Source organism: Plasticicumulans lactativorans (assembly GCF_004341245.1).
Lineage (GTDB): Bacteria > Pseudomonadota > Gammaproteobacteria > Competibacterales > Competibacteraceae > Plasticicumulans_A > Plasticicumulans_A lactativorans.
Map to the genome: position 1 here is coordinate 1 of NZ_SLWY01000025.1, position 48,692 is coordinate 48,692.

A 48,692-nucleotide genomic window follows, 5' to 3' on the forward strand; every position below is an offset into this window, starting at 1 on the left:
CCACTCGGGTTTCTTCAGCCGCGTGGCCGCGGTGGTCGGCTCGATCTTGACCGGGATGCGCGCGACCTTGTCGGCTCCGCGCAGTTTCTCGCCGGGGGTCGCGCGCGGCGGCGCGGCGGCGGTCGGGGTTTCGCTCATCGGGGGCTCCTCGGGTGGTGGTGGCGTCGGCCTCAGGCGGGCGCGATCGTCGGGGCGGGTTGGCGCAGCAGGCCGCGCGCGGCGGCGAGGCGCAGCGTGGCCGGCACGTCGACGGTCAGCGGGCCGTGCGGCGCGAGCCACACCCGCGGGCGGTCGCCGGGGCCGAATTCGATCTCGCGCTCGCCGTCGAGCGCGAGCGTGCCGGCCGGCAGCGAAACCGCCACCGCCTCTCCGGGCAGCAGCCGTGCATGGCCGGCGACCGGCAGTTGCGCCAGCAGCCCCGGCGCGATCGGCGCGGTCAGCGTGAACGCCGGGCGCGCGGCGTCGAGGCGCACGTGCAGGCCGTGGGGGTCGCTGCGCCCGACCGGTTCGAGCAGGCCGGCGATCGACGACAGGCCGATCGCGTCGGCCTCGGCGAAGGCGACGAACACCTCGGCGAGGCTGTCGGCCTGCCACAGCGCGCGCGCGCCGACGTAGCGGCCCGGCGACACCGCGACGTCGACCAGCGCGAGTTCGCGCCGCGTGCCGCTCTGCACCACGAGCTGCTTGTTGCGCCGGCAGGCTTCGGCGACGCCGAGGCGCCCGCTCGCCAGCAGGCCGGTGGCGAGCCCCACCAGCGTGGCCTCGCGCAGCTCGGGAAAGGTGTTGTTGGTGCCGGTCGACAGCGTCGCCAGCGGCGTGTCGCCGGCGCTGCCGGCGACGATGCGGTGGGTGCCGTCGCCGCCGAGCACCACGATCGCCGCCACGCCGGCCTCGACCATCGCCCGCGTCGCGCGTTCGCTGTCGACCGCGGTCTGCTCGATCGGCATGTCGAGGAAGGTGAGCACCGGCAGCGCGGCGCCGGCCTGCACCGCGCCCTGCGTCGCCCGCAGCACGCCGGCGGCGATGCCGCCGAGGTCGGGCGGCAGCAGCACGCGCGCCACGCCGAGCGCGGCCAGCGCACTCGCCACGCGCAGCACCATGTTGACCTTCTCGGCCGTCTGGAACACCGAGGCGCGCGCCACCAGCCGGCGGATGTCACGCCCCGAGGCGGGGTTGGCGATGATGCCGACGCTGGGACCGGGCGGGATGCTGCTGGACATGGCGGATCTCCGGGCGGGGACTGCGACAGCCCCATCAAGAGCGGTGCCAGCGTGACGAAAACGCTTGCCGGGCAAGACCTTGGACTATCCTGTGAGAACTCGTCGCGATGCCCGTCGCAGCTTGCCGCGAGACATCTGTCTCAGCGTGCGGGACGGGTGAGACATTGCTGCGGCGCGTCTTGCCGCCCGCGGGAGCGTCCTGCATAAGCGGCTGCAGCAGCGTCGCGACAGACGGCGCCGGTCCACCACCGAGGAGGCCCCTGCCATGCTGTGTAAAGACGTCGCATCGCATATCGACGAGGTTCACCGCCTGGTGCGCGGCGGCGGGGGCGATCCGCGTCTGATCCGCTCGTGGCAGCGTTCGCTCGAAGCCTACCGGCTCGATCCGGCGCGCATCCACCACCCGCGCATCCTCACCGGCGGGTCGCTGCGCGAGCACCAGGAGTCGATCGAGGCCTTCACCCGCATCGCCCACCACGGCCTGACGCAGCTGCACGCGCAGGTGCGCGACGCCGGCTACGTGGTGCTGCTCACCGATGCCGCCGGCGTCACCGTCGACTTCATTGGCAACCCGCGGCTGGAGCGCGAGCTGAAGGACGCCGGGCTCTACCTCGGCGCGTGCTGGTCGGAGCGCGAGGAGGGCACCTGTGGCGTCGGCACCTGCATCGAGGACGGCCAGCCGATCACCGTGCACCGTGGCGAGCACTTCCGCGCGCCGAACATCTCGCTGAGCTGCTCGGCGGCGCCGGTCCACGACGAGCAGGGCCGCGTGCTCGCGGTGCTCGACGCCTCGGCGCTGTACTCGCCGCCCGACAAGGGCAGCCAGTGGCTGGTCTACCAGTTGGTGACGCGTGCCGCGCGGATGATCGGCGACGCGCACTTCCTGCACACCCACGCCGGGCACTGGCTGCTGCGCCTGGCACGGGCGCGCGAGTTCCTCGACGTGCAGGCCGAGTACCTGATCGCCTTCGACGGCGACGGGCGCGTGCTCGGCACCAACCACGCCGCGCGCCACGATCTGTTCAGCGGTCGTGACCCCGCCGGGCTGAGCTGCGAGCGGCTGTTCGACGCCCGCCTCGAAGACCTCGCCCGCCACGCCCATGCCAGCGAGTGCCCGCTGCCGGTGTTCCGCCGCGGCGTACCCGAGCACCTGTTCGGCCGCCTGCTGGCGCCGCGCGCCCACACCGTGCACGTGCCGCCGCCGGCGCGCCGGCCGCCGCCGTCGCCGCTCGTCTGCTGGGCCGGCGATGACGCCGGCGCGCAGCAGTCGGCCGAGCGCGCGCTGCGGCTGCTGGCGCGGCGCGTGCCGGTGCTGCTGCAGGGCGAGACCGGCGTCGGCAAGGAGCGCTTCGCCCAGGCGATGCACCGCGCCGGGCCGCGCGCCGCCAAGCCCTTCGTCGCACTCAACTGCGCGGCGATCCCCGAGTCGCTGATCGAGAGCGAGCTGTTCGGCTACCGCGAGGGCGCCTTCACCGGCGCCCGCGCCAAGGGCATGCGGGGGCGCATCGTGCAGGCCGACGGCGGCACGCTGTTCCTCGACGAGATCGGCGACATGCCGCTCGACCTGCAGTCGCGCCTGCTGCGCGTGCTCGCCGAGTGGGAGGTGCTGCCGCTCGGCGCCGAGACGCCGATACGCGTCGACCTGCAGCTGATCTGCGCGAGCCACCGCGACCTGCGCGAGCTGGTCGCCGCCGGGCACTTCCGCGAGGACCTCTACTACCGCCTGGCCGGCGCGGTGCTGAAGCTGCCGCCGCTGCGCGAGCGCAGCGACCTCGACCGCCTGATCGGCGCGATCCTCGCCGAGGTCGCCGGCGACGAGACGCCGCCGCCGCTGCGCCCCGACGCCCTCGCCGCGCTGCGCGCGCACCGCTGGCCCGGCAACCTGCGCGAGCTGCACAACGCGCTGCGCTATGCGCTCGCGGTGTGCGACGGCCACGCGATCACCCGCGCCGACCTGCCCGAGGAGATCGCCGCCGCCAACCCCGCGCCGCCGCCGCGCGCCGACAGCGAGCGCGAGCGCATCGAGACCGTGCTGCACCGCAACGGCTGGTGCATGGTCAGCGGCGCCCGCGAACTCGGCATCGCCCGCGCCACGCTGTACCGGCGCATGGCCAAGCTCGGCATCGTCCCGCCGAACCGGCGCGCGGCCGGCTGAGGCGCCCGCGCCGCCGGGGCTACTCGACGCCACAGCCGTCCTCCTGCAGGCGATCGGGTGCCGCGGCGCGTCGCCGGCTCGCCGAGGCGATCGCGAGCGCGGCGATGATCAGCAGCGCGGCGACCGCGAAGGTGAACCGCAGGCCGGCCGCCAGGGCCTCCGGGCGCGCGCCCGCGAGTTCGGTCGTCGCCGCGCCGAGCGCGAACACCGCGCCCATCAGCGAGGCGCCGGTGATCAGCCCGAGGTTGCGCGACAGGTTGAGCAGCCCGGAGACGACGCCGCGCTGCTCCGCGCGGACCTTGGTCATCACGGCGGTGTTGTTGGCCGCCTGGAACAGCGCGTAGCCGGCGGTGACGACGACGAGCGGGGCGACGTAACCCGGGACGCCGAAGCCCGTCGGCAGCAGCGGCAGGAGCGCGCAGCCGGCCAGCATGCCGGCGAGCCCGGCGATGCCCATGCGCCGCGCACCGAAGCGGTCGACGAGGCGGCCGGCGGGCACGCCCGCCAGCGCGGAGACCAGCGGCCCGCAGGACATCACCAGCCCGACCCGGGCCGCGTCGAGCGCGAGCGCGCCGGCGAGGTAGAACGGGCCGACCACCAGCGTCGCCATCACCACGGTCGTGACCAGCGCGCTCATCGCGAAGCCCGCGCCGAGCCGCGGGTCGCGGAACAGCGCCAGGCGGACCAGCGGCGACGCGGCTTTCGCCTCGGCGCGCACGAACAGGCCGGCGCCGACCGCGGCCGCGAGCAGCAGCGCCGCGTTGAGCGGCCCGAAGCGGCCGCGCCCGATCGTCATCGCCAGGGCGTAGGCGGCGAGCGTCAGCGCGAGCAGCAGCGTACCGGCGTAGTCGAAGCCCGCCCGCTCCACGCCGCGGCGATCGACGGGCAGGCAGCGCTGCGCGAGCAGCAGCGCCACGAGGCCCAGCGGCACCTCGGCCAGGAACAGGGCCGGCCAGCCGAAGCCGGCGATCAGCACGCCGCCGAGCGAGGGGCCGAGCGCGGTGCCGACGGCGGACATCGTGCCGAGCAGCCCCATCGCGCGGCCGGTCGTCGCCTGCGGCACCGTCTCGCCGACGAAGGCCAGCGCGAGCGCCATCATGACGGCCGCACCCAGGCCCTGCGCCGCCCGCGCGGCGATCAGCAGCCCGAGCGTGGGCGCGGCGGCGCACAGCGCCGAGGCCGCCGTGAACAGGGCGATCCCGCCGAGCAGCAGCCGCCGGCGACCGATCAGGTCGCCGAGCCGCCCGACGCTGACGACCAGCGTGGTGGTGGCGAGCAGGTAGGCGAGGACGACCCACTGCACCTGCTGGAACGAGGCGCCGAAGGCCTGCGCCAGCGTCGGCAGGCCGACGTTGGCGATGCTGACGCCGAGCGAGGACAGCAGCACCGACAGCGACAGACCCGCCAGCGCCCAGCGCACCGAAGCCGGCCATGCCGCTGCTCCGGCTGTTTCGACTGTGCTTGGTTTCGACATGATATTTCCGACTCCCACGAGGTGATGGCCGGAACCCTAATCCGCGGCCTGACATGGCGGAAGGCGCAGCGTTTGCACTTTATCCATGCGTTTGACGCCATGTCAGGGCTTTGCCATGGTGGGGGCATGTCGAAGCCCGATCTCAACCTGCTCGTCACCCTTGATGTGCTGCTCGCCGAAGGCAACGTCGCGCGCGCGGCGCAGCGGCTGCGGCTGAGCCCGTCGGCGATGAGCCGGGCGCTCGCGCGCCTGCGCGACACCACCGGTGACCCGCTGCTGGTGCGTGCCGGCCGCGGCCTCGTGCCGACGCCGCGGGCGCTCGAACTGCGCGAAAAGGTCGCCCGGCTCGTGCAGGACGCCGAAGCGCTGCTGCGCCCCGCCGGGCAGCCCGACCTGCAGCGGCTGCTGCGGACGTTCACGCTGCGCAGCAGCGAGGGCTTCGTGGAGAACTTCGGGCCCGACCTGATCGCGCGGGTCGGCCGGGAGGCGCCCGGCGTGCGGCTCTGCTTCGTGCCGAAGCCCGGCAAGGACAGCACGCCGCTGCGCGACGGCAGCGTCGACCTGGAAACCGGCGTGATCGACACGGCGACGGGGCCGGAGCTGCGCACACAGGGGCTGTTCCGCGACCGCTTCATCGGGGTCGTGCGCGCCGGCCACCCGCTGAGCGAGGGCGGGATCACCGCCGCGCGCTACGCGGCCGGGCAGCACGTCGTCGTCTCGCGGCGGGGGCTGGCGCGCACGGCGATCGACGACGCGCTGGACGCGCTCGGGCTCGAACGCCGGGTCGTGACGATCGTCGGCGGCTTTGCGGTGGCGCTCGCGCTCGCACGCGCCTCCGACCTGATCGCCAGCGTCCCCGAACGCCACACCGGCCGGCTGCGCGCCGGCATGCACGGCTTCGCGCTGCCGGTCGCCGTGCCGGGCCTCACGGTGTCGATGCTCTGGCACCCGCGGCTGGATGCCGACCCGGCGCACCGCTGGCTGCGCGGCTGCGTCCGCGACGTCTGCGCCGAGCATCCGGCCGACCCGCCGTAGCGCCGGCCGCGCCCGTGCGTGCCGCCGCCCGCCGGGGCCGGGCGGGCGCTAGCCGACGATGCGCAGCGCGAGGTAGGGCACGAGGTTGAACAGGATCACGCCGAGCTTGTAGACCGCCATCGCCAGGTAATGGATGGCATCGAACTGCTCCGGCGGGAGCCGGAACCAGCGTCCGTGCAGCCGGTACAGCCCGTCGTGGGCGAAACGGAACACCAGGAACCACCACAGCAGCACGCCGTAGTTGATCACGGCACACCAGAGCAGGAACTCCCGCACGGTTTCGAGGCTCATCGCTCCTCCTCATCCCGGCCGAGCGCCGCGGCCGATGCGTGCACGGCACGGCGCCGTGCTCAGTGGGCTTCCGCCGGCATGCCGGTGTCCTTCTGCGGCGCGCTGCGCACCGCCCACAGCACCCCGGCGACCAGCAGTCCGGCGCCGGCGAAGGTCAGCGGCGCCGGCCACTCGCCGCGCAGCAGGAAGGCGTAGGCCAGTGCGGCGAGCGTCTCGAACACGATCAACTGCCCCGCCAGCGCGGTCGGCAGGCGCTGGCTCGCCGCGTTCCAGCACAGCGTGCCGAGCCACGAGGCGAACAGCCCGATCGCCGCCATCAGGCCGACGAAGGCGAGGGGGCGGGGGCCGAGGGGCATCGGCAGCGTCGAGCCTCGCGCCGCGAGCCAGGCCCACAGCGCGGCGTAGCCGGCCAGCGCCAGCGGCAGCGTCGCCAGCCCCTGCGCGGTGGCCCAGGCGCGCGGGTTGCGCCCGGGGTGGTCGCGCAGCCAGTCGGCGTTGCGCAGCGGGTACCAGGTCCAGCAGGCGACGGCGCCGAGCGCGAGCAGCGCCCCGCTGGCGTAGCGCGCGGGGTCGACGTCGGCACCGAGCGCCGCCAGCTCGACGCGGTTGACGCAGGCGATGCCGGCACCGATCGCCAGCAGCGACGGCAGCAGCCGCGTCCACGGCAGGCGCCCGTCGCGGCGGTGATCGCGCAGGTTGGCGCTGATCGCGATGACCACCGGCAGCGTGCCGATGATCATCGTCGGCAGCGGCGCGCCGGCGCGCTGGATGGCGCTGGCCAGGCACAGGTAGTAGAGCAGGTTGCCGACCGTCGCGAGCTTCAGCGCCTCGATCCAGTCGACACGGGTGAGCCGCGCGAGTTCGGCGCGGTCGAACCAGCCGAGCGGCAGTGCGATCAGGCCGAAGGCCAGGTAGCGGCCGACCGTGTGCAGCGCCGGCGGGTATTCCGGCAGCAGCAGCGGCCCCACGAACACCAGCCCCCACATCAGCCCTGCCGCCAGCGCGAATGCCACTCCCGCCCACATGGCCCGTCCTCCGGTATGCAGCGGTGCGCCGGCGTAGCGCACGATGTGGGTGCGATAGCGCTCGACGCCGGCCGGCGGAGCGCGGCGTGGTCGGCCGGATCGTCGAAGCGCTCAGGAGCGCCCTGCATCGTCGCTCATCCGCCGCTTTTCGAGGACCGGAGCACCACGGCAGCAGGTCGAAGGTGCCCGGCTGATCCTCTGGTTGCCCGGCCGAATACACGCACTGTCGCACCTACAGCAGATCGTCCGCGGTGACCCCGAGCGCATCGGCTAGCGCGCGCAGGGTCGCGGCACCGAAACGGCGCTTGCCGGTCTCGATCTGCGACAGGAACGGCTTGGAGATGCCGACGCGCTCGATCAGGGCGTCCTGCGTCAGTCCGCGGTACTCGCGCCATGCCTTGACCGGATGCGTGCCGGCGGCGATCGCGAACGCCACCGCCCCGGGAATGCGGACACCGTCGTCGGCCGCCTTGGCGTCCCGGTAGAGGGCCGCGTCGTCGAGTTCCTCCGCGAGGGCCGATAGCTGGTCCCACAGATCGATGGGCACTACCGCGAAGGCGCGGCGCCCGTCGGCTTCGATGAACTGCACCCGGTTGTTCATGCTACTCCAGCAGGGGCGTCGCCTTCTGCGACGAGACGAAGATCACCGCGTCGGACAGCGCGAGCACGTCGTGCTCGGTGAACAGGTAGTCGCCCGGCGCCAGCTCGACGCCGGCGATCCGCACGCTGCCGGCGAGCACCACGACCTCCTCGCTGCCGTGGTGGGCATGGCGGGGAAAGCGCGCACCGCGGCCGAGGCGCACCACCGACGAACGCCTGCCCTGCTCGTTGTTGCGGAACAGTGCCCGTTCGATGCCGGCATGCGGGGTGGCGGCCCATTCACGATCCGCTGACTTGTTGACGAGCATCGGTACCTCCGCGGAAACGGCCTGCAGCGTGGGTAAGGCGCGGCGGCGCGGGCGCTGGCCGCGGTCCAACGGAGCGGGTGCGCCGCTGAGGCTAGCAGACGCCCGCCTCACGCGGCGGCCCATGCCGCCGACAGCAGCGCCGCCGAAACGCCCGTCTTCGCCGGTCGAGGCGCGGCGGCGGCCTCTTTCGCCCGCTCGATGCGAATGCCCGTGGTGGGCGCCCGGGTCGTATCGGGTGTGCCTGCCTGAGCGGAGCGAGGCGGTGGCGGGCGGCGCGCCTTCGGCCTAGTCCGCGTCGAACAGATCCGGGCCGAACACCTCGTAGTGGATGCGTGACTCCTTGACGCCGAGTTCGAGGAGGGCGTCATGCTGCAGGCGCATGAAGGGGATCGGGCCGCAGATGTAGTAGTCCGCGTCCGGCAGCAGAACCGCGTCGGCGATCCGCTGCAGGTCCACCAAGCCCACGTGGTCGTAGTCTTCGCCCGCGATGTCGCTGGCCAGGGGGGCGTCGTAGAAAACGACGCTCGTCAGCCGCGGGTGGGTCGCCGTGGCGTGCTGGAGGTAGTCCTTCATCGCATGCACGCCGCCGTGGCGGGCGCCGTGTACGAACACGATCTCGCGCTGCCGATCCGGGAGCACGGTGTTGAGCATGCTCACCAGAGGCGTGAGGCCCACGCCGCCGCTGATCAGTACCACCGGTGTCGTGGCATTCACGTCGATGTAGAAGTCGCCGAACGGGGGGCGGACCTTGATCACGTCCCCCACCTTCACCGTGTCGTGGAGCAGGGTGGACACATAGCCGTCCGTCTCGGGGCTGCCGCCGCTCTCCCGTTTCACCGAGATTCGGTAACTCGACCCGTTGGGGGCGTCCGACAGGCTGTATTGACGGATCTGGCGCAGGTTGAGCCGGGGTACGTCCACGGCGACGCTGATGTACTGGCCGGGCTTGAAGGCCGCCACCGGCTGGCCGTCCAGCGGATGGAGGACGAAGGAGGTGACGATCTCGCTCTCCGGCTGCCTGTCCCGCACCACGAAGTCGCGCCAGCCGTCCCACCCGCCTTCCTCCGCGAGTACCTCGCGGTACAGTTCGGCTTCCATCCCGATGAGGGTATTGGCCAGTTCGCCGTAGGCTTCGGCCCAGGCCCCGATGATGCCGTCGGTGGCCGCGTCGCCCAGCACGTCCTTAGATCGCCGCGAGCAGATGTTCGCCGACGACGGGGTATTGCTCTGGCCGGACGCCGAGGCTGCCGTGCTTGTGGGCGATGCGCTTCAGGACCGCCGCCAGAGTCGTCGGCTCGTCGATGTTGCTCGCATAGGCATAGACGGCCCGGGCCAGTGCCTGCTGCTGCTCGCCCCGCTCCTGGTGCCCCATGTTGAAGACGTTCCTGAGTTCGGGATGAGCCTCGAACATCCGCCCGTAGAAGCGCCTGATGATCGCATAGCCATGTTCGGCCAGGACCGGCGCGGTCGCCTTGACGATTTCCCGGGTCTGTTGTGTCAGCACGACATGTTCTCCTTGCATGGGTACAGCGAGGGAAAGTCGATGAGCCCCGGTGCCCGGAACCCACGCCGCGCATCGAAATCCCTCCACCTTCGATGAGGTGGAGACGATGCCCTCGACTCGGATCTCACCCAATGTAAGGGTTCACCCGCTCCGGCGGGATTGACCGCAAGGAGTAGCAGGCCGCCATCCGACGCGGCCCTGGAGCCGCGCACGCAGCAGAGCGCGTGCGGCCCCATCCTTTCGCGCGCATTCAACAGCTCCACGGAATGATTCGGTTGCAATCAGAGGGTTTGGGTGCCCCGCCTCACGCGGCGGCCCATGCCGCCGACAGCAGTGCGGCCTGTTCCAGCACCGTCTGCGTCGCGCGTTCCTGCTTGTCGGGCGGGTAGCCGTACTTGCGCAGGATGCGCTTCACCAGCACCCGCAACTGGGCGCGCACGTTCTCGCGCAGCGTCCAGTCGATCGTGACGTTGGCGCGCACGGTCCTGACCAGTTCCTGCGCAATGGTGCGCAGCGTCGCGTCGCCGAGCACCTTCACGGCGCTGTCGCTGGTCTCCAGCGCGTCGTAGAAGGCCAGTTCGTCTTCGGACAGGCCGAGCTGCCCGCCGCGGGCGTGGGCCTCGCGCATCTCCTTCGCGAGCGCGATCAGCTCCTCGATCACCTGCGCCGCCTCGATGGCGCGGTTCTGGTAGCGACGGATCGTCTGCTCCAGCATCTCGGCGAACGAACGCGCCTGGACGACGTTCCTGCGCCGGCGCGTGGCCAGCTCGCCGGTCAGCAGCTTCTGCAGCAGTTCCACCGCCAGGTTGCGCTGCGGCATCCCGCGCACCTCGGCCAGGAATTCCTCGGAAAGGATCGAGATGTCGGGCTTCGCCAGTCCTGCCGCCGCGAAGATGTCGATCACGCCCTCGGGCGCCACCGCCCGCGCGATGATCTGCCGCACCGCGTGGTCGATCTCCTCCTCGGGGCGGGCGTCGCCGGGCGCGCGCTTGGCGAGCACCGCCTGCACGGCCTGGAAGAAGGCCACGTCGTCGCGGATGCGCAGCGCCTCGTCGTGCGGTACGGCCAGCGCGAAGGCGCGGGTCAGCTCGCGTACCGCGCGGATGCAGCGGTCCTTGCCGCTCTCCTGCGCCAGGATGTGCTCCTGCGCGGCCGGCAGCAGGCCCAGTCGCTCCGGCGGCGTGCCGGTCGTCCACTTGCCCCAGTCGAAGCCGTGGAAGAGGCTGGTGCACACCTCGTACTTCTCCAGCATCACGGCGACCGCCTCGTCCTGGTCCAGCGCCGTCCGCCCGGTGCCGCCGCTCTCGGTGTAGGTGGCCAGTGCCTGCTTCAGCTCCTGGGCGAGCCCCAGGTAGTCCACCACCAGCCCGCCCGGCTTGTCCTTGAACACCCGGTTGACCCGCGCGATCGCCTGCATCAGCCCGTGCCCACGCATCGGCTTGTCGACGTACATCGTGGCGAGGCTGGGGGCATCGAAGCCGGTGAGCCACATGTCGCGCACGATCACGAGCCTGAACGGGTCCTTCGGATCGCGGAAGCGCTGGGCCAGCGCCTCGCGCCGGGGCTTGTTGCGGATGTGCGGCTGCCAGTCGGCGGGGTCGGAGGCCGAGCCGGTCATCACCACCTTGAGCATGCCGCGCTCGTCGTCGGCGCCGTCCCAGTCAGGCCGCAGCCGCACGATCTCGCGGTACAGATCCACGCAGATGCGCCGGCTCATGCAGACGACCATCGCCTTGCCGTCCATCGCCTCCAGCCGCTGTTCGAAGTGCTCGACGATGTCGCGCGCGACGAGCGCGAGGCGCTTGTCGGCACCGACCACGGCTTCGAGCTGTGCCCACCGGGTCTTGAGCTTCTCCTTGCGCTCGATTTCCTCGCCCTCGGTCGCTTCCTCGAAGTCGGGGTCGATCCTCGGGCGCTCGGCGTCGAGGAGCGCCAGCCTGGCCAGCCGGCTCTCGTAGTAGATCGGCACCGTGGCGCCGTCCTGCACCGCGCGCTGGATGTCATAGACGCTGATGTAGTCGCCGAACACCGCGCGCGTGCTGGCGTCCTGCAGCTCGATCGGCGTGCCGGTGAAGCCGATGAACGAGGCGTGCGGCAGCGCATCGCGCATGTGTCGCGCGTAGCCGTCGATGAAGTCGTACTGGCTGCGGTGTGCCTCGTCGGCGATCACCACGATGTTGCGGCGGTCGGAGAGCGTCGGGTGCCGGTCGCCCTTCTCCTCGGGGAAGAACTTGTGGATGGTGGTGAACACCACCCCGCCGGCTTCGACGGACAACAGTTCGCGCAGGTGCGCGCGGCTTTCGGCCTGCACCGGTGGCTGGCGCAGCAGCTCCCGGCAGCGCGAGAAGGTGTCGAAGAGCTGGTCGTCGAGGTCGTTGCGGTCGGTGAGCACGACGACGGTCGGGTTCTCCATCGCCGGCTCGCGGATGATGCGGCCGGCGTAGAACGCCATCGTCAGGCTCTTGCCCGAGCCCTGCGTGTGCCACACCACGCCCACGCGCCGGTCGCCCGGCTGGCCCCCCGGTTTGCGGCCCGCCTCGTAGCGGCCCTCGGCCTCGGAGGCACGACCGGCGCGGGCCAACTCCGCGGCGCGCAACGTCTCGCCCACCGCCACCTGCACCGCGTGGAACTGGTGGTAGCCGGCCATCTTCTTGACGATGCGGCCGCCGTCGTCCTCGAACACGATGAAGTCGCGCAGCAGGTCGAGAAAGCGCCGCGGCGCGCACAGGCCCTCGATCACCACCTGCAACTCAGGGAAGTGCGCGCCGGCCAGCGCGTCGCCGGCGATGGTGCGCCAGGGCTTGAACCACTCGCGCCCGGCGCCGAGCGTACCCACGCGCGCTTCCACCCCGTCGGAGACCGCGAGCAGCGTGTTCGGCGCGAACAGCGTCGGCACCTCGGCCTGGTAGGTCTGCAGTTGCTGGAAGGCGCTCCAGATCGTCGCGTTCTCGGCGGCGGCGTTCTTGAGTTCCACCACCGCCAGTGGCAGGCCGTTCACGCACAGCACCACGTCCGGCCGCCGCGCGTGCTTATTCTCGACGACGCTGAACTGGTTCACCGCCAGCCAGTCGTTGTTCGCCGGCTTGTCGAAGTCGATCGCCCGCGCCTGCGCGCCGCGGATGCTGCCGTCGGCGTCGCGGTATTCGACCGTCACGCCATCCACCAGCAGGCGGTGCAGCGCGCGGTTGCGCACGATCAGCTCCGCGCCTTCGGGCCGCGTCAGCTTGCGGAAGGCGTCTTCCAGCGCATCGACGGGCAGCGCCGGGTTCAGCCGAGCGAGCGCATCGCGCAGGCGCAGCGCCAGGACCACCTGCCCGTAGTCGTCGCGCTCGGCGGCCGGCTCGCCCGGGGCGATCTCGGTGCCGTTGCGCACCTGCCAGCCGACGCTTTCGAGCCACGCCAGCGCGGCCTGCTCGACGACGGATTCGCTGAATCCGCTCACGCTGCCGGCTCCGCGAGCATGTTCATCACCAGCCGGATCATCACCTCCTTGTCCTTCGGCGCCGACTCGGCAACCAGCAGCGCGAGCGCGGCCAGGCCGACGTCGTTGATCACGGCCTCGCCGTTGCGGATCAACCGCCCGTTGCGGTTCAGGAACTCGACGAACAGGAACGAGCCGATGCGCTTGTTGCCGTCGGCGAACGGGTGGTTCTTGATGACGAAGTACAGCAGGTGGGCGGCCTTCGATTCGACCGTCGGGTACGCCGGTTCGCCGAACACGCTCTGGTCGAGGTTGCCCAGCAAGGCGGCCAGCCCCTCCTCGCGCTCACGGCCGAACAGGTCGGTCGCCTCGCCACGCGCCAGCAGGTCGCGCTTGAGCCGCCCGATGGCAAGGCGTGCTTCAGCGGCCGGTGGCAGCACGCCGCCCGCGATGCCCTTCGGCTCGACCAGCAAGCCTTCGTCGTAGCGCTGCAGGAGCAGAAAGGTCTGCGTGTAGCGGGCGATGACATCGACCAGCCCGCGGCCCTGATCGGTGGTCAGCGCCTCGGTCGCGGACGCCTTGCGCACCAGGGCCAGCGCAGCCTCCAGCTCGCGCGCGTTGTGCTCGAAGCGCTGCTGGTTGATCGTGTAGCCGTGCACCAGGTGCTCGCGCAGCGTGCGGGTGGCCCATTGGCGGAAGCGAACGCCGCGGCGCGAGTTGACCCGGTAGCCCACCGAGATGATGGCGTCCAGGTTGTAGTGCTTGAGCCGGCGCTGCACCTGGCGCTTGCCTTCCGTGCGAACGGCTAAGAAATCCTTAGCAGTTGCCGGCTCCGCCAGCTCGGCGTCGGCATAGATGTTCTTCAGGTGCATCAGCACGTTCTCGGGCGTGGTCTCGAACAGCTCCGCCATCTGCCGCTGCGTCAGCCAGACCGTGTCGCGGTCGAGCCTGACCTCCACCCGCACGCCGCCGTCAGGCGCCTCGTAGACGAGGACTTCGCCGCCGGGGGCCTGCGTCGTCATACGGCCCTCGCGACGAACTTCTCGGCGTCGTTCACCCGAATTTCGCCGGAGATGAGCTTGGGCAGCATTGCGTCGCGCAGCGCGGCAAGGTTGCGCGACTCTTGTTTGGCCGCGACGATGCGTTCGTACCATGGCTGGCAGTGCTCGTTAAAGGCGGCTACCGGCCTGGCCTTAGGAACAACTACTCGGAATCGGTCGATGTCACCCTTGCCCAGGTGAATCACCGTCGTCGCTGTCTCTGTTGCTTCAACCTGTGCCAACGGCTCCATGATGCTGTTCCGTACAAACGCAGCGGACGCGCCACCCTTGGGAACGAACACACACACCCGTTGATTCAGCCAGGCCTCGGCACCGCCCCACAAGTACGCGCGGAACTCACCATCCATGCCAACAACGACGTCGCCAGCGCGGACCTTGTAGCCCTTCGGATGCACCTCGGGGGTCCACACGCCGGGGCTCTCGTTGGTCAAGTCCCGAATTCGAATCAGGGGCTCACCACGTCCCTCGGTGTTGAAATTCGCAGACGCGAAGGGAGCGCCGTAGACGACATCAGCGATCTTGTAGATCGAGCCTACCTCCCACCCCTCCGGAATCTCGCCGAGTTCGGAGTCGACGAGGCGGGCGGGGAAGAGCTCGGCGAGATGCTTGGGGAGGCCGGGGGCGCGGCCCTCCATCTTGGCGCGGACGGGGTCGAAGTCCACGAACCACGACTTGAACAGCGCGTGCGCCATCGCTTCCAGCGTCTCGCTCATCCGCCGGTTCAACTCGATCTTGTCGTCCAGCGTGCCGAGGATGTGGGCGATGGCGCGTTGTTCAGGGAGGGGCGGCAATGGCAGGGGTAACGATCTAAGCACGCTGAGGTTTATCAGCGGCACGGACGAGCCAGTATTGCGTTGCTGCACGTACGCAACCATCTTCTTCGACGAGAACCAGTAGAAGGCGAACAGCGGATCAATCTGCTTTCTATCGAGGCGTGCGCGCAGTTGCTTGTTCGAGATGATGTAGCGTGGAAATCGCGCTGTCTTCGGTATCAGGCCAACTTGACCAAGAGATCCCGCGGCAGTGAAGACAAGGTCATCGGCGATCGCATCGCAGTTGCGAAGCTCGTCGGCCTTCTCCTCTGTGACGAAGACAAAGCCGTCGTCAACGAAGCGCTGCGCGTCAGTAGTAAGGTTGTTTCCTCGGATCACGGGGACCCCTGAGTCCACGAAGAACCGGCTGCCAATATTTGAGCCGAACGGACCTGTGACGACGGCTCGCGAGTTTGGGTCGGCCACTTCGCCAAGAGTCGTCCATCGCCAATCGTCGGGCAATGCGTCACCGTCCATACCCAAGCTCCTTCAGGTTGGCGGCAATCGCAGCATCGAGCTTCGCGGCCTCGACCTGCTCCTCGCGTAGTTGTGCAGCAAGCCGCTGCATCTTCTCCTCGAACGGCTCGCCGTCGTCCTCCTGCGCCTCGGCGCCGACGTAGCGGCCGGGCGTGAGCACGTGGCCGTGCTTGCGCACCTCATCGAGCGGCGCGCTCTTGCAGAAGCCGGGCACGTCGGCGTAGCCGATGCCCTCGCCCCGGCCTTGACCCTCACCCCGGCCCTCTCCCAGAGGGGGAGGGGGAGTAACGGTTTCGCCGCGCCAGGCGTGGTAGGTGTCGGCGATGCGGGCGATGTCCTCGTCGGTCAGTTCGCGGTGCGTGCGGTCGACCATGCGGCCGAGCTTGCGCGCGTCGATGAAGAGCACGTGGCCGCGGCGGTTCGTGCCGCCGTGAGCGTCCAGACCCTCACCCCCGGCCCCTCTCCCAGGGAGAGAGGGGAGTTTTGATTTGTCGCGGCGGAGAAACCACAGGCACGCAGGGATCTGCGTCGAGTAGAAGAGCTGGCCCGGCAGCGCGACCATGCAGTCCACGAGGTCGGCCTCGATGAGCTGCTTCCGAATCTCGCCTTCGCCGGACTGGTTGGACGACATCGAGCCGTTGGCCAGCACGAAGCCGGCCACGCCCGCGGGCGCGAGGTGGTGCACGATGTGCTGCACCCAGGCGAAGTTGGCGTTGCCCGCAGGCGGCGTGCCGTACTGCCAGCGCTTGTCGTCGCGCAGGCGCTCGCCGCCCCAGTCGGAGATGTTGAACGGCGGATTGGCGAGGATGAAGTCGGCCTTCAGATCCGGGTGGCGGTCGTGGTGGAAGGTGTCGCCGTGGGCGATCTGGCCGTCGATGCCGCGGATCGCGAGGTTCATTCGGGCCAGGCGCCAGGTGGTGTAGTTCGACTCCTGCCCGTAGACCGAGATGTCCGCCCTGGCCTTGGCCCTGCCGCCGTTGCCGTTGGCGTGGGCGCGGATGAACTCCACCGACTGCACGAACATCCCCGCGGAGCCGCAGCAGGGGTCGTACACCCGGCCGCGGTAGGGTTCGAGCATCTCGACCAGCAGCTTCACGACGCAGCGCGGCGTGTAGAACTCGCCGCCCTTCTTGCCTTCGGCACTGGCGAACTGCGACAGGAAGTATTCGTAGACGCGGCCGAGCACGTCCCTGGCGCGGCTCGCCTCGTCGCCGATGCGGATGTTGCTGATCAGGTCCAGAGCCAAGCCGAGGCGCGTCTTGTCGAGCGCGGGGCGCGCGTAGTCCTTCGGCAGCACACCCTTGAGCGCCGGGTTGTCGCGCTCGATGCCGGCCATCGCGTCGTCGACGAGCTGGCCGATGGTGCTCTGGCGCGCCTGCGCCTTCAGGTGCGCCCAGCGCGCCTCGGGCGGCACCCAGAAGATGCTCTGCGCGCGGTACTCATCGGGGTCCTCGGGGTCGGCGCCTTCGGCCCGCTCGGCGTCGAGCCGCGCCCGCTGCTCCTCGAAGGCGTCCGAGATGTACTTCAGGAACAGCAGGCCGAGCACGACGTGCTTGTACTCGGCGGCGTCCATGCTGCCGCGCAGGGCATCGGCCATCTGCCAGAGCTGGGCTTCGTAGCCGACGGTGGCGGCGGAGGCGCTGGCCGCCTTCGAGGAGGTTTTTCGCTTGTCCAATTTCTGCCTTATCCGGTCGTTGCGTTTAAGCGATGCTCGGTCGCGCAGCCTCTCACCGCTGCGGTGCACGCATGTCTTTCCCTGCAGGGGAGGGGCTGTTGCATCGGGTGCGCGTCGTCGCCGGCATTCGTGCGGGTGATGGCAGGCACCGGCGCCGGCAGCCTTGAAAAGGCCGCCGAAGCGTAGCGCCGTGGCCTCGTCGGTCAAGGCGCCGTGCCCCGGCCGCATGGCATGCCGGCCGCTTCGCCACCGCCATGTTCCGCCCCCCTCAATGCGAATGCCCGTGATGCGCGTCCGGGTAGTGCGGGTGCGCGTGTTCGAGCGGGGCGTGGCGGTGGGGGTGGGTGTGGCGGGTGCCGGGCGGCACGGGCACGGCGTGGGGGTGGTCGTGGTGCGCGTCGCCGTCACCGTGGACGTGCGCGTGGCTGTGCTCCAGCGCCTCGTGGCGGTGCAGGTGGTCGTGGCGCTCGGTCAGGTGCAGCCACACGCCGACGGCCATCAGCGCGCCGGCGACGAGCAGCGGCGGGGTCAGCGCCTCGCCGAGCAGCGGCAGTGCGAGCGCGGCGCCGAAGAACGGGGCGACCGAGAAGTACGCCCCGGTGCGCGCGGTGCCGAGGTGGCGCAGGCCGAGCACGAACAGCGTCAGGCTCGCGCCGTAGCTGGCGAAGCCGAGCAGCAGCGCGGCGCCGACGCTGGCCGGGGCGGGCCAGGCGGCGCCAGCGAGCAGCGCGAGCACGAGGTTGGTCGCGCCCGCGGCAAGGCCCTTGCTCATCGCGATGAAGCTCGCATCGGCGAGCGCCACCTTGCGCGTGAGGTTGTTGTCGACGGCCCAGGCGAGGCAGGCGCCGAGCACCGCCAGCGCCGGCCAGGCGCCGCCGAAGCGCGCCTCGCCGGGCCAGCTCAGCACCGCCGCGCCGGCGACGATGGCGAGCATGCCGAGGGCGACGCGGCGGTCGACGTTCTCGCCGAAGACGCACCACGCCAGCAGCGCGGTCAGCACGCCCTCGGCGTTCAGCAGCAGCGACGCGCCCGCGGCCGGCATCGCCGCCAGCCCGAGCATCAGCAGCAGCGGGCCGAGCACGCCGCCGGCGACGATCGCGCCGGCGAGCCAGCGCCACTCGCCGGGGGCCGGGCGCAGCGCCGGGGCGCGGCGCAGGCGGCGCAGCAGCCACAGGCCGAGGCCCGAGCCGAGGTAGAGCAGCCCCGCCAGCAGCCAGGGGTCGGTGTGCGCGAGCAGCCGCTTGGCGAGCGGCGTGCCGGCGCCGAACAGCGCGGCGGCGGCGAGCGCGGCGGCCACGCCGCGGTGCCGCGGCGGGATCACGGCTGCCTCCGCTGCGGCTGCGGTGCCGGGGCGGGCGCTGCGTCGCGGTGGCAGGCGCAGGCTTCGCCGTGCGCGGCGGCGATCAGCTCGTGCAGGATGCCGCACTCGCCGGCGCGGTGGCCCTCGCCGCAGCGCGCGCGCAGCGCGAGCAGTTGCCGCTCGAGCGCGCGCATGCTGTCGAGGCGCGCGCGCACGCGCGCCAGTTGCGCGTCGATCAGCTCGTTGACGTCGCCGCAGTCGGCCGCGGGGTCGGCGATGCTGTCGAGCAGGCGGCGGATGTCGGCGAGCGGCATGTCGAGCGCCCGGCAGTGGCGGATGAAGGCCAGGCGTTCGAGGTGCGGTGGGCCGTAGGCGCGGTAGCCGTTGCCGCTGCGCGCGGGGGCGGGCAGCAGGCCGGCCTTCTCGTAGTAGCGGATGGTCTCGACGTCGACGCCGGTGGCGCGGCCGAGTTCGCCGATACGCAGGGCGGTGCTCATCGTGGACCTCCGCGGGCGGGTGGGAGCCGTGACTGTAGTCCCTTGACCCTGGAGTGGCTACGGGGTGTGCAATGCCGGCCAGTCCCGATCGACGGAGAACGCCCATGTCCGCCCACTGCTGTGCCACACCCCCTGCCGCCACCGCCACCGCCAGCCCGCGCTACCGCCGGGCGTTGTGGGTGGCGCTCGTCGTCAACGCGCTGATGTTCGGCGTCGAGATCGCCTCCGGGCTGCGCGCGGGCTCGGTGGCGCTGCTGGCGGATGCGGTGGATTTCGCCGGTGACGCCGCCAACTACGGCCTCGCGCTCGCGGTGCTGTCGCTCGGGCTGGCGTGGCGCGCGCGCGCCGCGGCGCTCAAGGGCGCGTCGATGGCGGCCTTCGGCGTGTTCGTGCTCGGCCGCGCGGCCTGGGCGGCGTTCACCGGTGAGCCGCCCGAGCCGCTGACGATGGGCGTGGTCGGCGTGTTCGCGCTGCTCGCCAACGCCGGCATCGCGCTGCTGCTGTACGCCCACCGCGACGGCGACGCCAACATGCGCTCGGTGTGGCTGTGCAGCCGCAACGATGCCCTCGGCAACCTCGCGGTGCTGCTCGCCGCCGCCGGCGTGTTCGGCACCGGCAGCGCCTGGCCCGACCTCGCCGTGGCGCTGACCATGGCCGCCCTGGCGCTGAGCGCGGGCCTCACGGTGATGCGCCAGGCCCGCCACGAACTCGCCCAGGCCGCCGCCCACCCGGCGCACGACCACCCGGCACACGCTCATGCCGCGCCCGGGCATCCGCTCGCGGAGCGCGATCCGGCCTGAAGACGCGGCCGGCGCGGTCCACAGTTCAGTTCCGGGCCTGCCCAGTCAGGTGCGAAGCGGAGCCGGTTCGGTCGTGGGCCCACCCGGTTCGGTCCGAAGCGGAGCCAGTTCGGTCGTGGGCCCACCCGGTTCGGTCCGAAGCAGAGCCAGTTCGGTCGTGGGCCCACCCGGTTCGGTCCGAAGCGGAGCCAGTTCGGTCGGGAACCCACCCGGTTCGGTCCGCAACGGAGTCGGTTCGGTCGGGGACCCGCCTGGGCCGCGCCGACGCGGAACCGGCGCGGCCTCAGGGCGGTGGCGGCAGCGTGAAGCGGAAGCAGGCGCCGCGGCCGGGGGCGGCGTCGACCCAGATGCGGCCGCCGTGCTTGTGGACGATGCGCTGCACGATGGTCAGGCCGACGCCGGTGCCCGGGAACTCGGCCTCGGTGTGCAGGCGGTGGAAGGCCTGGAACAGCTCGCCGGCGTGCGTCATGTCGAAGCCGGCGCCGTTGTCGCGCACCACGTACACGCAGCCGTCGCCGGCATCGGCTTCGGCGAAGAATTCGATGTGCGCGGCGGGGGTGCGGCCGGTGAACTTCCACGCGTTCGACAGCAGGTTCTCCAGCGCGATGCGCAGCAGCCCCGGATCGCCCTCGGCCCGCAGCGAGGTGTCGATGTCCACGCGCAGCCCTTCGCGCGGCGGCGAGGTGTGCTGCAGGCTGGCGAGGATGTCGTCGGCGATGCGCCCGAGCGGCACCGAGCGCCACTGCAGCTCGGTGCGCGCCACCTTGGACAGGCTGAGCAGGTCCTCGATCAGCGTGTGCATGCGCCGGGCCGCGTTGCGGATGCGTTCGGCGTAGCTGCGCGCCTGGTCCTGCAGCGGCGGCTGCGCCTGCGTCAGCAGCAGGTCGGCGTAGCCCTGCAGCGCACGCAGCGGCGCGCGCAGGTCGTGCGACACCGAGTAGGAGAAGGCTTCGAGCTCCTCGTTCGCCGCCTGCAGGCGCACGGTGCGGTCGCGCACGCGGCGTTCCAGGTCGCGGTAGAGCTCGAGGTTCTCGAACGCGAGCGAGGTGGAGTCGGCGAGCGCCTGGATCAGCTCGACCTCGTCGTCGCTGGCGTGGTAGGGCCGCGCCCAGTAGTTGCCGATCGCGCCGATCGGTGCCTCGGCGCGGATCGGCACCATCACCAGGCTCTTGACGAAGGTCGGGCGGTAGGCGTCGACCGGGATGCGCGGATCGGTGTAGATGTCGGGTACCACCGCGGCGCGCTTCTCCAGCATCGCCCAGCCGCTGATGCAGGCCCGCAGCGGGAAGCGCCGGCCGGCCCACAGCGGGCCGATGGCGTCCTCGGCGACGTAGTGGCAGAGGTCGCCGTCGCGCAGCACGAAGGTCGCGCCGTCGGCGCCGTTCAACTGGCGCGCGCCGGTCTTCACGATGTCGACGATCGCATCGAGGCTGCGCGCGAGCGACAACTGCTTGACGACCTCCACCAGCAGCGCGCGCGAGCGCGCGAGCCGCGCCAGGCGGCGGTTCTGCAGCTCGGCCCGCACGCCGCCGAGCAGCACCGGCAGGCGCCAGAGCTGGTCGCGGGCGAGGTGGTCGTGGGCGCCGAGGTCGAGCCAGCGCAGCGGGTCGTCGCTGTCGCCGATGCCGATCACCGGTGCCTGCGGCTGGTGGTCGCGGGCGAGGCGCAGGGCCTCGCGCCGCTCCAGGCCGGCCGCCGCGGCGCCGACGACGACGGCGTCGACGTCGCCCGCGGCCAGCGCGGCGATGAAGGTCTCGCGGTCGGTGACGCGCTGCCAGTGCGTGGCGGCGCCGGGGCCGGCGGCCTGTTGCACGCGCGCCGCGGTGGCGGGGTCGCTTTCCAGGTGCAGGATGCGCAGGGTGTCCATCGCGTGGCCCTCCGTGGGCGGGATGACGGTGGCACGCGGGCCGCGGCCGCCGGGGTCGGGGGGGGGCGCTTACGGCAGCGCCGCGCCGCCGGCCAGCAGGCGCGCGCACGCCTGCGCCGCCAGCGGCCGGCTCAGCAGGTAGCCCTGGATGGCGTCGCAGTCGGCCGCCGCCAGCAGCGCGCGCTGCGGCTCGGTCTCGACGCCTTCGGCGACCACTTCCAGCCTGAGCTGGTGGGCCATCGCGATGACCGCGTGGGCGATCGCGCGGTCGTCGGCGTCGGCGACGAGGTCGCGCACGAAGGCCTGGTCGAGCTTCAGGCGGCTGACCGGGAAGCGCTTCAGGTAGGCGAGGTTGGAGTAGCCGGTGCCGAAGTCGTCGATGGCGATGCGCAGTCCCCGGCGGCCGAGCTCGGTCATGATCGCGATGCTCGACTGCGGGTCGCGCATGCTGGTCGACTCGGTCAGCTCCAGTTCGAGCCGCTCGGGGGCCGCGCCGGATTCGGCGAGGATGCGGTCGATGTCGGCGAGCAGCGTCGGCGAGGCGAACTGGCTGGCGGACAGGTTCGCGGCGACCACCGGCGCGCGCACCCCAGCGGCGTCCCAGCGCGCGAGCTGCCGGCACACCTCGCGCAGCACCCAGATGCCCAGCGCGTTCATCATCCCACTGCCTTCCGCGAGCGGGATGAAGCGGCCCGGCGACAGCCAGCCGAGGCGCGGATGCTGCCAGCGGATCAGCGCCTCGAGCCCGATCAGCCGGCCCGAGCGCAGGTCGAGCTGCGGCTGGTAGTGCAGCGCGAGCTGGTCGTCGGCGTCGAGCGCCTCGCGCAGCTCGCCTTCGAGCTGCAGCCGCTCGCGCGCCTGGTCGGACAGCGCCGGCGTGTAGAACGCATAGGCCTGGTTGGCGTCGGTTTCGGCGTGGTGCAGCGCGGCCTCGGCGGCGCGCAGCAGTTGCCGCGGCTCGGCGGCGTCGTCGGGCAGCAGCGCGAGCCCGCCGAGCGCCGGCACCACGCGCTGGCGCCCGTCCACCAGCAGCGGCGCGCCCAGCGCGTCGAGGACCTGCGGCGCGAAGCACTCCAGCGCGCCGTCGCGGTCGAGTTCCGCCGCCAGCGCGAAGCCGTTGTCGGCGATGCGCCCCAGCAGCGGCGAGCCGCCCTGCAGCGCGCGCAGCCGCTCGGCCATCGCGATGCAGATGCGGTCGGTGGTCTCCTCGCCGTCGCTGTCGGCGATCTCCCGCAGCCGCCGGAGCGCGATCGTCATCAGGGCCAGCACCTGCGGCCCGGCCGTCGGCCGCTGCCGGCAGTGCTGCTCCAGCGCGGCGAGGAAGTGCGCGCGGTTCGGCAACTGGGTGACGCGGTCGAAGTTGCCCAGATGATGGGCGCGGCGCTCGGCCTGGCGCTGCTCGGTGACGTCGATGCCGCTCAGCACCAGGCGCTCGGGCCGCCCGGGGTTGACCAGCGCCCCCGCGCTCCAGGTGACCATGCGCCCGCTCACCGTCACCATCGGCCAGCTGTCGCCGACCAGCGACTGCGGCCACTCCAGCGCGCTGCGCACCTGCTCGCGCGTCGCCTGCACGCTGGTCGGCGCCGGGAAGGCGTCCCAGAAGGCGAGCCCGGCCAGGCTGGCCGGCGCGTGCCCGACGAGCCGCGCCGCCGCCGGGTTGGCGCTGACGATGGCGCCGCTGCCATCGAGCACGACGATCGACGCCTGCACCGAACCGAGGATCGCGCGCATCAGCTCGCGCTCGGCGGCGAGTTCGGCGTCGAGGCGGCGGCGCTCGCGCGCGCGGTCGCGATCCAGCAGCGCGCGCTGGATCGCCTCGGGCAGGCGCGCCATGCGGTCCTTGAGGATGAAGTCGGTGGCGCCGCGGTGCAGCGTGGTGACCGCCAGATCGTCGCCCAGCGAGCCGGTGACGAAGATCAGCGGGACATCGGGGGCGAGGCGGTTGCGGACCTCGAGCGCGTCGAGGCCGCTGAAGCGCGGGACGCGGTAGTCGGTCAGCACGATGTCGGGCCAGCCGTCCTGCAGCGTGTCGGTGAACGCCTGGCGGTCGGTGACCACCCGGACCTCCAGGGCGACGCCGGCGAGCCTCAGCGTTGCCTCGATCAGGTCGCTGTCGTCCGGGTTGTCCTCGAGGTGCAGTACGCGCAGCGTGTCCATCCCCAGCCTCCTTCCGTTGGGATGCCGTCCGGTCCGGGACGCGGCCGCCATGCATCCGCAACGGCGCCGCCGCAGGCCACGGCAGTAGATATCCCCGCGCCGGCGCAGCCGTCAACCGCGGTGCCGTGACAGCGCCGGCGCGGCCTCAGCGGTTGCGCGGGACGATGGTGACGGTGAGGGGCCGGCCGTCGGCGAGCAGGCGCAGCAGGCGGTCGATGTTGGGGTGGTGGCCGGGGTGGGCGCGCGCGGCGGCGGTGTGTTCGGCGTAGAGCTCGAGCGCGCGCCGCGCGGCATCGCGGTCGATGCGCCCGTCGCGCGCGACCGCGGCGTACACCCGCACCGAGCCGGCGCTGCCCGGGCGGTTGTCGATGTGCCCGGCGGGCGCGCCGTCGCAGCAGAGCTCGAGCCGCTCGATGTGGTCCGCCGGCGGCAGCCCGGCGAGCACCTCCTGGAAGTTCACGCGTCGTCGCCCGCCGGCGGCTGCCGGCGCCGGCCGCGGTCGTTGCGCCACAGCACCTCGCTGCCGCCCTCGTCGCGGGCGAGCACGCGGCCGAGCACGAACAGCAGGTCGGAGAGGCGGTTGAGGTAGCTCTGTCCGGCGGGGTTGACGCTCTCCTCGCGCGCCAGCCGCACCATGTGCCGCTCGGCGCGCCGGCAGATGGTGCGGGCGAGGTGGCAGGCCGCCGCGGCCGGGCCGCCGCCGGGCAGGATGAACTCCTTCAGCGGCGGCAGCTCGGCGTTGAAGCCGTCGAGGTCGGTTTCGAGCCGGGTGACGTCGGCGTCGGTGATCGCTGCGTAGCCGGGCATGCACAGCTCGCCGCCGAGGTCGAAGAGCGTGTGCTGCACCTCCGCCAGCACCTCGCGGATGCCTTCGCGCAGCGGGTGCACGAGGATCAGGCCGATGGCGCTGTTGAGCTCGTCGCACTCGCCCATCACCTCGACGCGCAGCGCGTCCTTGTCGATGCGGGTGCCGTCGCCGAGGCCGGTGGTGCCCTTGTCGCCGGTGCGGGTGTAGATCTTGGAAAGGCGGTTGCCCATGGTCGGGTCTCCTCAAAAACGGGCCGCGGGCGCAGCGTACGCCCGCGGCCGGCGGCCTGCCTACAGACCGTACTCGATCGCGAGCCAGGCTTCGCGGCCGGGCATCGCGTAGCCCTCGACGGTCTGGTAGTCGCGGTCGAAGACGTTGTTGACCTTGGCCTTCAGCGTCCAGTCGCGGTCGAGGCGGTAGCCCGCGCGCAGGTTGAGCAGCGCGTAGCCGGTCTGCGGCAGCTCGCTCGGGTAGCTCGCCGCGAACACCGTCGCGCCGCCGCTCCAGGCGCCGAAGTCACGGTCGACGTCGAGGCGCAGCGTGCGGTCGGGGCGGTTGGGCAGCGCGCGGCCGGTGCGCGCGTCCTCGGCGTCGAGCAGGTCCAGGTTGAGCGCGAGCTGCCAGCCGTCGAGGTGGGCGCTGGCACCGAGCTCGACGCCGCGCAGGCGCGCGCGGTCGACGTTGTCGGGGCGGAACTTGAAGTTCGCGTCCGGCGCCCAGTTGATCAGGTCCTCGACGCGCGAGTGGAACAGCGCGGCGCGCCACTGCACGCCGACGAAGGTCTGCTCGAAGCCGAGGTCCCACGAGCGCGAGGACTCCGGGCGCAGGTCCGGGTTGCCGACCGCGAAGGGCGTGTCGGGGTAGTAGAGGTCGTTGAAGCTCGGCGCCTTGTAGCCGGTGCCGTAGCTCGCGGTGACCCGCGACGACGGCGTGAACTGCCAGCCGGCGCCGAAGCGCCCGGTGTTGTGGCGGCCGAGGTCGTCGTAGTCGTCGCTGCGCAGGCTGGCCTGCAGGTCGACGTCGCCGAGGCGCAGCGTGTCGCTGACGAACAGCGCGTTGTCGTCGCGGGTGCGCTGGCTGTAGTCCTGCACGCTGGCGCCGGAGACGCGCTCCTTCTGGTAGTCGTAACCGACGCTCAGCGTGTGGTCGTGGCCGAGGCTCAGGTCGTGCTGCCAGGTGAACTGGTCGCGGCGGGTGTTGAACTCGGCGATCGAGAAATCGTCGACGAACTCCTCGGCGCGGTCCTGGCTCTGGCCGAGCAGCGTCTTCATGCGCCAGACGTCGTTCAGGCGGTTGTCGGCCTGGATCGACACCACCTGCTGCACGAAGTCGCCGTCGACCTTCGCCTCGGGCGGAAAGCCGTCGTAGGCGTTGTTGCCCTGGGCGCGCAGCAGCGTCACGCCGAAGCTCTGCCCGGGCGCGAACTCGCGGGTCACCGAAAGGTGGCCGAAGGTGTTGTGGTAGCCGTCGCGGTCGGGGTTGTAGCCGAAGTTCTCGGGCGTGGTGGCGTTGAAGCCCTCGGTGTCGTAGTGGCCGAGGGCGAGGCTGAAGCGGGTGTCGTCGACGCGTCCGCCGTAGCCGAGCAGCGCATCCACCCCCTGCGGCGAACCGAGCGCCGCCGAGCCCCACGCGCGCGGCTCGCCCTCGCCCTTTTTGGTGAAGATCTGCACCACGCCGCCGATCGCGTCGGAGCCGTACAGCCCCGACTGCGGGCCGCGCACGATCTCGATGCGGTCGATCACGCCGAGCGGCAGGTTCTGCCACGCCGGCGCGCCGAGCGTGGCCGAGCCCACCCGCACGCCGTCGATCAGCAGCAGCGTGTGGCCCGAATTGCTGCCGCGCAGGTACAGGCTGGTGACCTTGCCGGCGCCGCCGCTGCTGGCGACATCGACGCCGGTCAGGCCGTTCAGCAGCTCGCTGACCGACTGCGCCTGCGTGCGCTCGATGTCGGCGGCGGTGACCACGGTGGTCGCCGCGGTGGCGTGCGCGAGCGGCTGCTCGGTGCGGGTGCCGGTGATGGTGATCGTCAGCGGCGCCTCGGCCGGATCGGCCGGGTCGGCGGCGCCGGCGGCGAAGGGCAGGGCGGCGGCCGCGAGGCCGCCGAGGAACAGGTGTTTCATGTCTGGTGAGTCCCCATGTGTCCGGAAGTCGACGCAATGGGGGCGAAGCGCACCCCGCTCGGGGTGCCGGGACAGGCGCGTGCCGGTCGCGCGGGTCGGCGACGGCACGCAGCTGTCGGTGTCGCCCGCCGCAACACCGAAGGGTCCGCGCGCAGGCCGGTCTACGGGCTCGCGCGCGGGCCCGGGGAGGGGACCGGCCCGATCGCCTTCCCATGCCGGTGGCACAGTGGCGTGAGGATCGGGCTTGACGCGCTTACCGTTGCGGGGGCAGCGCCGGTGTTGCACCGGCTTCCCGTTTCAGTCCTCCGGGGAGGACCACCTGCGGCGTTTCCAGCGGATGCGCCGCACCTTACGGGCGCGCGCCGCACCGGGTCAATCGCCGGCTGGTAGTCGACCGGTCGGCACGCGTCAAGCCGCGGCTACATGTTTCACCCTCTCCCTGCAGGGAGAGGGGCGGGGGGAGGGTGCTTGGCAGGCAAAGACCAAAGACACCCTCATCCCCGGCCCTTCCCCCAGAGGGGGAAGGGAGAAAGGCGCGTGGCGGTCGTCGGCCGCGCGGTTTGTGGCGGGCATGGGGCTGGCTAGAATACGCGCCCCGTCCGTCGCCCCGAGGTTCGCCGCATGTCCGCCAGCCCCTTCCTCCGCACCGCGATCGAGGCCGCCCGGGCCGGTGAGGTGGTGATCAAGCACTACTACCAGAGCAACCTGCGCATCGAGATCAAGGCCGACCGCACGCCGGTGACCGTCGCCGACGTCGAGACCGAGCAGGCGATCCGCGGCGTGCTGGCGGGCGCCTTCCCCGAGCACGGCTTCTACGGCGAGGAGACCGGCCAGGAGCGGGCCGACGCCGAGTACGTCTGGCTGGTCGACCCGATCGACGGCACCAAGAGCTTCGTGCGCGAGTACCCGTTCTTCTCGACGCAGATCGCGCTGATGCACCGCGGCGAGTTCGTGCTCGGGGTGTCGAACGCGCCGCTGTTCGGTGAGCTCGCCCATGCCGAGCGCGGCCACGGCGCCTTCCTCAACGACAAGCCCGTGCACGTCAGCAACATCGCCGTGCTCGACCAGGCCACGCTGTCGCTCGGCAACACCAAGACGCTCGCCGGCGATCCCGCGTGCTGGGGCGAGCTCGCCAAGCTGATCCGCAGCGTCAGCCGCATCCGCGGCTACGGCGACTTCTACCACTACCACCTGCTCGCCAGCGGCAAGATCGACCTGGTGATCGAGTCCGACGTCGGCATCCTCGACGTCGCCGCGCTCGGCGTGATCGTGCAGGAGGCCGGCGGCACCGTCACCGACCTCGACGGCAGGCCGCTCGGGCTTGCCAGCACCGGCATCATCGCCAGCAACGGCCCGATGCACCCCCACGCGCTCGCCGTCACCGCGGCACGCGGCGCGTGAGCGCGGCGGCCGCGCACGAGCTGGTGCTCGGCGGCGCGCGCTCGGGCAAGTCGCGCTACGCGCAGGCGCAGGCGGCGGCGAGCGGGCTCGCCGTCACCTACATCGCCACCGCGCAGGCGCTCGATGCCGAGATGGCCGCGCGCATCGAACGCCACCGCGCCGAGCGCCCGGCCGGCTGGGGCCTGGCCGAGGCCCCGCTCGCCCTCGCCGCCGCGCTCGAAGCCCACGCCGCGCCCGGGCGCTGCCTGCTGGTCGACTGCCTGACGCTGTGGCTGAGCAACCTGCTGCTCGCCGACGCAGCCGGCGCGCGCCTCGCCGCCGAGACCGCCGCGCTGCTCGACGCGCTGCCGCGCCTGCCGGGGCGGCTCGTGCTGGTCAGCAACGAGGTCGGCCAGGGCATCGTCCCCGATAACGCGCTGGCGCGGCGCTTCCGCGACGAGGCCGGCTGGCTGCACCAGGCGCTCGCCGCGCGCTGCGCGCGCGTCACGCTGGTCGTCGCCGGCCTGCCGCTCAGCCTGAAGGAGCCCCCGCGATGAGCCTCGACTGGCTGCATCACCCGCTGCCGGCGCCGTCGGCCGCCGCCGCCACCGCCGCCGCCGCGCGCCAGGCGCAACTGACCAAGCCGGCCGGCGCGCTCGGCCGCCTCGAAGCGCTGGCGCTGCGCCTCGCCGCGCTGCAGGGCGTGGCCTGCCCGCGGCTCGAGCGCGTGCGCATCGTCGTCTTCGCCGGCGACCACGGCGTGGTCGCGGAGGGCGTGTCGGCCTACCCGCAGGTGGTCACCGCCGAGATGCTGCGCAACTTCGCCCGCGGCGGCGCGGCGATCGCGGTGCTGGCGCGGCTGTGGGGGGCGACGCTGGAGGTGGTCAACGTCGGCACCGTGGCGCCGCTCGAAGCGCTGCCCGGCGTGCTCGACCGCCGCGTCGGCGCCGGCACCGGCAACCTGGTGCGCGAGCCGGCGATGAGCGCGACGCAGCTCGACGCCGCGCTCGCCGCCGGCTTCGAGGCCGCCGAGCGCGCCGCCGATGCCGCCGCGCAACTGTTCATCGGCGGCGACATGGGCATCGGCAACACCACCGCGGCGACCGCGCTCGGCTGCGCGCTGCTCGGCTGCGGCGCCGCGGCGCTGGCCGGGCCCGGCACCGGCCTCGACGCCGAGGGGGTGCGGCGCAAGGCGCGGCTGGTCGACGCCGCGCTCGCCCGCGCCGGGGTCAGCGACCCGCTCGACGCGCTGCGCGAGCTCGGCGGCTTCGAGCTGGCCGCGCTCGCCGGCGCCTGCCTGCGCAGCGCGCAGCGCGGCATCCCGGTGCTGGTCGACGGCTTCATCGCCAGCGCGGCGGCGCTCGCCGCGCGGCGCATCAACCCGGCGCTGGGCGACTGGCTCTTGCTGGCGCACCGCTCGGCCGAGCCCGGCCACGCGCGCCTGCTCGCCGCGCTGGCCGACGGCGGCGAGGCGCCGCTGCTCGACCTCGGCCTGCGCCTGGGCGAGGGCAGCGGGGCGGCGGTGGCGCTGCCGCTGCTGCAGGCGGCATGCGCACTGCATGCGGACATGGCGACCTTCGACGAAGCAGGAGTGAGCAGGGCATGAGCGTGACCACCTTCGACCTGATGCGCCACGGCGAGCCGGAAGGCGGGCGCAAGTTCCGCGGCGCGCTCGACGACCCGCTGTCGGCGACCGGCTGGGCGCAGATGCGCGCGGCGGTCGCCGACGTGCGGCCGTGGGACCTGGTGCTGAGTTCGCCGCTGCGCCGCTGCGCCGAGTTCGCCGCCGAACTCGCCGAGCGCCACGAGCTGCCGCTGACGGTGGTGCCGGAGCTGCGCGAGATCGGCTTCGGCGCCTGGGAGGGCTTGCGCGTGCGCGAGGTCGAGGCGCGCTACGGCGAGGCGCTGACGCGCTTCTGGCGCGACGCCGAGAGCTACACGCCGCCGGGGGCGGAGCCGATCGGCGAGTTCGACCGCCGCGTCGCCACGGCCTGGGCGCAGATGCAGGCCATCGCCGCCGGCCGCCACGCGCTGGTGGTGTGCCACGGCGGGGTGATCCGCCTGCTGCTGCGCCAGGTGCTGGGCCTGCCGCTCGCGCGCATCTGGCGCGTCGACGTGCCCTACGCCGCGCTGTCGCGGGTCGAGGTGCACCCCGAGCCCGACGGCAGCGCGCTGCCGGTGCTGGTGTTCCACGCCGGCCGCGTGGCGTGAGCCGCGCCTTCCTGCTGGCGCTCCAGTTCCTCACCCGCGTGCCGGTGCCCGCCGGCGCGCCGCCGACGCCGGCCGAGCTCGGCCGCTCGGCGCTGCACTACCCGCTGGTCGGCCTGCTGCTCGGCGCCGTGCTGGCGGTGCTGGCGCGGCTCCTGGCCGGCGCCGACGCCGGCCTCGCCGCGGCGCTGACACTCGCCATCTGGGTGCTCGCCACCGGCGCGCTGCACCTCGATGGCCTCGCCGATACCGCCGACGCCTGGGTGGGCGGCGCCGGCAGCCGCGAGCGCACCCTCGCGATCATGCGCGACCCGCGCTGCGGCCCGGTCGGCGTGGTCGTGCTGCTGCTCGCGCTGCTGCTGAAGTGGGCGGCGCTGCACGCGCTGTTCGCCACGACCGCCACGCCGTGGCTGCTGCTCGCGCCGATGCTCGGCCGCGCCGCGCTGCTCGCGCTGCTCGCCGGCACGCCCTACGTGCGCCCCGGCGGCCTCGGCGCGGCGCACGCCGCGCACCTGCCGCGGCGCGCCGCCGTGGCGGTGCTCGTCGCCTGCGCGTGCGCCTGTCCGCTGCTCGCCGGGGTGCACGGCCTCGTCGTGCTGGCCGCCGCCGCGGCCGCGCTCGCGTGGTGGCGGCGGGCGCTGCGCGCGCGCCTCGGCGGCACCACCGGCGACACGCTCGGCGCCGCCTGCGAGGGCGTCGAGGCACTGGTGCTGGTCGCGGCGGCGCTGCCCGCCGGCTGAGGTCGCGCGCCGGCGGTTCGGCGTACACGTGTGTTGCGATACGACTGTTCGCCGAAATTCCCGGAAAATCGTATCAAATCCGCCACATGGATGGTCCGGCCAGGGGGCTTCGCTTACGCTGCAATGCCGCAAATACATTCTCTTAACTGGAGGTAGTGCCTATCGATACAGCCGAGATCTTGCTGGTACGTCCGTCGTGGCCCAGGCCCCAACAGGGCAGGGCAGCGGGACCGCCAGCGATCCGTCGCGATCCCCGGCATCCGTGCGCAAACAACGCCGCCGCGGGACGCCTCCGCCAAACGGGTCGTCAAGCAACCTACTCGCACTGGTCAAGTCAGGAGTCATCCGATGATCAACTTACCGCAGAAGTACCGAAAGACCGCGGCGCCCTCCGCCGCACCCGGCCTCACCACCGTCATCATCACCCTGCTGTTCGCCCTGCTGCTGCCCGCCGCGGTGGCCCGGGCCGACGACGAGCCGAGCGCCGCCGAGCGCTTCGAGCGCTGGAACACCGAATACGGTGATTCCGACAGGCTGTACGGCGCACGCATCAAGAAGCTCGCCGACTACATCGAAGAGAATTTCGCGGTCGAGGAGGACCAGGCATTCTCGATCGTGTCGACGGCCGTGGAACACGGCAATCGACAAGGCATCAATCCCGAACTGCTGCTGGCCGTGATCGCGGTCGAGTCGACGTTCAAGCACGACGCGGTCAGCTCGCAGGGCGCGCGCGGCCTGATGCAGATCCTGCCGCGGGCGCATCCCGGCACGATCCGCGAGATCGGCGGCGCACACGCGCTGTTCGAACCCGAGAACAACATCAAGGTCGGTACGCAGATCCTGGTGTCGTATCTCAACGCCAGCCAGGGCGACATGCATCGGGCGCTCGCCCGCTACAACGGCAGCCTGGGCAGCAAGAAGCGCGCGCTGGCCTATTCGAGCAAGGTCATGCGCATCTACCGCCAGCTCCAGGGCGTTTCCTGAGGCCGGCGGCATGCCGGGCCGCGGCCCGGCGTGATTTCCACCGTTTCCCCGCCCCGATCCCGCCCCGCGGCGCAGCGGACGTGGTCGCGTACTTGCGGCCCGCGCCGGACGTGTCCGAACATGCCGCGGGCATCCCGCCCCGCAGCCACGCCCCGGCACGATGAGCCAACCGTTCCAGATCGACACCCCGGACGAGCTCGAACCCGTCTGGGTGATCGTCGGCGGCTCGCTGCTGTCCGGTGCCGCGGGCTTCGTCAACTCGATCATGCTGGGCTTCTTCCACCTGCCGGTGAGCCACCTGAGCGGCAGCGTCTCCAAGCTCGGCATCGACCTGGTGCGCGGCGACCATCTCGATTTCGTCCCCATCGCGCAGATCTTCGCGAGCTTCCTGTTCGGCGCCTTCCTGTCGGGCCTGATCATCGGCAGCTCGTCGCTGCGTCCCGGCCGGCGCTACGGCTACGTGCTGTTGCTCGAAGGCGTGCTGCTCGGCGGCGCGGCGATCGGCCTCTTGCAGGCCCGGTGGTGGAGCGTGCTGCTCGCCGCCGCCGCCTGCGGCCTGCAGAACGCGATGGCGAGCACCTACCGCGGCATGATCCTGCGCACCACGCACGTCAGCGGCGTGGTCACCGACATCGGCGTGCAGCTCGGGCAGATGGTGCGGCGCCACCGGGTGGTGCCGTGGCGCCTGCTGATGCTGTTCATGCTGCTCGGCGGCTTCTTCACCGGCGGCGTGCTCGGTGCCCTGTGGAACGACTGGTATGGCGCCGGCGCGCTGTGGATCGCCGCGTTCGGCGCGCTGTTCGCGGGCATGCTCTACCTGATCATGTTCCCGCACGACCCCTTCTGAGCCGCGCGGCACTCCGCCCCTGCGGCCGCCATGCCGGACGCCTTCGGACCGGCCTCCCGTGGCGGCGGCTCGACTAGCTCGTATCCATGCCCGTGGTGTACTTGGCCGACTTTCTCCGGTTCCGGGGCGTGTTGACGATGTTCGTCGTGTCGATGTCCATGTCGGCGGGGCGCCGCTTGATGCACAGTTCGGCGAACACCGGGACGTGATCGGACAGATGGTGACCGTTCACGACGTATCCATGAGGATCGACATGCGTGTTGGTTATCAATTGCCCTTCGCCGCCGTTGACGGTCAGGTAGGTCTGGGCGGCGGTGCTCTGCGTCACCTGGAAGTTGGTGCCGTTCTGGTCGGCAAAGAAGCCGTCGAGGATGTGGCCGCTCTGGTGCGTGAAGGTCGGTGGCATGTAGATGCCCGACCCGCCATTGCAGTTGAAGTCGCCGCCGACGATCCAGAGCAAGGGGATGGCCGTCGGTCCGAAGCCCCCTTGGCGAAACTGGTAGAACGAATCGAAGTAGCCCCGGCAATTCTCGTATGCGCCGAATCCGGATGTCGCGTGGAAGGAGACGAGCAGCAATTGATTGTTTCCGTTGCCGTCGCCCTGGGGCAGCGTCACCATGGCGATGGCGGGATAGCGGTTCGCCTCGTCGCTTCCGGACGAATAACACGCATAACTTTCGTTGGTGGAAGGGAAGCCCGAGAAGGGGACCTTGGAATAGACGAGCGGACGACAGGCGGAGGCATCATTCTGGTTGTCGCCCAGTTGCGACGTGCAGAAGTTCCGCTGAAGACCCGGCAAATGGTAGTTGTTCAGGTTGTCGCGGATGTCCTTTCCCGGCTCGGTGATGAAACCGAAATCGGCCCAGTCGACCAGGGCCTTCAGCACCCGGTAGCGCTCCCTGACCACCGCGTTTGGCTGGTGGACCAGCCGTGAGGAGACCGACTGCGCGCGCTGCATGTTCCACGTGAAGACCTTGTAGACCGGCATCGTTTGCTCGCTCCTCGTGTCTGGGGCCCATGGCCGGGGTCGGCACCCCGCGCGGGGCGCGCAACCAAGCGTAGCGCGGATTGCGCCGGCGGCCCGTCGCGCAGCCCGGGGCCGGCCGCTCAGGCGCCGGCACGGCCCCGGTCGAGCAGCCCGGCGAGCGCGGCCGGGGCCAGGTGCGCGTCGATCGCCGCGGCCAGGCGGTCGAGGTCGGCCTCGCAGCGTGAGCGCAGGTCGGGGGTCGCGGCCGGCGCCGCGAGGCCGGCCCAGGCGAGCAGCGCGTCGCGCGCCGCGGCGGTGTCGAACAGCCCGTGCAGGTAGGTGCCGAGGATCTGCCCGTCGTCCGAGCGGGCACCCTCGGCGCCGCCACCGTCGAGCCACAGCGCCGGCTGCGCGAGCGCCGGGCCGCGGCTCACGCCCATATGGATTTCATAACCCTCGACCGCGGCGTCGGCGAAGGCGAGCCGGCCGTGGCGCAGCGCCAGGCACTTCCCGGGCGCGAGCGTGGTGTCGAGGTCGAACAGGCCGAGGCCCGGGCTGCTGCCGGCCGGGCCTTCGAGCCCGAGCGGGTCGTGCAGCGCGCGGCCGAGCATCTGGAAGCCCCCGCACAGCCCGACCAGCCTGCCGCCGTAGCGCAGGTGGCGGCGGATCGCCGCCTCCCAGCCCTGCGCGCGCAGGTGGGCGAGGTCGGCGCGCACGTTCTTCGAGCCCGGCAGCACGATCAGGTCGGCCGGCGGGATCGCCTCGCCCGGCCCGACCCAGCGCAGCTCGACCTGCGGGTGCAGGCGCAGCGCGTCGAGGTCGGTGTGGTTGCTGATGCGCGGCAGCACCGGCACCGCCACGCGCAGTTGCGCGCCGGGCTTGGCGCAGGGCTCGGCGGCGATCGCGTCCTCGGCGGCGAGGTGCAGCCCGTGCAGGTAGGGCAGCACGCCGAGCACCGGGATGCCGGTGCGCGCCTCCAGCCAGTCCAGGCCCGGCGTGAGCAGCCCGGGGTCGCCGCGGAAGCGGTTGATCACGAAGCCCTTGACGCGCGCGCGCTCGGACGGCGACAGCAGCTCCAGCGTGCCGACCAGGTGCGCGAACACGCCGCCGCGGTCGATGTCGGCGATGAGCCAGACCGGGCAGTCGACCACCTCGGCGAAGCCCATGTTGGCGATGTCGCGGTCGCGCAGGTTGATCTCGGCCGGGCTGCCGGCGCCTTCGACCAGCACGAGTCCGTAGGCCGCCGCGAGCCGCGCGTGCGATTCGAGCACCGCGGCCAGCGCCCGCGTCTTGTAGGCGTGGTAGTCGCACGCCTCCATGTCGGCGAGCACGCGCCCGTGCACGATCACCTGCGCGCCGGTGTCGGAGCTCGGCTTCAGCAGCACCGGGTTCATGTCGGTGTGCGGGGCGAGCAGCGCCGCCTGCGCCTGCACCGCCTGCGCGCGGCCGATCTCGCCGCCGTCGGCGGTCACCGCGCTGTTCAGCGCCATGTTCTGCGGCTTGAACGGCACCACGCGCACGCCGCGGCGCGCGAGCCAGCGGCACAGCCCGGCGACCAGCGTGCTCTTGCCGGCATCCGAGGTGGTGCCCTGGATCATCAGCGTGTACGCCGCGGCGCGGCGGGGGGTGTCCATCGTCGACGTTCCTCTCGCGGTGGGGGCCGGCGCGGCGGTCGCCGGCCGGGCATCGGCTAGGCTAGATGCAGGTGCCGCGCTCGCCACAGGAGGATCGCGCCGATGTCCCTCCCCCCCAACCCCGGCCTCGGCCTCACCCACGTCAAGGTGATCGCGCTGGCGGTCACCGACCTTGCGCGCGCCAACCGCTTCTACGGCGAGCGGCTCGGCCTCGACGCCGCGTTCGAAGGCGCTGAAGCGGTCGGCTGGATGCTCGGGGGCATCACCCTGATGCTCAAGCCCGACTGGGAGCAGCCGACGCGCGCGCCCAACCCGCGCGTCACCCTCGCCGCCGCGGATGCGCTCGCCACCCAGGCCGCGCTGCGCGCGCGCGGCGTCGAGATCGCCGACGAGGTCGCGGTGTACGGCGACTTTCACGTCGGCAGCTTCATCGACAGCGAGGGCAACAAGCTCTGGTTCTGCTCGCCGGTTGCCGCCGCCTGAGGCGCGCCGCCGGGCTCAGCGCGCCGCCGCGCGGCGGGCCTTGAGCTGCGCCGCGGCGCGGGTGTAGCCGCCGTCGGCGCCGTCGACGAAGTGCACGTGGTCGGGGCTCAGCGCCGAGGGCACGAAGCAGGTGACCAGCGCGGCGTCCTGCCGGTGCAGGCCGTAGTCGCACACGCCCTCGCGCCAGGCGCGTTCGAGCAGCGCCTCCAGCGCACGGCTGCGCGCGGGGTCGAGGTCGAGCGTGAGCTTCAGACCGTCCTCGAACTTGCGGTAGTCGCTGTTGGCGACGAGCTCGCGCCGGTAGCGGTGCGCGTCGAAGCCGCCGAGCGTGAGACCGCTGCGGTCGAGCAGCCAGCCGAACAGCGACCGCGCCAGCACCGCGGCGGCCTGCAGCAGCAGCGGCCGGCGACCGCGGCCGGCGGCGAGTTCCAGCGCGAAGCCGCGCGGCGGCCAGGCGAAGTGCGGCCCTTCGGCCGGCAGCGGGTGGCCGCCGTCGCCCTCGCCGAGCAGCGCGAGCACCGCGTGGAGCAGCCCGGCGAAGGCCTGCGGCGGCGTGCCGGGGCGCGGCAGCGCGAGCAGCGAGACGATCTCGCCGCGGTGCGCGGGCAGCGGCGCGAAGCGGCACGACAGCCCGCCGAGGTCGGGATGCGCGCCGGCCGGGGCGGGGGCGAGCGCGTAGTCGCCGGCCTTGAGGCGGGCGTCGGCCCAGGCGATGCCGCCGCCGCCGAACATCGCGTAGGCGAGCCCGGGCGAGACCTGGAAGCGCGCCACGCGCACCTCGTGGCCGGCGGCGCGCACCGCGGCGACCGGGATCAGCGCGACGCGCAGGTCGAGGCCGATCGCCTCGCGCGCCCAGGTGGCGGTGGCGGCGAGCGCCGAGGCCACCGCCGCGCGCGCCGCCGCCGGCAGCGCGATCACCGCGCCGTCGCCGCCGAACACGAACGGCGGGCGCTGCCCGCCGAGGGCGTTGACCACCGCGGCGATGGTGCCGGCGCCGACCAGGTTGACGGCCTTGTAGCGCCCGGCGGCGACGGCGCCGGTGGAGTCGGCGACGTCGGCGAGCGCGAGCAGCCAGTCCTGCGGCAGCGGCTGGTAGCGCGCCGGCTCGGCCACGTCGGCGAAATCGGTGAAGGCGGGGATGGCGTCGAAGAAGCGGGCGGCGTCGGTGGACATGGCGGTCTCGCAGGGCGGCGGTCTACGCGGCGGCGCGGGCCCGCGCGCGGGCGGCTCAGTCGCGCAGCTGCGGCGGGCAGTGTGCCGCGGGCAGCACGTCGAGCGCACGCGGCCCGCGGCGGAAGCGCGCGTAGCGCACCCGCCAGGTGCCGGGATGGCCGGCGCGGTAGGGGCCGAACTTGAAGTACTGCATCGGCCCCAGCCCCGGCCCGGCGTGGCCGATGTGGCCGCGCACCGTGGCCACCCAGGCGCCGTTGGCGAGCACCTCGATGTGGCCGTCGCCGTCGGGGCCCGGCTGCACGCGCAAGGCGAAGTCGATCCAGCCCGAGCCGGCCGCCGGCAGCGGCGCGCCGCGCGGGATCACGCGGATGTCCTCGCTGTGCCTGGCGTAGTCGGCGAAGGTCGCGGCGGGCGTGCCGGGCTCGGCGGCGACCAGCGCGCGCATCTGGTGGTCGTGCCGGCGCACCTGCACCGGTGCGGCGCCGGCGCTGGCGGTGTCCACCGTCGGCAGCAGCGCCGTCTCGACGGTCAGGTAGAGCCGACCGCGGCGCAGGCGCAGCGCCAGGAAGGGGCTGATGTCGCCGGCGGCGCCCGGCAGGATCTGGCGTTTCCACTGCGCGAGCAGGTAGCGGTGGTCGTCATCCGGGATCGGCGCGTCGAGCGCGAGCGCGAAGCCGTACCACATCGGCGTGCCGTAGGGCGCGAGCACCGCGGGGCGCTCCCACACCTCGGCGCGCTCGCTGCAGGTCGGGTCGCCGGGCGCGCACCGCGGGTGCACCGCGAGGTGCAGCGTGCCGCGGCCGGCGGTGCCGGTGCCGGTGCCGGGCGCGAAGCGGCGCGTGCCGGCGGCCTGCTCGGCGTTGAGCTTGTAGTAGAGGCCCCCGCCGGGGGCGAAGTCGGGGCCGTCAAAATCGTCGGCGAGCGGCTGCGCCCACGCCGGCGCGCGGGTGGGGGTGGCGGGCAGCCCGGTGGGCGTGGGCGGGGCGCGGCGCACGTCACGGCCCCGCGGTCGCGCCGTGGATGCCCACCCAGCGGGCGCCCGGATGGTGCGCGGTCAGCGCGAACAGCGCGGCGAGGAAGTCCCAGGCGGCGGCGTCGTGCACCAGGTGGTGCGTGAGCACGCCGAGCGCCGCACCGTCCGCCGCGCGCGCGGCGGCGAGCTGCGCGGCGAGCGTGCCGGCGAGCCAGGCGTGGTCGTGGCAGCGCCGCCCGCCCTTCCAGTCGATCAGGTCGAGGTGGGTGTCGACCTGCGCGAGCGTCGGCGGGCAGCCCGGCAACGGCGTGCCGCCGAAGGTCGAGACCGCCCGGTAGCCGAGGCGCGGCAGCGCGGGCAGCAGCTCGCCGGCGATGCGGTTCCACGGCGGCACCAGCACCGGCGCGAGGCGCGGGCCGAACAGCACGCCGAGGCGTTCGAGCGCCCGCCCGAGCTCGTCGAGCACGCACTCGGGCGGGCGGTGGGTGCCGAGCTCCTGCGCCTTCTGCCCGGGCGGCGCGTGGTTGGCGTGGGCCCAGCCGTGCACCGCGACGGTCGCCAGCGGGGTGGCGGTGACACGGCGCACCAGGCTCGCCTCGGCCCGCGCCGGGATGCTCGCGAGCAGCACCGGCACGCCGTGGGCGGCGCACAGCGCGGTCAGGTGCTGCAGCGCCGGGGTGTCGGCGACGGCGTCGTCGTCGCGCAGCCACAGCGCGGCGCGGCGGTCGGCGGCGGCCCAGGTGCCGAGTTCGGCGAGCAGCGGCTGCCAGCAGGGGGCGGTGGCGGTCATCGGCGGGCGTCGTCGCGGGGCAGGGGGAGGGAGTCGAGCAGCGCACCGAGGCGCGCGGCGGCGGCGGCGAGGGTGCGCTCGTCGTGCACGAAGCGCTGCGCCGCGGCGCCGAGGCGGGCGCGCAGCGCGGCGTCGTCGAGGAGGCGCGCGAGCGCGGCGGCGTAGGCGCCGGGGGTGTCGGGCGCGGCCAGCAGGCCGGTCTCGCCGTCGCGCACCACCGCCGGCACGCCGGCGGTCGCCAGCGCCACCACCGGCAGCCCGGCGGCCTGCGCCTCGAGGTAGGCGAGGCCGTAGGCCTCGCCGCAGCCGGGCCAGACGTAGACGTCGGCGGCGGCGAGCCGCGCCGCCACCGCGGCGGCGTCGAGCTCGCCGGTCCAGCTCAGGCGCGCGGCGGGGATCGCGGCGTAGGCGGCCTCGACCTCGGCGCGCGCCGGGCCGTCGCCGACCAAGGTCAGGTGCCAGGGCCGTTCGAGCAGCGTGCCGAGGGCGGCGGCGAGGCGGCGGTGGCTGTCGAGCTTGGCACCGGGGCGCAGCATCGCCACCGCGATCAGCGCCGGCGGCGCGTCGGGTGCACGCGGCGGGCGCGGCGGCGGTGGCGGCGCAGCGATGAACGGCGCCAGCGCGGCCAGCCGCGCCGCCGGCACCACGCGCGCAAGGCCGGCGCGGTCGCGCTCGGTGAAGCACAGGTGCAGCGCGCCCTGGGTGAGCGCGGCGCTGACCGCGGCCTGCAGCGGCGCCCAGGCATCGACCTCGCGCTTGCCGGCCCAGGACGCCTCGGCGCTCACCCAGGGCAGGCCGAACTGCGCCGCCAGCGGCGGCCCGAGCAGGTCGGGGGCGCGGTAGTACGGGTGGTAGCAGAACCACAGGTCGGGTGCGCCGCCGGCGTGCCACTGCGCGGCGATGCGCGCGCGCTCGGCGGCGGCCTGCGCGGTGAGCGCGGCGATGGCGTCGGCCGCGGGCTCGCGCAGCCAGGCGCGCAGCGTCGACACCGTCTCCACGCGGTGGCCGGCGTGCGCCAGCGCCGCCTGCAGCAGCCGCGCCATGGTGCGGTCGCCCGACGGCACCGGGTGATCGGGGGCCTTCAGCGGCGCGTAGAAGGCGATGCGCAGCGCCCGGCGTGCCTGCCGCGGCGGCGCCATCGGCGCGCTCACGGCGCCGTCGCCGCGGTCAGCGGCGGCGGCGAGGCCGGGGCACCCGGTTGCGGGATGTCGAGCGCGCTGTGGAAGGCGAACACCTCCAGCGGCTGCGCCTTGCCGCGCAACTGGATCGAGCGCGGCTGCGCGGCGGCACAGGGGGTGTAGCCGGCGGCGGCGATGGTCGCCTGCGACACCACCACCTGCACCCCCAGCTCCTTGCAGGCGCTCTCCAGGCGGTTGGCGGTGTTGACGGTGTCGCCGAGCGCGGTGATGCGGCTGGCGGCGTCGAGCGCGGTGGTGCCGATGCGCCCGAGCACCGCCGGGCCGAAGTGCAGGCCGATGCCGATGTCGAAGGGCCGCGCGAACTCGGTGTGCAGGCAGGCGTTCAGCGCCTGCAGCGTGCCGGCCATGCCGCGCGTGGCGGCGAGCGCGCGGCGCGCGCCGTCGGTCGGCGGGCGGTCGATGCCGAAGATCGCGAGGATGCCGTCGCCCATGAACTTGTCGACGTAGCCGCCGTGTTCGAGGATCACCTCGCTCATCGGGCCGAGGTACTGGTTGAGCATGAACACCACGTCGTAGGGCAGGCGCGTCTCCGACAGCGCGGTGAAGCCGCGCAGGTCGGCGAACATGATCGTCACCGGCTGCTCGACGCCCCAGAAGAAGCGGTCCTGGCGCAGGCTCACCGCGCGCGCGTGCGGCTGCGCCGGCAGCAGCGTGGCCACCTGCAGGTCGGCGCTCGGCACCAGCTGGCAGGCCAGGCGCACGTTGGGCCCGGCGCCGACGCGCTCGAGCACCTGGCGTTCGACGCGCGAGGGTTCCGGCAGGTGCTCGATGCCCTGCAGCACGCGCACGCGGCAGGTCGAGCAGCGCGCGTGGCCGTCGCACACCGAGGCGTGCGGGATGCCGTAGCGGCGGCTCACTTCGAGCAGACTCAGGCCGGGCGGCGCGGTGACGGTGGGGCCGCCGACGTAGCTCACCCGCACCTGCGGCAGCAGGCGGTCGGCGGCGCCGCGGCCGAAGCGCCAGGCCAGCACCGCGGCGAGCAGCGCGAGGTAGAGCCAGGGGGCGATGTCCATCGCCGCGCGCAGCCCGGCCCAGGCCTCGGGGGGCAGCGTCGCCGTCGGGGCGGGCGGCGGCAGCGGGTGCGGCGGCAGCGTGCGCCCGGCGGTGATGAAGCCGGCGAGCGACAGCAGCGGCAGCGCGATCGCACCGGCGTACAGCGCCCACGCCGCGCGCCGGTACCAGGGCTTGAACGACAGCCAGTGGTGCAGGCCGATGCAGCCGTGCACCCACACCACCAGCAGCAGGCCGCTCTGGCGCAGCAGGTCGTCGGGCCACAGCGCGCGCACCACGTTGGCGTAGCGGTCGTCGTGGCCGATCAGCTCGTGGGCGAAGCGCGTGCCGATCAGGTGCGGCAGCAGCAGGAACGGGATCAGCAGCCCGAAGACGAGCTGCACCGCGTCGCTCGGTGCCATGCGCAGGCTGCGCCGCTGCACCAGGCGGCCGAGGCCGAGCGCGAGGTGGATCAGCGCCGAGGCGCCGAGCACCACCGTGCCGGGCAGGCTGCGGGTGACCGCGATGCGCCACTGGCGCACCGCCTCCATCGCGTCGAGCGACACCAGCCCCAGCGCGTGATTGGCGAAGTGCGTGGCGGCGAAGGCGAACAGCACCAGCCCGGTGGCGAGCCGCCATTGGGTGAGCGCGTAGTGCGGGCCGCGGGCCCGCCCCGGCGCAGGCGCGGCGTTCACGGCAGCGCGGGCGGGCTGCGACCGTCGGGGGGAGCGCTGCCGCCGCGCGCCTCGGCGAGTTCGCCGAGCGCCCAGCTCAGCCGCCGCGCCAGCGTGCGCAGCACCTCGATCGCCACTTCCGGGAAGTCGCGGATCAGCTGCAGGAAGTCGTTCTTCGCGATCCGCAGCACCTCGAAGCGCGTCGCCGCGCGCACCGTGGCGGTGCGCGGCACGTCGGCGAGCACGGCGATCTCGCCGACCACCGCGTCGCGCTCGAGCGTGGCGATCTTCACCTGGCTGCCGTCGGGCTGCTCGACCAGCACGTCGGCGCTGCCCATCAGCACCACGTAGGCGGCGTCGCCCGGGTCGCCGCGCCGGCAGATCACCTCGTCGGCCTCGAACACCAGCCGCTCCGAGGTGAAGGCGAGCAGCTTCAGCCGGCTCGGTTCGATGTGCGCGAACAGCGGGATGCGTCGCAGCAGTTCCACTTCGTCTTTGAGCAACATGTCCGCACCTCGCTTCGCCCGTCGCCGGCGGCGACGGGGGTTCTCAGGCCGCCAGCCGGGCGAACGTGCCCTGCGCCTGCAGCAGTTCGGCCGGGGCCCCCTGTTCGACCACGGTGCCGGCCTCGAACACCACCACGCGGTCGAACAGGGTGCCGAGCTGGGCGCTGCCGACCACCCAGATCACCGCGAACGGGTGACCGTCGGCGCCGGCCGCCTGCTGCAGCACGCGCTCGACGATCGCCTTCTGCTCGTTCACGTCGAGCGCCGACAGCGGGCGGTTGAAGATCGCGAAGTCCGGGCGCTTGAGCAGCGCGCGGGCGACGCCGAGCTTCTGGCGCTGCACCGCCGACAGGCGCTTGCCGCCGGTGCCGACGTCGAAGTCGAGCCCGAGATCGAAGACCGCGTCCTCGACGCCGAATTCCTCCAGCAGCGTGCGGATCATCTCCTGCGCCTTGGCGGTGGCGTCGGGCACGCTGTGGCTGACGCGCCCGAGCAGGATGTTGTCCTGCAGCGACGCGGCCACGTTGTAGCGGTCGGGTTCGTAGAAGGCGATGTTGTCGCGGTACTCGGCCGGCAGGCCGCGGCGCAGGCGCTCGCGGGCGGCGACGATGCGCTCCATGATCGGCTCGTCGAGCAGGCCGAGGCGGTGGCGCGGCTCGATGTAGGCGAAGGTCAGGCGGATCAGCAGGCGGCGGTCGGCCTCGGTGGCGGCGGCGTAGGCCTGCCCCTGCACGCGCGCGAGCAGCGCCTGGAACTCGGGGATCTCCTCGGCGCCCATGAAGCTCAGGCGGGCGAAGAACGGGTGCTCGGGCGGCAGGTCCTTGAACAGCTCGATCGAGGTCGCGGCGATCGCGCGGCCCATCTCGAACAGCGCCGCGTCGAGGCCGTCGGCGGCGAGCACCGCGCGCAGGTAGGGGTTGGAACTCAGCGTGTCGAGGTTGAACTCGCGGTCGCCGACCGGCTCGCCGAACAGCAGGTTCTCGGCGAGCGTGGCCTGGCGGCAGTAGCGCTCGGGGTCGAACATCTCGACCAGGCCGGCGCGCCCCGAGGCCTCCAGCCGGCGGTGGAACTCGCGGCGCAGTTCGAGCACGCGCTCGGCCAGCTCCGGGGCGCGCCGCGGGTCGAGCACGCCGCGCAGGCCGAGCTTGAGCAGGTCGTCGAGCAGGTCGACCACGCCGAGCACCTGGCGGATGCGGCCGAGCAACTGCCCGGGGCCGTCGATCCCGGCGGCGGCGTAGTCGATCCAGTCGGCCTGCAGGTCGAGCGGCGAGTTGCCGGTGCGCAGCGACTCGGCGCGCATGCGCTCGCGGGCCTCCACGGCCTCGGCGGAGGTGTCCTGCGCCGGGCGCAGCGGCGCGTGCTTGAGCACGTACAGCAGCGCGGCGCGCAGGCTGCCCTGGCGCAGGAAGGCATCGGGGCCGGCGTAGGCGAAGCGCTGCCCGGTCACCCCCTCGGGGAACTCGTCGAGCGGGGTGTCGCCGAGCGAGACGCGCCCGCCGCCCGGGCGCTGCAGGCGCACCAGCACCTCGGCGAGGACCTCGCCGCCGCTGTTCGCGCTGCCGACGAGGGCGACCCGCTCGCCGGGGTAGAAGTCGAGCGTGACGCGCTCCAGCAGGTGGGTGCCGGCGTCGTCGCTGACCGAGAGCTGGCTGACGCGCAGCGGCACGGCGAGCGGTGCCGCCGGCTCCGGCAGCGGTGCCTGCTGTTCCGGCGCCAGCATGTCGTCGACGCTGAACTGCTCGATCACCTGGGTGAACTTGACCTCGACGTCGAGCCGCTGCTGGTCCCAGTCGATCAGCTCCTTGATCGGCCCGGGCAGGTCCTTGTAGGCCGAGATCACCGCCACCAGCTGGCCGATGTCGAGCCGCCCCTGCAGCGCGAAATAGCCGCCCACCGCGTAGAACAGGAACGGCGTGAGCTGGGCGAGGAAGTTGTTGAGGAACTTCACCGCGAACTTGCGCTGGTAGATCTCGTAGCGGATGTCGAAGATGCGCCCGAGGCGCGCGCTGACGTCGGCGCGCTCGTAGTTCGAGGTGTCGTTGACATGCACCGCGGCGATGCCGTCGACGATCTCGCCGATGCGCCCGGCGAGCTCGCGGGCGGTGAGCTGGCGCTGCTTGCCGAGCACGATCAGGCGCCGGCGCAGCCGCGGGATGATGAACACCTGCAGCACGACGATGCCGGCGGCGATCAGCCCGAGCCACATGTTCTGCGCCAGGATGAACACCATCGCCGTCAGTGCCTGGCCGCAGAGGAAGGCCGGCGCGACGAAGGCATCGCCGATGAAGCCGCCCATCGGCTCGACCTCGTCCTTCACCATGCTGGCGATCTCGGAGGACTTCACGCGCTTGAAGTGCGCATGCGGAAAGCGCAGCACGCGGTCGATCAGCTCGAAGCGCATGCGCCGCAGCATGCGTTCGCCGAGCTGGCCCTTGTAGGTGTTGATGTAGAACTTGAACAGGCCGTTGATGACCACCAGCAGCAGGAACACCCCGCTCAGCGCGAACAGCGTGCCGAAGCGGTCGAGCATGAAGCCGTCGAACACGGTGACGTGGCCGCCGCCGAGCCAGTCCGGCAGGTCGAAGGCGATGCGCAGGAAGTGCTCGGTGGCGCCCGGCTGCTCGAAGCCGCGGCCCTGGATCGGGCCGTTGACGATCTGCTTCGGCAGGTCGAACGACATGAAGTAGGTCGGCAGCGAGGCGACCACGATCAGCAGCACCCAGATCTGCTGCGGGCGGGTGTGGTCCCAGATGTAGCGCAGCAGGGTCGGCGGGGACGAGGCCGGTGCGGACATGGCGATGAGGCTCCGGGTCAGCGCGCCGCCTGCGGCGCGCCGGGGTACGGGCGGGAGGGTTCGAGTACCAGCAGGCGCCGGCAGGCATAGGGTGAGCCGCGGATGCAGTCGTCGTCGAGCACCAGGTCGAGGCTCGCCTGCACGCGCAGGGTATCGCGCGCCACAATGTGCGGCACCAGCGCGCCGGCGCGTTCGAGCGCCGGCGCGTAGTCGATGACCACCACGCGCGCACCGTCGAGCAGCGCGAGCAGCGTGGCATCGAGCGCCGTGCGTGAACCAAGCGGCTTCAGCGAGAATCCCAGCATCACCAGGCCGTAGCTGCCCGGCGCGTAATCGTAGTCGAGGGACTGGAACTTGCAGGCCAAGTGGCGTACCTGGCAGGGCCGGCCGCGCAGGGTGTCGGCGGTGAACGGCACGGCGCGCGGGTCCACCATCAGCACCGAGCGTGGCGCGTGGACGAGGTAGTCGGTGAGCGGATGCGGATGGCCGCCGATCTCCACCACGTGTTCGCAGTCCCGTACCAGGTGCGCGGCGAGCACCTGGCGCAACGCCGCCGCCGGCCCGCCCAGGTGCGGGACGTCGGAGTCGAGCTGCCGCGCCGGAGGCGCGGCCGGGGAGGTATCCATCGTTGCGTCCAGTCCATCCGAACCGCCCTGCGATGCAGGCAAGCCTAACAGAGGCTCCGATGACCAACACCCCAAGCCTTGCCGGCGCCGCCGTCCTGCCCGATGACTACGTGTACGACCTGCTGCGCGGCATCGCCGCCTACACCGCCAGCCCGCTCATCGCCGATCTCGCCGAGACCGCCACCGCGCACCCCGCGGCGGCGCTCGACAACGCCTTCAACCACAAGCAGGTGGCGTGCAAGGCGTGGCTGCGCGACGCGCTGCACCTGACGCTCGGGCCGGCACACCCGCGGGTGTGGGTGCTCGGCGGCTGGTACGGCGTGATGGCGGCGATGCTGCTCGACGACCCGCGCTTCGACCTCGGCGAGATCGTCAGCGTCGACCTCGACCCCGCGTGCGCGCCGATCGCCCGGCAGCTGAATCACCGCGCTGCCGCCGCCGGGCGCTTCCGCACCCGCTGCGCCGACATGTACGCGCTCGACTACAGCGGTGCCGACGCCCCCACGCTGGTGATCAACACCAGTTGCGAGCACCTGCCCGACCCGCGCGCCTGGCTCGCGCGCCTGCCCCGCGGGCTGCCGGTGGCGCTGCAGTCGAACGACTACTTCACCGAGCCCGGCCACGTCAGCGCAGTGCCGGACCTCGATGCCTTCATCGCCCAGGCCGGCCTCGGCGAAGTGCTCTACGCCGGCGCGCTGCGGCTGAAGAAGTACACCCGCTTCATGCTGATCGGCCGGCGCTGAGGGCGCGCGCGCTCCGGCACGTCCCGCTCAGTCGCGCTCCGCGGTCACCCGGCGGGCGCCGAGCGGCACCAGGCAGAGCAGCGCGGCGAGCATCCAGAACGCCGTGTCGAGTCCGACGCCCCTGGCGACGAAGCCGACGCCGGCGGGGCCGACGAGGATGCCCGCGTAGCCGGTCGTGGTGATCGCCGCCACCGCCAGCCCGACCGGCATCGCCCGCTGCGTGCCCGCGCGGCGGAACAGCACCGGCACGAGGTTCGACGCGCCCAGCCCGATCAGCAGGAAGCCCGCCATCGCGACCGCGGCGAGCGGCGCGCTCAGCAGGAGCGCGAACCCGGCGATCGCCAGCACCCCGCCCCACACCAGCGTGGCCCGGTCGCCGATCCGTGCCGTGACGGCATCGCCGCCGAAGCGCCCGGCCGTCATCGCGATGGAGAACAGCATGTAGCCCAGGCCGCCCTGCGCCGCGGCGACCAGCCCCGCGTCGGTGATCAGCAGCGCGCTCCAGTCGAGGATCGCGCCTTCGGCGAGGAAGGTGACCGCCGCCAGCCCGGCGAGCATCAGCACGACGCCCCGCGGCATCACGAACAGCGGCCCCTCTTCGGCCCGGGTGGCGCGCAGCAGCCGCGGCCAGGCGACGAGCATCGCGACCAGCATCAGGGCCGCGCAGAGCAGCGTGGCCGCGAGCGGGCCCAGGTGCATCGACAGCAGGAAGGTCATCAGCGTGGCGCCGGCGAAGCCGCCGACGCTGAAGAGCGCGTGGAAGCCGGACATCAGCGGGCGGCTGGCCGCGCGCTCGACCTCGACCGCATGCACGTTCATGGCGACGTCGAGGGAGCCCAGCGCGGCGCCGAAGGCGAGCAGCGCCAGGCCCAGCGCCAGCGGCGTGTCGGCGATCGCCAGCAGCGGCAGGATGAGCGCGAGGCCGAGGCCGCCCGCGACGATGATCGGCCTGCTGCCGTAGCGCGCGCTCAGCAGGCCGGTCAGCAGCATGGCCGTGACCGAACCCACGCCGATGCACAGCAGCAGCATCCCGAGGATGCCGTCGTCGACCGCCAGCCGTTGCCTGGCGAACGGCACCAGCGGCGCCCAGCAGGCGATGCCGAACCCCGCCACCAGAAAGGCAAGACGTGTCGCCAGCCGGGTGGCCGGCCGATCAGCGGAAGTCATGGCGAAAACTCCAGAGAAGGAAAGGGGCGGCGAGCGCGCGCTCAGCCGGGGGGCTCGGCGCTGAGGATCGAGACGCCGGTCTGTGCCAGCGCCTCCAGTGTGTCGGGAGGCACGTCGTGCTCGACGACGAGCCAGCCGATGTCGCCGAGCGCCGCGACGCGGTGCGGGGCGCGGGCGTCGAGCTTGTCGGTCGTCGCCAGCACCAGGCTGTGCCGGCTGGCGGCCAGCAGCGCGCGCTTGAAGATCGCGTCGGCGGCATCGAAGGCGCCGACGCCCGTCGTCGGGGATACCGAACAGGCACCGATGAAGCAGCGGTCGAGGTTCATCTGCGCGAGGCCCAGCACGGCGGCGGCGTCGACGCAGCCGCCGACCAGGGGGTTCACCGCCCCGCCGATCAGGATGAGCTGCAGGTCCTGGCGCCTGAGCACCGCCGCGGCGATGTCGATCGAGTTGGTGGCGATCGTCAGCTCGTAGTCATCCGGCAGGAAGCCGGTGAGCGCCAGGTTGGTGCTGCCGTTGTCGAGGAAGAGGAACTCGCGCGGCCGGATCAGCGTCGCCGCCTTGCGGGCCAGCGCCTCCTTGCGCTCGCGCCCGTGGTCGATGCGCGCCGCCATCGGCGCCGTGGCCGGCGAGACCGGCAGCGCGCCGCCGTAGACGCGGCGGCAGCGCCCTTCCGCCGCGAGCGCGCGCAGGTCGCGGCGGATCGCGTCTTCCGAGACATCGAATTCGACGGCGAGCGCGGCGGCCACGACCGACTGGCCCAGGGCCAGTCGGTGGGCGATCACGTCACGTCGGGCGAGCGGGGGTTCGTCTACCATGCGGCCACGTTAACATGCACAAACAAGAGTTACAACGTGCATGATCATGCATCATGGTGGGCACCGGCCGAGGGTGAGCGTCTGTTCGCGCATCTGGTCGCCCTGGCCCGCGCGGCGCACGCGCCGGTGTCGACCGGCGTGTTCGGCGCGCAGATGCAGGTGAGCCTGGTCAACGACGGCCCGGTGACGTTCTGGCTGCAGGTGCCGCCGGGCCGCGCGTCGGATTGAGCGGGGCCGAGCGGAAAAGGAAGAGGCGGCCCGCGTGGGGGCCGCCTCGGGGGGGGGGGGCGTGACGCCGTCGCCCGCGCGGGGAGTGCCGGCTAGAGCGTCTTGACGTGGCTGATCAGCTCGGCGACGACCTTCTGGGCGTCGCCGTAGACCAGGCGGGT

Annotated in this window: 41 protein-coding genes, 2 pseudogenes and 1 riboswitch; of the genes and pseudogenes, 13 read left to right on the forward strand and 30 right to left on the reverse strand. The window is 72.8% G+C overall.

Translation table 11 applies throughout. The annotated features are described in order from the left end of the window. Window positions 1–170: 170 nt before the first annotated feature. A complete protein-coding gene (locus EV699_RS17740; protein ID WP_132545308.1) occupies window positions 171–1,220 on the reverse strand; it encodes an ATP-NAD kinase family protein in 1,050 nt (349 codons plus the stop codon). Between the two features lie 265 nt (window positions 1,221–1,485). Between EV699_RS17740 and EV699_RS17745 the strand changes: the two genes are divergently transcribed. Then, window positions 1,486–3,375 (forward strand): sigma-54-dependent Fis family transcriptional regulator, encoded by a 1,890-nt coding sequence (locus EV699_RS17745; protein ID WP_132545310.1) that lies wholly within the window; start codon window positions 1,486–1,488, stop codon window positions 3,373–3,375. Window positions 3,376–3,394: 19 nt separating this feature from the next. Here the strand turns inward: EV699_RS17745 and EV699_RS17750 are convergent, their stop codons facing one another. Continuing rightward, window positions 3,395–4,849 carry an MFS transporter gene (locus EV699_RS17750; protein ID WP_132545312.1) on the reverse strand — a complete coding sequence of 485 codons (1,455 nt, stop codon included), beginning with the start codon at window positions 4,847–4,849 and terminating at the stop codon, window positions 3,395–3,397. Between the two features lie 126 nt (window positions 4,850–4,975). Here EV699_RS17750 and EV699_RS17755 point away from each other — a divergent pair, with 126 nt between their 5' ends. After that, a complete protein-coding gene (locus EV699_RS17755; protein WP_132545314.1) occupies window positions 4,976–5,884 on the forward strand; it encodes a LysR family transcriptional regulator in 909 nt (302 codons plus the stop codon). Window positions 5,885–5,932: 48 nt separating this feature from the next. Here the strand turns inward: EV699_RS17755 and EV699_RS17760 are convergent, their stop codons facing one another. The 11 genes and pseudogenes from EV699_RS17760 to cadR all read right to left on the reverse strand — a co-directional run bounded on the left by EV699_RS17760 (window position 5,933) and on the right by cadR (window position 18,843). Next, on the reverse strand, window positions 5,933–6,175 hold the full coding sequence (locus tag EV699_RS17760; RefSeq protein WP_132545316.1) for a DUF6868 family protein: 243 nt from the start codon (window positions 6,173–6,175) through the stop codon (window positions 5,933–5,935). Window positions 6,176–6,234: 59 nt separating this feature from the next. Then, complete coding sequence (locus EV699_RS17765; RefSeq protein WP_132545318.1) at window positions 6,235–7,200, reverse strand: DMT family transporter; 966 nt, start codon at window positions 7,198–7,200, stop codon at window positions 6,235–6,237. 232 nt (window positions 7,201–7,432) lie between these two features. After that, window positions 7,433–7,801: a helix-turn-helix domain-containing protein gene (locus EV699_RS17770; RefSeq protein ID WP_132545320.1), complete on the reverse strand. Its 369-nt coding sequence runs from the start codon at window positions 7,799–7,801 to the stop codon at window positions 7,433–7,435. 1 nt (window position 7,802) lies between these two features. Further along, window positions 7,803–8,108 carry a cupin domain-containing protein gene (locus EV699_RS17775; RefSeq protein ID WP_132545322.1) on the reverse strand — a complete coding sequence of 102 codons (306 nt, stop codon included), beginning with the start codon at window positions 8,106–8,108 and terminating at the stop codon, window positions 7,803–7,805. Window positions 8,109–8,393: 285 nt separating this feature from the next. Continuing rightward, window positions 8,394–9,612 (reverse strand): annotated as a pseudogene (hmpA, locus tag EV699_RS17780) (NO-inducible flavohemoprotein). 304 nt (window positions 9,613–9,916) lie between these two features. After that, the gene (locus EV699_RS17785) at window positions 9,917–13,054 is read right to left on the reverse strand and encodes a type I restriction endonuclease subunit R (RefSeq protein ID WP_132545324.1); all 3,138 of its coding nucleotides are present in this window, start codon (window positions 13,052–13,054) and stop codon (window positions 9,917–9,919) included. Further along, window positions 13,051–14,055 (reverse strand): virulence RhuM family protein/type II toxin-antitoxin system death-on-curing family toxin, encoded by a 1,005-nt coding sequence (locus tag EV699_RS17790; RefSeq protein WP_132545326.1) that lies wholly within the window; start codon window positions 14,053–14,055, stop codon window positions 13,051–13,053. The genes EV699_RS17785 and EV699_RS17790 overlap by 4 nt, the downstream gene beginning before the upstream one ends. After that, the gene (locus EV699_RS17795; protein ID WP_132545328.1) at window positions 14,052–15,383 is read right to left on the reverse strand and encodes a restriction endonuclease subunit S; all 1,332 of its coding nucleotides are present in this window, start codon (window positions 15,381–15,383) and stop codon (window positions 14,052–14,054) included. The genes EV699_RS17790 and EV699_RS17795 overlap by 4 nt, the downstream gene beginning before the upstream one ends. Continuing rightward, complete coding sequence (locus EV699_RS17800; RefSeq protein ID WP_132545330.1) at window positions 15,373–17,058, reverse strand: class I SAM-dependent DNA methyltransferase; 1,686 nt, start codon at window positions 17,056–17,058, stop codon at window positions 15,373–15,375. The genes EV699_RS17795 and EV699_RS17800 overlap by 11 nt, the downstream gene beginning before the upstream one ends. A 268-nt stretch (window positions 17,059–17,326) precedes the next feature. Further along, on the reverse strand, window positions 17,327–18,379 hold the full coding sequence (locus EV699_RS17805; protein ID WP_132545332.1) for a DMT family transporter: 1,053 nt from the start codon (window positions 18,377–18,379) through the stop codon (window positions 17,327–17,329). After that, the gene (cadR, locus tag EV699_RS17810) at window positions 18,376–18,843 is read right to left on the reverse strand and encodes a Cd(II)/Pb(II)-responsive transcriptional regulator (RefSeq protein ID WP_132545385.1); all 468 of its coding nucleotides are present in this window, start codon (window positions 18,841–18,843) and stop codon (window positions 18,376–18,378) included. The genes EV699_RS17805 and cadR overlap by 4 nt, the downstream gene beginning before the upstream one ends. Before the next feature lie 116 nt (window positions 18,844–18,959). Between cadR and EV699_RS17815 the strand changes: the two genes are divergently transcribed. After that, on the forward strand, window positions 18,960–19,655 hold the full coding sequence (locus EV699_RS17815) for a cation efflux transmembrane domain-containing protein (RefSeq protein WP_132545334.1): 696 nt from the start codon (window positions 18,960–18,962) through the stop codon (window positions 19,653–19,655). Window positions 19,656–19,938: 283 nt separating this feature from the next. Here the strand turns inward: EV699_RS17815 and EV699_RS17820 are convergent, their stop codons facing one another. The 5 genes from EV699_RS17820 to EV699_RS17840 form a co-directional block, all read right to left on the reverse strand. Then, the gene (locus EV699_RS17820; RefSeq protein ID WP_132545336.1) at window positions 19,939–21,522 is read right to left on the reverse strand and encodes a sensor histidine kinase; all 1,584 of its coding nucleotides are present in this window, start codon (window positions 21,520–21,522) and stop codon (window positions 19,939–19,941) included. Between the two features lie 69 nt (window positions 21,523–21,591). Then, a complete protein-coding gene (locus EV699_RS17825) occupies window positions 21,592–23,679 on the reverse strand; it encodes a putative bifunctional diguanylate cyclase/phosphodiesterase (RefSeq protein WP_165904198.1) in 2,088 nt (695 codons plus the stop codon). 145 nt (window positions 23,680–23,824) lie between these two features. Further along, window positions 23,825–24,139, reverse strand: coding sequence for a DUF2322 family protein (locus EV699_RS17830; RefSeq protein ID WP_132545340.1), 315 nt, complete (start codon window positions 24,137–24,139; stop codon window positions 23,825–23,827). Further along, window positions 24,136–24,717 (reverse strand): cob(I)yrinic acid a,c-diamide adenosyltransferase, encoded by a 582-nt coding sequence (locus EV699_RS17835; RefSeq protein ID WP_132545342.1) that lies wholly within the window; start codon window positions 24,715–24,717, stop codon window positions 24,136–24,138. The genes EV699_RS17830 and EV699_RS17835 overlap by 4 nt, the downstream gene beginning before the upstream one ends. A 60-nt stretch (window positions 24,718–24,777) precedes the next feature. Beyond that, window positions 24,778–26,607 (reverse strand): TonB-dependent receptor domain-containing protein, encoded by a 1,830-nt coding sequence (locus EV699_RS17840; RefSeq protein ID WP_132545344.1) that lies wholly within the window; start codon window positions 26,605–26,607, stop codon window positions 24,778–24,780. A gap of 137 nt (window positions 26,608–26,744) precedes the next feature. Then, window positions 26,745–26,945: riboswitch (cobalamin riboswitch) on the reverse strand. 283 nt (window positions 26,946–27,228) lie between these two features. Here EV699_RS17840 and EV699_RS17845 point away from each other — a divergent pair. The 7 genes from EV699_RS17845 to EV699_RS17875 all read left to right on the forward strand — a co-directional run bounded on the left by EV699_RS17845 (window position 27,229) and on the right by EV699_RS17875 (window position 32,766). Then, the gene (locus tag EV699_RS17845) at window positions 27,229–28,008 is read left to right on the forward strand and encodes an inositol monophosphatase family protein (protein WP_132545346.1); all 780 of its coding nucleotides are present in this window, start codon (window positions 27,229–27,231) and stop codon (window positions 28,006–28,008) included. After that, complete coding sequence (gene cobU / locus EV699_RS17850; protein ID WP_132545348.1) at window positions 28,005–28,544, forward strand: bifunctional adenosylcobinamide kinase/adenosylcobinamide-phosphate guanylyltransferase; 540 nt, start codon at window positions 28,005–28,007, stop codon at window positions 28,542–28,544. The genes EV699_RS17845 and cobU overlap by 4 nt, the downstream gene beginning before the upstream one ends. Continuing rightward, on the forward strand, window positions 28,541–29,593 hold the full coding sequence (cobT, locus tag EV699_RS17855) for a nicotinate-nucleotide--dimethylbenzimidazole phosphoribosyltransferase (RefSeq protein WP_132545350.1): 1,053 nt from the start codon (window positions 28,541–28,543) through the stop codon (window positions 29,591–29,593). Before cobU ends, cobT begins: the two co-directional genes overlap by 4 nt. Next, window positions 29,590–30,198 (forward strand): histidine phosphatase family protein, encoded by a 609-nt coding sequence (locus EV699_RS17860; protein WP_207923023.1) that lies wholly within the window; start codon window positions 29,590–29,592, stop codon window positions 30,196–30,198. Before cobT ends, EV699_RS17860 begins: the two co-directional genes overlap by 4 nt. Further along, entirely contained in the window at window positions 30,195–30,935 is a 741-nt protein-coding gene (locus EV699_RS17865; RefSeq protein ID WP_132545354.1) for an adenosylcobinamide-GDP ribazoletransferase, read from the forward strand. Before EV699_RS17860 ends, EV699_RS17865 begins: the two co-directional genes overlap by 4 nt. Window positions 30,936–31,283: 348 nt before the next feature. Next, entirely contained in the window at window positions 31,284–31,919 is a 636-nt protein-coding gene (locus tag EV699_RS17870) for a lytic transglycosylase domain-containing protein (protein WP_132545356.1), read from the forward strand. A 160-nt stretch (window positions 31,920–32,079) separates the two neighbouring features. Continuing rightward, on the forward strand, window positions 32,080–32,766 hold the full coding sequence (locus tag EV699_RS17875) for a YoaK family protein (protein WP_132545359.1): 687 nt from the start codon (window positions 32,080–32,082) through the stop codon (window positions 32,764–32,766). Window positions 32,767–32,839: 73 nt separating this feature from the next. Here the strand turns inward: EV699_RS17875 and EV699_RS17880 are convergent, their stop codons facing one another. Further along, window positions 32,840–33,754 (reverse strand): hypothetical protein, encoded by a 915-nt coding sequence (locus tag EV699_RS17880; protein WP_132545361.1) that lies wholly within the window; start codon window positions 33,752–33,754, stop codon window positions 32,840–32,842. Window positions 33,755–33,873: 119 nt separating this feature from the next. Then, entirely contained in the window at window positions 33,874–35,367 is a 1,494-nt protein-coding gene (locus EV699_RS17885) for a cobyric acid synthase (protein ID WP_243662728.1), read from the reverse strand. A 102-nt stretch (window positions 35,368–35,469) separates the two neighbouring features. On the opposite strand from EV699_RS17885, the gene EV699_RS17890 reads away from it, so the two are divergent. Continuing rightward, window positions 35,470–35,850 carry a VOC family protein gene (locus EV699_RS17890; protein WP_132545363.1) on the forward strand — a complete coding sequence of 127 codons (381 nt, stop codon included), beginning with the start codon at window positions 35,470–35,472 and terminating at the stop codon, window positions 35,848–35,850. 15 nt (window positions 35,851–35,865) lie between these two features. Here EV699_RS17890 and EV699_RS17895 read toward each other — a convergent pair whose 3' ends face one another. From EV699_RS17895 to EV699_RS17930, 8 genes are read right to left on the reverse strand one after another with little or no spacing between them, the layout of a single operon-like run. Next, complete coding sequence (locus EV699_RS17895; protein ID WP_132545365.1) at window positions 35,866–37,023, reverse strand: DUF3095 domain-containing protein; 1,158 nt, start codon at window positions 37,021–37,023, stop codon at window positions 35,866–35,868. Between the two features lie 55 nt (window positions 37,024–37,078). Next, the gene (locus EV699_RS17900) at window positions 37,079–38,017 is read right to left on the reverse strand and encodes a heparin lyase I family protein (protein WP_165904199.1); all 939 of its coding nucleotides are present in this window, start codon (window positions 38,015–38,017) and stop codon (window positions 37,079–37,081) included. 1 nt (window position 38,018) lies between these two features. After that, window positions 38,019–38,786 (reverse strand): polysaccharide deacetylase family protein, encoded by a 768-nt coding sequence (locus tag EV699_RS17905; protein WP_132545369.1) that lies wholly within the window; start codon window positions 38,784–38,786, stop codon window positions 38,019–38,021. Beyond that, the gene (locus EV699_RS17910; RefSeq protein WP_132545389.1) at window positions 38,783–39,895 is read right to left on the reverse strand and encodes a glycosyltransferase; all 1,113 of its coding nucleotides are present in this window, start codon (window positions 39,893–39,895) and stop codon (window positions 38,783–38,785) included. Before EV699_RS17910 ends, EV699_RS17905 begins: the two co-directional genes overlap by 4 nt. 38 nt (window positions 39,896–39,933) lie before the next feature. After that, entirely contained in the window at window positions 39,934–41,670 is a 1,737-nt protein-coding gene (locus tag EV699_RS17915; RefSeq protein WP_132545371.1) for an adenylate/guanylate cyclase domain-containing protein, read from the reverse strand. Continuing rightward, window positions 41,667–42,155 carry a cyclic nucleotide-binding domain-containing protein gene (locus EV699_RS17920; RefSeq protein ID WP_132545373.1) on the reverse strand — a complete coding sequence of 163 codons (489 nt, stop codon included), beginning with the start codon at window positions 42,153–42,155 and terminating at the stop codon, window positions 41,667–41,669. The genes EV699_RS17915 and EV699_RS17920 overlap by 4 nt, the downstream gene beginning before the upstream one ends. A 43-nt stretch (window positions 42,156–42,198) precedes the next feature. Then, window positions 42,199–44,949, reverse strand: coding sequence for an ABC transporter transmembrane domain-containing protein (locus EV699_RS17925; RefSeq protein WP_132545375.1), 2,751 nt, complete (start codon window positions 44,947–44,949; stop codon window positions 42,199–42,201). A 17-nt stretch (window positions 44,950–44,966) separates the two neighbouring features. Then, window positions 44,967–45,575 (reverse strand): hypothetical protein, encoded by a 609-nt coding sequence (locus tag EV699_RS17930; protein WP_132545377.1) that lies wholly within the window; start codon window positions 45,573–45,575, stop codon window positions 44,967–44,969. A 59-nt stretch (window positions 45,576–45,634) separates the two neighbouring features. On the opposite strand from EV699_RS17930, the gene EV699_RS17935 reads away from it, so the two are divergent. After that, the gene (locus EV699_RS17935) at window positions 45,635–46,318 is read left to right on the forward strand and encodes a class I SAM-dependent methyltransferase (protein ID WP_132545379.1); all 684 of its coding nucleotides are present in this window, start codon (window positions 45,635–45,637) and stop codon (window positions 46,316–46,318) included. A gap of 27 nt (window positions 46,319–46,345) precedes the next feature. On the opposite strand, the gene EV699_RS17940 is transcribed toward EV699_RS17935, so the two are convergent. Together EV699_RS17940 and EV699_RS17945 are read right to left on the reverse strand one after the other, a co-directional pair. Next, a complete protein-coding gene (locus EV699_RS17940) occupies window positions 46,346–47,485 on the reverse strand; it encodes an MFS transporter (protein ID WP_132545381.1) in 1,140 nt (379 codons plus the stop codon). 41 nt (window positions 47,486–47,526) lie between these two features. Further along, window positions 47,527–48,303: a DeoR/GlpR family DNA-binding transcription regulator gene (locus tag EV699_RS17945; protein ID WP_132545383.1), complete on the reverse strand. Its 777-nt coding sequence runs from the start codon at window positions 48,301–48,303 to the stop codon at window positions 47,527–47,529. A gap of 60 nt (window positions 48,304–48,363) precedes the next feature. Between EV699_RS17945 and EV699_RS17950 the strand changes: the two are divergent. Further along, window positions 48,364–48,531, forward strand: a pseudogene (locus tag EV699_RS17950) (D-aminoacyl-tRNA deacylase); the annotation flags it as partial. Window positions 48,532–48,692: the final 161 nt, after the last annotated feature.

What these genes read in the sequence shown, in the direction of transcription:
- EV699_RS17745 (WP_132545310.1), top strand. Translation starts at nt 1,486, where the DNA reads ATGCTGTGTAAAGACGTCGCATCGCATATCGACGAGGTTCACCGCCTG.
- EV699_RS17770 (WP_132545320.1), bottom strand. Translation starts at nt 7,801, where the DNA reads ATGAACAACCGGGTGCAGTTCATCGAAGCCGACGGGCGCCGCGCCTTC.
- EV699_RS17835 (WP_132545342.1), bottom strand. Translation starts at nt 24,717, where the DNA reads ATGGGCAACCGCCTTTCCAAGATCTACACCCGCACCGGCGACAAGGGC.
- EV699_RS17795 (WP_132545328.1), bottom strand. Translation starts at nt 15,383, where the DNA reads ATGGACGGTGACGCATTGCCCGACGATTGGCGATGGACGACTCTTGGC.
- EV699_RS17870 (WP_132545356.1), top strand. Translation starts at nt 31,284, where the DNA reads ATGATCAACTTACCGCAGAAGTACCGAAAGACCGCGGCGCCCTCCGCC.
- EV699_RS17885 (WP_243662728.1), bottom strand. Translation starts at nt 35,367, where the DNA reads ATGGACACCCCCCGCCGCGCCGCGGCGTACACGCTGATGATCCAGGGC.
- EV699_RS17880 (WP_132545361.1), bottom strand. Translation starts at nt 33,754, where the DNA reads ATGCCGGTCTACAAGGTCTTCACGTGGAACATGCAGCGCGCGCAGTCG.
- EV699_RS17930 (WP_132545377.1), bottom strand. Translation starts at nt 45,575, where the DNA reads ATGGATACCTCCCCGGCCGCGCCTCCGGCGCGGCAGCTCGACTCCGAC.
- cobT (WP_132545350.1), top strand. Translation starts at nt 28,541, where the DNA reads ATGAGCCTCGACTGGCTGCATCACCCGCTGCCGGCGCCGTCGGCCGCC.
- EV699_RS17945 (WP_132545383.1), bottom strand. Translation starts at nt 48,303, where the DNA reads ATGGTAGACGAACCCCCGCTCGCCCGACGTGACGTGATCGCCCACCGA.
- EV699_RS17895 (WP_132545365.1), bottom strand. Translation starts at nt 37,023, where the DNA reads ATGTCCACCGACGCCGCCCGCTTCTTCGACGCCATCCCCGCCTTCACC.
- EV699_RS17840 (WP_132545344.1), bottom strand. Translation starts at nt 26,607, where the DNA reads ATGAAACACCTGTTCCTCGGCGGCCTCGCGGCCGCCGCCCTGCCCTTC.
- EV699_RS17920 (WP_132545373.1), bottom strand. Translation starts at nt 42,155, where the DNA reads ATGTTGCTCAAAGACGAAGTGGAACTGCTGCGACGCATCCCGCTGTTC.
- EV699_RS17765 (WP_132545318.1), bottom strand. Translation starts at nt 7,200, where the DNA reads ATGTGGGCGGGAGTGGCATTCGCGCTGGCGGCAGGGCTGATGTGGGGG.
- EV699_RS17740 (WP_132545308.1), bottom strand. Translation starts at nt 1,220, where the DNA reads ATGTCCAGCAGCATCCCGCCCGGTCCCAGCGTCGGCATCATCGCCAAC.
- EV699_RS17875 (WP_132545359.1), top strand. Translation starts at nt 32,080, where the DNA reads ATGAGCCAACCGTTCCAGATCGACACCCCGGACGAGCTCGAACCCGTC.
- EV699_RS17905 (WP_132545369.1), bottom strand. Translation starts at nt 38,786, where the DNA reads ATGACCGCCACCGCCCCCTGCTGGCAGCCGCTGCTCGCCGAACTCGGC.
- EV699_RS17815 (WP_132545334.1), top strand. Translation starts at nt 18,960, where the DNA reads ATGTCCGCCCACTGCTGTGCCACACCCCCTGCCGCCACCGCCACCGCC.
- EV699_RS17890 (WP_132545363.1), top strand. Translation starts at nt 35,470, where the DNA reads ATGTCCCTCCCCCCCAACCCCGGCCTCGGCCTCACCCACGTCAAGGTG.
- EV699_RS17750 (WP_132545312.1), bottom strand. Translation starts at nt 4,849, where the DNA reads ATGTCGAAACCAAGCACAGTCGAAACAGCCGGAGCAGCGGCATGGCCG.
- EV699_RS17790 (WP_132545326.1), bottom strand. Translation starts at nt 14,055, where the DNA reads ATGACGACGCAGGCCCCCGGCGGCGAAGTCCTCGTCTACGAGGCGCCT.
- EV699_RS17820 (WP_132545336.1), bottom strand. Translation starts at nt 21,522, where the DNA reads ATGGACACCCTGCGCATCCTGCACCTGGAAAGCGACCCCGCCACCGCG.
- EV699_RS17925 (WP_132545375.1), bottom strand. Translation starts at nt 44,949, where the DNA reads ATGTCCGCACCGGCCTCGTCCCCGCCGACCCTGCTGCGCTACATCTGG.
- EV699_RS17825 (WP_165904198.1), bottom strand. Translation starts at nt 23,679, where the DNA reads ATGGACACGCTGCGCGTACTGCACCTCGAGGACAACCCGGACGACAGC.
- EV699_RS17845 (WP_132545346.1), top strand. Translation starts at nt 27,229, where the DNA reads ATGTCCGCCAGCCCCTTCCTCCGCACCGCGATCGAGGCCGCCCGGGCC.
- EV699_RS17935 (WP_132545379.1), top strand. Translation starts at nt 45,635, where the DNA reads ATGACCAACACCCCAAGCCTTGCCGGCGCCGCCGTCCTGCCCGATGAC.
- EV699_RS17760 (WP_132545316.1), bottom strand. Translation starts at nt 6,175, where the DNA reads ATGAGCCTCGAAACCGTGCGGGAGTTCCTGCTCTGGTGTGCCGTGATC.
- EV699_RS17860 (WP_207923023.1), top strand. Translation starts at nt 29,590, where the DNA reads ATGAGCGTGACCACCTTCGACCTGATGCGCCACGGCGAGCCGGAAGGC.
- EV699_RS17940 (WP_132545381.1), bottom strand. Translation starts at nt 47,485, where the DNA reads ATGACTTCCGCTGATCGGCCGGCCACCCGGCTGGCGACACGTCTTGCC.
- EV699_RS17775 (WP_132545322.1), bottom strand. Translation starts at nt 8,108, where the DNA reads ATGCTCGTCAACAAGTCAGCGGATCGTGAATGGGCCGCCACCCCGCAT.
- EV699_RS17755 (WP_132545314.1), top strand. Translation starts at nt 4,976, where the DNA reads ATGTCGAAGCCCGATCTCAACCTGCTCGTCACCCTTGATGTGCTGCTC.